The organism is Erwinia psidii, assembly GCF_003846135.1.
In the GTDB taxonomy this organism is placed as follows: domain Bacteria; phylum Pseudomonadota; class Gammaproteobacteria; order Enterobacterales; family Enterobacteriaceae; genus Erwinia; species Erwinia psidii.
In genome coordinates this window covers 230,686-288,356 of sequence record NZ_RHHM01000001.1, presented here as the reverse complement: position 1 = coordinate 288,356, position 57,671 = coordinate 230,686, and the positions used below count along the sequence as shown (strand labels likewise).

The 57,671-nt window shown below is 52.1% G+C and carries 48 protein-coding genes (1 of these 48 running past the window's edge); 29 read left to right on the top strand and 19 right to left on the bottom strand.

What is annotated here, in order from left to right:
• Positions 1–38 precede the first annotated feature (38 nt).
• From EB241_RS01205 to EB241_RS01185, 5 genes are all read right to left on the bottom strand, one after another.
• Positions 39–602 (bottom strand): hypothetical protein, encoded by a 564-nt coding sequence (locus tag EB241_RS01205; RefSeq protein WP_124231410.1) that lies wholly within the window; start codon positions 600–602, stop codon positions 39–41.
• 244 nt (positions 603–846) lie between these two features.
• Positions 847–1,674 carry an ABC transporter permease gene (locus tag EB241_RS01200; protein WP_124231661.1) on the bottom strand — a complete coding sequence of 276 codons (828 nt, stop codon included), beginning with the start codon at positions 1,672–1,674 and terminating at the stop codon, positions 847–849.
• Positions 1,675–1,689: 15 nt separating this feature from the next.
• A complete protein-coding gene (locus EB241_RS01195; protein ID WP_124231409.1) occupies positions 1,690–2,955 on the bottom strand; it encodes an ABC transporter permease in 1,266 nt (421 codons plus the stop codon).
• A 57-nt stretch (positions 2,956–3,012) separates the two neighbouring features.
• A complete protein-coding gene (locus tag EB241_RS01190; protein WP_124231408.1) occupies positions 3,013–4,038 on the bottom strand; it encodes a polyamine ABC transporter substrate-binding protein in 1,026 nt (341 codons plus the stop codon).
• Positions 4,039–4,120: 82 nt separating this feature from the next.
• Positions 4,121–5,380 (bottom strand): 4-aminobutyrate--2-oxoglutarate transaminase, encoded by a 1,260-nt coding sequence (locus EB241_RS01185; protein ID WP_124231407.1) that lies wholly within the window; start codon positions 5,378–5,380, stop codon positions 4,121–4,123.
• Between the two features lie 120 nt (positions 5,381–5,500).
• Between EB241_RS01185 and pdxR the strand changes: the two genes are divergently transcribed.
• The 3 genes from pdxR (at position 5,501) to EB241_RS01165 (ending at position 9,954) form a co-directional block, all read left to right on the top strand.
• The gene (gene pdxR / locus EB241_RS01180; protein ID WP_124231406.1) at positions 5,501–6,994 is read left to right on the top strand and encodes a MocR-like pyridoxine biosynthesis transcription factor PdxR; all 1,494 of its coding nucleotides are present in this window, start codon (positions 5,501–5,503) and stop codon (positions 6,992–6,994) included.
• A gap of 276 nt (positions 6,995–7,270) precedes the next feature.
• Positions 7,271–8,356 carry an ABC transporter ATP-binding protein gene (locus tag EB241_RS01175; RefSeq protein WP_124231405.1) on the top strand — a complete coding sequence of 362 codons (1,086 nt, stop codon included), beginning with the start codon at positions 7,271–7,273 and terminating at the stop codon, positions 8,354–8,356.
• 482 nt (positions 8,357–8,838) lie between these two features.
• A complete protein-coding gene (locus EB241_RS01165; protein ID WP_158612364.1) occupies positions 8,839–9,954 on the top strand; it encodes a hypothetical protein in 1,116 nt (371 codons plus the stop codon).
• A 485-nt stretch (positions 9,955–10,439) separates the two neighbouring features.
• Here the strand turns inward: EB241_RS01165 and EB241_RS21235 are convergent, their stop codons facing one another.
• The 3 genes from EB241_RS21235 to ackA all read right to left on the bottom strand — a co-directional run bounded on the left by EB241_RS21235 (position 10,440) and on the right by ackA (position 14,290).
• Positions 10,440–10,604 (bottom strand): hypothetical protein, encoded by a 165-nt coding sequence (locus tag EB241_RS21235; RefSeq protein WP_233592507.1) that lies wholly within the window; start codon positions 10,602–10,604, stop codon positions 10,440–10,442.
• Between the two features lie 161 nt (positions 10,605–10,765).
• Positions 10,766–12,916 (bottom strand): phosphate acetyltransferase, encoded by a 2,151-nt coding sequence (gene pta / locus EB241_RS01160; RefSeq protein WP_199737285.1) that lies wholly within the window; start codon positions 12,914–12,916, stop codon positions 10,766–10,768.
• Positions 12,917–13,087: 171 nt separating this feature from the next.
• The gene (gene ackA, locus EB241_RS01155; protein WP_124231403.1) at positions 13,088–14,290 is read right to left on the bottom strand and encodes an acetate kinase; all 1,203 of its coding nucleotides are present in this window, start codon (positions 14,288–14,290) and stop codon (positions 13,088–13,090) included.
• 330 nt (positions 14,291–14,620) lie between these two features.
• Here ackA and yfbV point away from each other — a divergent pair, with 330 nt between their 5' ends.
• The 4 genes from yfbV to EB241_RS01135 all read left to right on the top strand — a co-directional run bounded on the left by yfbV (position 14,621) and on the right by EB241_RS01135 (position 18,624).
• Positions 14,621–15,073, top strand: a complete 453-nt coding sequence (gene yfbV / locus EB241_RS01150) for a terminus macrodomain insulation protein YfbV (RefSeq protein WP_124231402.1) — start codon at positions 14,621–14,623, stop codon at positions 15,071–15,073.
• A 144-nt stretch (positions 15,074–15,217) separates the two neighbouring features.
• Positions 15,218–15,712 (top strand): YfbU family protein, encoded by a 495-nt coding sequence (locus EB241_RS01145; protein WP_124231659.1) that lies wholly within the window; start codon positions 15,218–15,220, stop codon positions 15,710–15,712.
• Positions 15,713–16,427: 715 nt separating this feature from the next.
• Entirely contained in the window at positions 16,428–16,619 is a 192-nt protein-coding gene (locus tag EB241_RS21910) for a hypothetical protein (RefSeq protein WP_124231401.1), read from the top strand.
• A 130-nt stretch (positions 16,620–16,749) separates the two neighbouring features.
• Positions 16,750–18,624, top strand: coding sequence for an SLC13 family permease (locus EB241_RS01135; protein WP_199737284.1), 1,875 nt, complete (start codon positions 16,750–16,752; stop codon positions 18,622–18,624).
• 4 nt (positions 18,625–18,628) lie between these two features.
• Here the strand turns inward: EB241_RS01135 and yfbR are convergent, their stop codons facing one another.
• The gene (gene yfbR, locus EB241_RS01130) at positions 18,629–19,225 is read right to left on the bottom strand and encodes a 5'-deoxynucleotidase (RefSeq protein ID WP_124231399.1); all 597 of its coding nucleotides are present in this window, start codon (positions 19,223–19,225) and stop codon (positions 18,629–18,631) included.
• Between the two features lie 131 nt (positions 19,226–19,356).
• Positions 19,357–20,571 carry a pyridoxal phosphate-dependent aminotransferase gene (locus tag EB241_RS01125; RefSeq protein ID WP_124231398.1) on the bottom strand — a complete coding sequence of 405 codons (1,215 nt, stop codon included), beginning with the start codon at positions 20,569–20,571 and terminating at the stop codon, positions 19,357–19,359.
• A gap of 853 nt (positions 20,572–21,424) precedes the next feature.
• On the opposite strand from EB241_RS01125, the gene lrhA reads away from it, so the two are divergent.
• The 14 genes from lrhA (at position 21,425) to nuoN (ending at position 38,287) form a co-directional block, all read left to right on the top strand.
• On the top strand, positions 21,425–22,354 hold the full coding sequence (gene lrhA, locus EB241_RS01120; RefSeq protein WP_124231397.1) for a transcriptional regulator LrhA: 930 nt from the start codon (positions 21,425–21,427) through the stop codon (positions 22,352–22,354).
• 672 nt (positions 22,355–23,026) lie between these two features.
• Entirely contained in the window at positions 23,027–23,464 is a 438-nt protein-coding gene (locus EB241_RS01115) for an NADH-quinone oxidoreductase subunit A (protein ID WP_124231396.1), read from the top strand.
• 15 nt (positions 23,465–23,479) lie between these two features.
• Positions 23,480–24,154, top strand: a complete 675-nt coding sequence (locus EB241_RS01110) for a NuoB/complex I 20 kDa subunit family protein (protein ID WP_124231395.1) — start codon at positions 23,480–23,482, stop codon at positions 24,152–24,154.
• A 108-nt stretch (positions 24,155–24,262) separates the two neighbouring features.
• A complete protein-coding gene (gene nuoC / locus EB241_RS01105) occupies positions 24,263–26,062 on the top strand; it encodes an NADH-quinone oxidoreductase subunit C/D (RefSeq protein WP_124231394.1) in 1,800 nt (599 codons plus the stop codon).
• Between the two features lie 2 nt (positions 26,063–26,064).
• The gene (gene nuoE / locus EB241_RS01100) at positions 26,065–26,580 is read left to right on the top strand and encodes an NADH-quinone oxidoreductase subunit NuoE (protein WP_124231393.1); all 516 of its coding nucleotides are present in this window, start codon (positions 26,065–26,067) and stop codon (positions 26,578–26,580) included.
• A complete protein-coding gene (gene nuoF, locus EB241_RS01095) occupies positions 26,577–27,923 on the top strand; it encodes an NADH-quinone oxidoreductase subunit NuoF (protein WP_124231392.1) in 1,347 nt (448 codons plus the stop codon). The genes nuoE and nuoF overlap by 4 nt, the downstream gene beginning before the upstream one ends.
• Positions 27,924–28,130: 207 nt before the next feature.
• Positions 28,131–30,857 carry an NADH-quinone oxidoreductase subunit NuoG gene (nuoG, locus tag EB241_RS01090; protein ID WP_124231391.1) on the top strand — a complete coding sequence of 909 codons (2,727 nt, stop codon included), beginning with the start codon at positions 28,131–28,133 and terminating at the stop codon, positions 30,855–30,857.
• Positions 30,854–31,828 (top strand): NADH-quinone oxidoreductase subunit NuoH, encoded by a 975-nt coding sequence (nuoH, locus tag EB241_RS01085; RefSeq protein ID WP_124231390.1) that lies wholly within the window; start codon positions 30,854–30,856, stop codon positions 31,826–31,828. Before nuoG ends, nuoH begins: the two co-directional genes overlap by 4 nt.
• Positions 31,829–31,844: 16 nt before the next feature.
• Complete coding sequence (gene nuoI / locus EB241_RS01080; RefSeq protein WP_124231389.1) at positions 31,845–32,387, top strand: NADH-quinone oxidoreductase subunit NuoI; 543 nt, start codon at positions 31,845–31,847, stop codon at positions 32,385–32,387.
• A gap of 10 nt (positions 32,388–32,397) precedes the next feature.
• Positions 32,398–32,952 (top strand): NADH-quinone oxidoreductase subunit J, encoded by a 555-nt coding sequence (nuoJ, locus tag EB241_RS01075; protein WP_124231388.1) that lies wholly within the window; start codon positions 32,398–32,400, stop codon positions 32,950–32,952.
• The gene (gene nuoK / locus EB241_RS01070; RefSeq protein WP_124231387.1) at positions 32,949–33,251 is read left to right on the top strand and encodes an NADH-quinone oxidoreductase subunit NuoK; all 303 of its coding nucleotides are present in this window, start codon (positions 32,949–32,951) and stop codon (positions 33,249–33,251) included. The genes nuoJ and nuoK overlap by 4 nt, the downstream gene beginning before the upstream one ends.
• Positions 33,248–35,086 (top strand): NADH-quinone oxidoreductase subunit L, encoded by a 1,839-nt coding sequence (gene nuoL / locus EB241_RS01065; protein WP_124231386.1) that lies wholly within the window; start codon positions 33,248–33,250, stop codon positions 35,084–35,086. The genes nuoK and nuoL overlap by 4 nt, the downstream gene beginning before the upstream one ends.
• Positions 35,087–35,302: 216 nt before the next feature.
• On the top strand, positions 35,303–36,823 hold the full coding sequence (gene nuoM / locus EB241_RS01060; protein ID WP_124231385.1) for an NADH-quinone oxidoreductase subunit M: 1,521 nt from the start codon (positions 35,303–35,305) through the stop codon (positions 36,821–36,823).
• A gap of 6 nt (positions 36,824–36,829) precedes the next feature.
• Complete coding sequence (gene nuoN / locus EB241_RS01055) at positions 36,830–38,287, top strand: NADH-quinone oxidoreductase subunit NuoN (RefSeq protein ID WP_124231384.1); 1,458 nt, start codon at positions 36,830–36,832, stop codon at positions 38,285–38,287.
• A 45-nt stretch (positions 38,288–38,332) separates the two neighbouring features.
• On the opposite strand, the gene EB241_RS01050 is transcribed toward nuoN, so the two are convergent.
• From EB241_RS01050 to EB241_RS01030, 5 genes are all read right to left on the bottom strand, one after another.
• Complete coding sequence (locus EB241_RS01050; protein ID WP_124231383.1) at positions 38,333–39,769, bottom strand: 6-phospho-beta-glucosidase; 1,437 nt, start codon at positions 39,767–39,769, stop codon at positions 38,333–38,335.
• Positions 39,770–39,831: 62 nt separating this feature from the next.
• Positions 39,832–41,472: a carbohydrate porin gene (locus EB241_RS01045; protein ID WP_124231382.1), complete on the bottom strand. Its 1,641-nt coding sequence runs from the start codon at positions 41,470–41,472 to the stop codon at positions 39,832–39,834.
• 53 nt (positions 41,473–41,525) lie between these two features.
• Complete coding sequence (locus tag EB241_RS01040) at positions 41,526–41,837, bottom strand: PTS lactose/cellobiose transporter subunit IIA (RefSeq protein WP_124231381.1); 312 nt, start codon at positions 41,835–41,837, stop codon at positions 41,526–41,528.
• 26 nt (positions 41,838–41,863) lie between these two features.
• A complete protein-coding gene (locus EB241_RS01035; RefSeq protein ID WP_124231380.1) occupies positions 41,864–43,186 on the bottom strand; it encodes a PTS sugar transporter subunit IIC in 1,323 nt (440 codons plus the stop codon).
• 29 nt (positions 43,187–43,215) lie between these two features.
• The gene (locus tag EB241_RS01030; RefSeq protein ID WP_124231379.1) at positions 43,216–43,530 is read right to left on the bottom strand and encodes a PTS sugar transporter subunit IIB; all 315 of its coding nucleotides are present in this window, start codon (positions 43,528–43,530) and stop codon (positions 43,216–43,218) included.
• A 188-nt stretch (positions 43,531–43,718) separates the two neighbouring features.
• Here EB241_RS01030 and EB241_RS01025 point away from each other — a divergent pair, with 188 nt between their 5' ends.
• Complete coding sequence (locus tag EB241_RS01025; protein ID WP_158612362.1) at positions 43,719–44,450, top strand: GntR family transcriptional regulator; 732 nt, start codon at positions 43,719–43,721, stop codon at positions 44,448–44,450.
• 296 nt (positions 44,451–44,746) lie between these two features.
• Here the strand turns inward: EB241_RS01025 and EB241_RS01020 are convergent, their stop codons facing one another.
• Together EB241_RS01020 and EB241_RS01015 are read right to left on the bottom strand one after the other, a co-directional pair.
• Positions 44,747–46,399, bottom strand: coding sequence for a glucan biosynthesis protein D (locus EB241_RS01020; RefSeq protein ID WP_124231377.1), 1,653 nt, complete (start codon positions 46,397–46,399; stop codon positions 44,747–44,749).
• Positions 46,400–46,614: 215 nt separating this feature from the next.
• Positions 46,615–47,496 (bottom strand): LysR family transcriptional regulator, encoded by an 882-nt coding sequence (locus EB241_RS01015; RefSeq protein WP_124231376.1) that lies wholly within the window; start codon positions 47,494–47,496, stop codon positions 46,615–46,617.
• A 328-nt stretch (positions 47,497–47,824) separates the two neighbouring features.
• Here EB241_RS01015 and elaB point away from each other — a divergent pair, with 328 nt between their 5' ends.
• From elaB to EB241_RS00980, 7 genes are all read left to right on the top strand, one after another.
• The gene (gene elaB / locus EB241_RS01010; protein ID WP_124231375.1) at positions 47,825–48,136 is read left to right on the top strand and encodes a stress response protein ElaB; all 312 of its coding nucleotides are present in this window, start codon (positions 47,825–47,827) and stop codon (positions 48,134–48,136) included.
• Between the two features lie 145 nt (positions 48,137–48,281).
• Positions 48,282–49,943 (top strand): 2-succinyl-5-enolpyruvyl-6-hydroxy-3-cyclohexene-1-carboxylic-acid synthase, encoded by a 1,662-nt coding sequence (menD, locus tag EB241_RS01005; protein ID WP_124231374.1) that lies wholly within the window; start codon positions 48,282–48,284, stop codon positions 49,941–49,943.
• Positions 49,940–50,704 (top strand): 2-succinyl-6-hydroxy-2,4-cyclohexadiene-1-carboxylate synthase, encoded by a 765-nt coding sequence (gene menH / locus EB241_RS01000; protein WP_124231373.1) that lies wholly within the window; start codon positions 49,940–49,942, stop codon positions 50,702–50,704. Before menD ends, menH begins: the two co-directional genes overlap by 4 nt.
• Before the next feature lie 9 nt (positions 50,705–50,713).
• Positions 50,714–51,571 (top strand): 1,4-dihydroxy-2-naphthoyl-CoA synthase, encoded by an 858-nt coding sequence (menB, locus tag EB241_RS00995; protein WP_124231372.1) that lies wholly within the window; start codon positions 50,714–50,716, stop codon positions 51,569–51,571.
• The gene (gene menC, locus EB241_RS00990) at positions 51,571–52,542 is read left to right on the top strand and encodes an o-succinylbenzoate synthase (protein ID WP_124231658.1); all 972 of its coding nucleotides are present in this window, start codon (positions 51,571–51,573) and stop codon (positions 52,540–52,542) included. The genes menB and menC overlap by 1 nt, the downstream gene beginning before the upstream one ends.
• Positions 52,530–53,900, top strand: a complete 1,371-nt coding sequence (gene menE / locus EB241_RS00985; RefSeq protein WP_124231371.1) for an o-succinylbenzoate--CoA ligase — start codon at positions 52,530–52,532, stop codon at positions 53,898–53,900. The genes menC and menE overlap by 13 nt, the downstream gene beginning before the upstream one ends.
• 210 nt (positions 53,901–54,110) lie before the next feature.
• The gene (locus EB241_RS00980) at positions 54,111–55,307 is read left to right on the top strand and encodes a nicotinamide mononucleotide deamidase-related protein YfaY (RefSeq protein ID WP_124231370.1); all 1,197 of its coding nucleotides are present in this window, start codon (positions 54,111–54,113) and stop codon (positions 55,305–55,307) included.
• Positions 55,308–55,371: 64 nt separating this feature from the next.
• On the opposite strand, the gene EB241_RS00975 is transcribed toward EB241_RS00980, so the two are convergent.
• The gene (locus tag EB241_RS00975; RefSeq protein ID WP_124231369.1) at positions 55,372–55,833 is read right to left on the bottom strand and encodes a hypothetical protein; all 462 of its coding nucleotides are present in this window, start codon (positions 55,831–55,833) and stop codon (positions 55,372–55,374) included.
• Positions 55,826–57,671 carry the end of a dermonecrotic toxin domain-containing protein gene (locus tag EB241_RS00970; RefSeq protein WP_124231368.1) on the bottom strand. The gene runs 3,656 nt beyond the window's last position, so the window shows 1,846 of its 5,502 coding nt (coding positions 3,657–5,502); its start codon lies beyond the right edge, outside the window; it ends in the stop codon at positions 55,826–55,828. Before EB241_RS00970 ends, EB241_RS00975 begins: the two co-directional genes overlap by 8 nt.

Sequence of the window (57,671 nt, the reverse complement as noted above, 5' to 3'; positions counted from 1 at the left end):
GGCCACCCTGTTTTCGGCAATATCGACGTCAGTTAATATCAGATCTTTTTGGGAATATCGTAGATAGCGGGTACAGGGTTTCCTCGTGGAATATCGTAGGTGGTCAATTTCTCCTGTTCTGCCAAAGAACAGTTTTTTTCGGGTTGGTTGCTGGTTGGAGAAAAATCTGATTTGCCTGAGGGGGATGAACCTTCCTTACTTTTTATCAGTTTCTGACGAAATGGTTCAAATTCATCAAATAAAACATAATCTGTATCATCGTCATATAAGGCGCTAATGCGGGGAGCCTCTTTTGGAGGCGTTGATATTACGCCAGAGTCATCCTCGGTTTTTAATAAAACGTCATCCCTGAAGTGAACTCTTCTGGGTTCCGTCTCCCGAGAATTCATTGATGCTTTGTATTGACTATATGCTTCAGCGCTCATTCTTAGCCTGGGATGTAAGCATGAAATGGGGGGCTTCAGTTCTGATATTTTTACTTTTTTGTTATTTGTAACATATCCGCCAGAGGAGTGATGGGTTTTAGTTGAAACTTCCGGGGAAGTTAAAGAATTTATACTTGTATTTGAACCGCAACAACATGATTTAACACCGAAAGGCATGCAAGTCCTCCTTGAGGATATAAATTTAGAATTGTGTTAAAGAACAGTTTTCCGAGGGGCCGTTCTGTAACTTTGATTATTAAAAGGGGCGCTAATGACCGGGGTGAATATATTTTCACGATTCAGTCACGCCCACTTTAATAAAATTTGTTTCTGAGAGGAAATTTAATTTTCGGCTGAACCCAGGACTGAATGAAAGGCCGAACCCTGACAAGGCGGCGCGGCCTGTGAGTCAAAAATGGTATTAATGCGCCGGACTGCTCTGACGCATTTTTTCACCGCGGCGACGCAGTAACTCCATCACGATAAGCAGGATTAACGAGGCGCCAATCATCAGCGTGGCGGCAGCGGCGATGGTGGGGTCAAGGTTTTCGCGGATCCCCGCAAACATCTGGATGGGCAGTGTGCGCTGACGCGGACTGGCAAGAAACAGTGTCACCACCACCTCGTCAAATGAAGCAGCAAAGGCGAAGAGTGCGCCAGAAAAGACCCCAGGCGCGATCAGCGGCAATGTCACTTTACGAAAGGTCAGCAAGGGTGATGCGCCAAGGCTGGCGGCGGCACGTGACAGATTGGTGTCATAGCTTTTCAGCACAGCCACTACGGTAATCACGACAAAAGGCACTCCGAGCAGGGCATGTGCCAGCACCAGCCCCAGATAACTGTTGAGCAGGGATAATTTGGCAAAGAAGAAAAACATCCCTACGGCGATAATCACCACGGGGGCAACCATCGGAGAGATCAGGATTGCCATCACCAGCCCTTTGCCGCGAAATTCTCCGCGCACCAGTCCCATTGATGCCAGCACGCCTGACACGGTGGCAAGCAGCGTGGCCAATGGGGCAATCATCAGACTGTTAAGCAGTGAACTCAGCCATTCCTGGGAATGGAAGAAGGTCTGATACCAGCGCAACGAAAAGCCACTGAGCGGGTAGCTCAGAAATGAACTGGAATTAAATGAAAGCGGTACGATCACCAGGATCGGCACAATCAAAAAAAGTAATACGGCTGCACTGTAAAAATTAAAAAAGGCGTTCCAAAGGCGGAGTATCTGGCTGCCATTTTGTCTCATCATCTTCTCCTTACCTTAATGCGCTGCCGCTTCGGCGGAAGTCCGGGTGACGCGCAGGTAAACAACATACAGCAGCATGACAATAATCAGCAGCTGGCTTCCCAGTGCGGCGGCCATACCCCAGTTCATGGTGCCATTGGTAAAGAAAGCAACGAAGTAACTGACCATCTGGTCATCCGGCGCACCAAGCAGGGCAGGCGTCACGTAATAGCCAATCGCCATCATAAATACCAACAGTGCGCCTGCCGCCACGCCGGCATAGGTTTGTGGTACATAGACGCGCCAGAACGCGACAAAAGGGTGTGCGCCGAGCGAGATGGCAGCACGAACATAACCCGGAGAAATACCCTTCATCACGGCATATAAAGGCAGAACAATAAAAGGCAGCAGAATATGGGTCATGGAAATAAATACCCCAATGCGGTTGAAAACCAGCGTCAGCGGATGTTCGATAATGCCAATACCCATCAGTGCACGGTTGATCAGACCGCCGGATTGTAACAGCACAATCCAGCTGGCGGTTCGCACAATCAGTGAGGTCCAGAAGGGAAGCAGCACCATAATCATCAGTAAATTGGCGCGATTAGAGGGCTGTTTTGCCAGCCAGTATGCCAGCGGATAGCCAATACCAACGCACAACAGCGTAACCACCAGCGCCATCCACAGCGTGCGCAGCAGGACGTTGACATACAGCGCCTGATCAGCAGGAAGTCTGGTTATTTCGCCGCTTTTGACGTCAACCTTACGGTCGAATACCGATAACAGATAGTAACTGGTTACCGGTCTGGCGGCGCGTTGCAGCGTCTGCCAGGTGGATAATTCCCCCCACAGCGGTTGTCCGGCAATCATTGCTTCCTTTACCTTTTCACCGTTTTCCGGCATCAGGCGGGGAACCGTAATGATCAGACGGCGAAAGCTGGGGTCCTCATAGCTCATGCGCTTGGCAACGGTGGCAATCTGGCCGTGTTCGCGGGCGCTGGTCAGCTCTTTGCCAAGCAGGGCATAAAGGGCGTCGTCCGGCAGCGTTTTGCCTGACCACTGCTGCAGTGCGGCGGTGGTTTGCGGCAATGTGTCGCTGAATTCAGGATTGTCGACACTCTTACTGAGAATAGAGAAGATTGGAAAAAGAAAGCAGATCATCACGAAGACAAGCAGGGGGGCTATCAGCAGTAGCGAACGACGGGTTTTCGCCCGATCCACCTGACGTAGCCGTTGGATCAGGGCTGGCTCTTTTTTCACGTTGGGGGCGCTGGCAGATTCCATAACCGGGTTTTGACTCATTGCTGGCTCCTTTCGTTGTCGGCGGTCGGGCCAGTATTTCAGCCCGACCCACCGGATTTACTTAGCGGCCCATGCGTTGAAACGCTGTTCGAGTTCTTCACCGTGTTCCAGCCAGAAATCACTGCTCACCTGGACCGATTTTGCCAGATTCTCTGGCGCGGTAGGCAGCGTGCTCAGGCGTTTGGGATCCAGCATTTTGCCCGCGTTGACGTTGGTTGGGCCGTAGGGAATGTTTTCTGCAAAGACTTTCTGATTTTCTGGCTGGTTAGCGAAAGCAATAAACTGTTCAGCCAGCGCTTTATGCTTCGAGCCTTTAACGATCGCCCAGTTGTCAAGGTCATAGATTGCATTATCCCAGACGATGTTAAAGTGATGTCCTTCGTTCTGTGCAGCGCCAATACGGCCGTTGTAGGCAGAACTCATTACCACATCGCCGGAAACCAGCCATTGCAGCGGCTGTGCGCCAGATTCCCACCACTGAATATTCGGTTTGATCTGATCCAGTTTTTTAAACGCCCGATCGACACCTGCCGGCGTGGCCAGCACTTTATAAACATCTTCGCGTTTGACACCATCGGCCATCAGCGCGATTTCCAGGGTGTATTTGGCGCTCTTACGCAGCGCACGCTTGCCGGGGAAATCTTTGGTGTTCCAGAAGTCAGCCCAGCTGGCAGGGCCTTTTTTCAGTTTGCTGGCATCATAAGTCAGTACGGTGGACCAGACGAAGATACCGGCGCCGCATTCGGTGATGGCTGCGGGAATAAAGTCAGCTTTTTTGCCTAACTTACTCCAGTCCATTTTTTCGAACAGCCCTTCTTCACAGCCGCGTTGCAATTCCGGCGTTTCCAGTTCGACCACATCCCAGCCGATTTGGCCAGTTTCCACCATCGCGCGGATACGGGCCATTTCACCGTTATATTCTCCCGCCTCAATGGTGCCTTTTCCGGCAGCGGTAAAGGGTTTGTAGAAGGCCTTGTCCTGGGCATCTTTGTTGGTTCCGCCGAAAGAAACAACGGTCAGTGTTTCTGCCTGTGCGTGCAGTGCAAATGTTGCCAGAACCAGTGCTGCTAACTTTTTAACCATCCCAAAACTCCCGTCGTTATTGTTATCAGCAGGAAAACCTGCTGTTCAGTTAATGCATGCTTTGTGCCAGACATTTTTTCACTCAGTGACATAAAATTGATGAGAGCAGGTTCAGCGCTGCCCGGAACTGTGCATCCGGGATGGTGAGCGGATAAAGGAAACGGATCACGTTGCCATGTATGCCGCAGGTCAGCAGGATCAGTCCCTGTTCCAGGGCTTTCTGCTGGATGTCGCGGGCAATGGTTGCAGAAGGCTGACCGCTGGCCGGATCGTTGAATTCGGCTGCCACCATTGAGCCCAGCGCACGTACTTGAACCAGCGCCGGGTTACCGCAGCCGTTGAGGGTTTCCACCAACTCGGCACCCAGACGCAGGGCGCGCTGGCACAGCTGTTCTTCTTCTATCACATCCAGTACCGCCAGCGATGAGGCGATGGCCAGTGGGTTACCGGCGTAGGTGCCGCCCAGTCCGCCAGGCAGCGGTGCATCCATGATTTCCGCACGTCCTGCGACGGCAGAGATGGGCAAGCCGCCACCCAGGCTTTTAGCCATGGTGATCAGATCGGGTTTAACCGGGTAATATTCGCTGGCGAACACTTTACCGGTGCGGGCAAAACCGGTCTGAATTTCGTCGGCTATCAGTAAAATGCCATACTGGTCACAGAGTTCGCGCAGTGTGCAGACAAATTCCGTTGGGGCAATATTGAAACCGCCTTCCCCCTGAATGGGTTCAAAAATAATGGCGGCGACGTCCTGTGGGCTGATATCACAGCGGAAAATCGTTTCAAGACTTTCCATTGCATCCTCAGTTGTGTAGCCATGCAGGGCATTGGGGTAACGGGCGTGGAACACCGAGCCTGGGAAAGGGCCAAAACCGGTTTTGTAGGGAACGACTTTGCCGGTCAGGGCCATTGTCATCATGGTGCGTCCATGGAACGCACCGGTAAAGGCGATAACGCCCGCGCGGCCGGTGGCGGCACGGGCAATCTTCACCGCGTTCTCCACCGCTTCGGCACCGGTCGAGAAAAAGGTGGATTTGGCCGGACCGTCAATGGGCACCAGCCGGTTAAGGCGTTCCGCCAGCAACAGATAGCTCTCATACGGGATCACCTGAAAAGCGGTATGGGTGAAGCAGTCAAGCTGACGTTTTACGGCATCAATCACTTTCGGATGACGATGGCCGGTATTGAGAACGGCAATACCGGCGGTAAAATCGGTATACTCTCGTCCCTGATGGTCCCACAGTGTGGCGTTTTCGGCGCGGACAGCGTAAAAATCACTCATCACGCCAACGCCACGCGGCGTGGCAGCTAAACGACGCTGTTGAACTTCACTGTTGCTCATGGCTGTACCTCATCGGATGTCGGCGCGCGGCTTCTTCCACACGCATTGGGCTGTCTCGTTTTTACCGTTTTGTGGGATTTATAATCCAGAGCCAGTTTTTTTTATTTGGGGGTACCAATTTTGCGAACGTTACTTGGCGACCTGCTTGCACACCGTCTTAGCCAGTCTCCTGCGGGTGCGCTGAATAAGCGTTTGTATGACGTTTTGCAGACAGCTATCCAGGAAGGGGCCATTGCGACCGGCTGCCGGCTGCCTGCCTCCCGCGACCTGGCGAAGGAGCTGAGCGTGTCGCGCAACACGGTGCTGGCTGCCTATGAGCAACTTCAGTCTGAAGGCTATCTGCAAACCCGTACCGGCAGCGGCACTTTCGTCAGCGAGCAGTTGCCGGAGGTCGCGCCTGAAAATAACGAACCGGCGCTGGCGAACGCGATGTCATTCAGTTACGGCAGTTTGTCCAGGCGCGGCACGCGGGTTTTAAGCCGCAGCGGGGCGGGAGCCTATCAGTGGGGGGCATTTATGCCCGGCGTGCCGGACGTCAGTCATATGCCGCATGATATCTGGCGTAAAATTCAGCTGAAGCTCAGTCGCAGGATGCCGGTTGAGGCGCTGAGTTACTCCAACCACGGCGGCTGTTTGCAGTTGCAACAGGCGCTTGCCGAGTATCTGCGGGTTATCCGCTCGCTAACTTGCACCCATGACCAGATTTTGATCACTGCCGGTACGCATCAGTCGCTGGATCTGCTGGCGAAAATGTTCTGCGATCCGGGCGACGGTGCGTGGATCGAGGAACCGGGTTACTGGGGATTTCGCAACGTTCTGTCGGTGAATGGCGTTGAGCTGTTGCCCACCCCGGTGGATGAACATGGCATGGTGCTGCCGGATATCGCCACGCTTAGCGAAAAAACGCCGGTACCCAGGCTGATCTGCGTGACGCCTTCTCATCAGTATCCGCTGGGATCGGTCATGAGCCTGCAACGTCGTCAGCAGCTGCTGGCGCTGGCCAAATCCTGTGGAAGCTGGGTGGTGGAGGATGACTATGACGGTGAATTTCGCTTTGGCGACAGCCCGATCCCGGCGTTGCAGGGATTATCGGGGGATGCGCCGGTAATCTATCTTGGCACCTTCAGTAAGTCCCTCTACCCGGGTCTGCGTCTGAGTTATATGGTGGTGCCCAGGCCGCTGGCGGCAAGGATGAAAATGGCCCATTCTGAACTTTATCGTGGCGGGAACGGTCTGGTGCAGCTGACCCTGGCCGAATTTATCCGCGAGGGGCACTATGCTGCCCATGTTCGCCGGATGCGTCAGCTTTACAGCCGCCGTCGCGCGGCGTTGGTTGAGACAATCACCTCCAGCCTTGGTCCCGCTTTTCTGGCACAGCAAAGCAACGCCGGATTGCATCTGATCCTCTCGTTGCCGGACAGCATTGATGATGTGGCGCTGGCGGCAGAGCTGGAGCAAATGGGCGTACTGACGCGACCGCTGTCTGCCTACTACCTGCTCGGCAGCAGCCGCCGTGGGTTGCTGCTGGGGTATGCCTGCGTTGAGGAACAACATATGGCCGCCACTTTTGAGCCGGTGCTTAACTGCCTGCGGCGTCGTCTTCTTCCTGCCTGAGTGCATGCTTCACTCTGGGGCATGATGCACTGTTAAAGTGCACCATGCTTGCCTGATCCTACCGCCTGTCACCTGCCGGTAAAATATTAAATAATTAAATATGTTTTTAATCATGTAGTTATTGTTTTTTATTGAGGGGGTTTCTGTCTGGCATTGTCAAATTCTGCTTGTGGAAAGGAAAAACGTTGTGGTAGAGCTAAAAAGAGTCACCTGTCGGGGAGGCGGATGCTCTGCCGGAACCGTTAGTTATTTATCCTGTCTGGACGAGAGAATGCCATGAGAAAGCTGGTCAGTTTTAAGAACATCAAAAAGAGCTACGACGGCGAAAAGTGGGTGGTGCGAAATCTCAATCTGGACGTGGAAGAGGGAGAGTTTCTGACGCTGTTAGGCCCCTCCGGCTCTGGTAAAACCACCAGTCTGATGATGCTGGCAGGGTTTGAAACGCCAACCGCCGGAGAGATATTTTTGCGCGACAAGCCTCTGCATATGCTGCCCCCACACCAGCGCGATATTGGCATGGTGTTCCAGAATTATGCGCTGTTTCCTCACATGACGGTGGCGGAAAATCTGGCCTTTCCTCTGACCATCCGTCGTCTGAGTAAAGCTGATGTGAAAGAGCGCGTCAGCAAGGTACTGGATATGATCAAGCTGACTTCACTGGCCGACCGCTATCCGGCGCAAATGTCCGGCGGTCAGCAGCAGCGCGTTGCTCTGGCGAGGGCGCTGGTTTTTGAACCCCGGCTGGTATTGATGGATGAACCGCTTGGCGCGCTGGACAAACAGCTACGTGAGCATATGCAGATGGAAATTAAACAATTGCATGAAATGCTTGGTCTGACCATTGTCTATGTTACTCACGATCAGAGTGAGGCCATGACCATGTCCAACCGTGTGGCGGTGTTTAACGACGGGATGATCCAGCAAATGGACAGCCCGGAGCGGCTGTATGAGTTACCGTCCAACGCATTTGTCGCGCAATTTATCGGTGAAAACAACAGCCTGCTGGCCACGCAGCGGGCAAGTCAGGGCGATTATTATAATGTGCAGCTGGATGACGGTACGCGACTGGATGCGTTGAAGGTTCGGCCAAGTTCGCCCGGCAAAAAAATCCAGCTCAGTATTCGCCCGGAGCGGGTTAACGTTAATGCCCCGGAAGCAGGAGACCAGCAGGTGTGTGCGCGTATTCAGCAATTTATCTATCTGGGTGATCATGTGCGGATGCTGACTGAAGTGGCCGGTCAGGGGAATTTTATGGTTAAGCTCAGTCCGGTGAAGATGGACAGCCGCTGGAAACCCGGTAGTGAAGTGACGTTATCATGGCAGCCACAGCATCTGCGGGCACTGGATGTGATGATCCAGTAAAGGTATCGTACATCCGTTGCACACAAGTCTGGCCCGAAACATGTGATAGTCGGTGAGGGCTAATCGCTGCGGTTCAAAGCGGCAACACACCAGCAAAGCTGGCGGATAATTAGCAAAATCATTCTGCCAAATATCACTGTGCGGACAGTCATTATCCCTGAGACGGCCAGCCCATTTCAGGGTGATTTTGACCTGAGCAACACTGGTCAGACAACGCCCGATGCGGGTATGGGGGAGCGCTGTGCCACGGGCGACGGTGACGATAGCATCAGCACTCTGGCTTTTATATTTGTTGTAACATCTGATGGCGTCTTTGACACAGGCAGCATAAATTATTGCGAATAACCTCAGCTGCTGGTGTTCGGTTAATTCAATGAAGTTTCTTTATTATTTTTGACAAAATCCCACACAATACAATGACTTTTATAAGCACCCCCGGCTATTTTTTTAGCTTCATCAATCGGAACACTCGCAAGCTTTAAATGAGAGATTATTTCCCCTGCACTTCATGTCATAACCACGCCCGATGGTCATACCCGATTTATCAAAAGGCGAATCTTCTTATTCAATCTGGTTCAAAGAAAAGCGGCTTACAGGCTTTATCAAGTTCAAGTTTTGTTGGAGAGAGTAGAGTTCTATTAGGCCAGAAATTAAAAAATACTGGGGCAGGTCGCCTTATAATTATAAATGACAAGTCAGGCAGGCCTAAAAGTCTTGCGTTGAGTTTAGGTGAGGGGGATTTCCTTACTGATAATTCAAAAAGCCTTGTGGCCAGCCGGGCACAAAACAAAAATATCCTTGATTCTGAAAAAATGTCGTTGCTATTTCGTGAGGAATCTTTTTCTTGTACAGAAAATAGCGTGGATATTACCAGGTTACGGGTGGGTTCTTTATTAGGAAATGATGCATTTTTTAATTTTACTCCTCATTCTGGTACTTTAACTGTCAGAGCTCATGGCGCACCTGGAAATGTTAATGTGCTAAATCCATTTGAATTTGCAGATGTCATTCGTGGTTTGCTTATCAATAAGGGCATAGAAATTAATCAGGTAAAAAATATACAATTAGAATCTTGCTTTGGAGGTTTAGGACTCCCATCATTGAGTGAGTCATTGGCATCTTTACTGAATAAAAAAGTTGTGGCTTATTCTGGTCGATTTAGTATAAATCAACGGGATAACCCTTCCAGATGGAGCCTTGCGCCTAAAACCTATGAACCTCCTGTAACTGAATTAAATAGAAATGCTATATTAAGTCAGTGTAAAAGGCACTACAGGATAATGAATAGCCTGGGTAACATTTATAATTATTTATCCCGCAAGCGCGTGGTGCGCTCAGCTGGTTCTTCTCCTGATGTTCCTTTTAATGTTCTCATGAGTAATGTTGCCAGGTTTGTATTGCACCAGATGACTGTTGAAGAGTTCATAAAATTACAGCCTGAGTATGACAACACTGACCGAAATGCTCGTGAGTTTATCAGGGCTGGATATTTGACATCGAATGTTCATGATTTTATTGAGCGTTGCATGGATATTTTTGTTCTGAATGAAAATAGTTTTTTACTATTTAATGCGGCTGTTTCTAATAACAGTGAATGATAGGTTGAATGGCGAAATACCATCATTTTTATTGATGGTTCGCCTTTCTTAAACTCAGTCAGTGATGATACAGGGGTTCCGGCATGGAACCCCTGCGAGTTACATGCAGACGCCATTCCAGGCCTGTGCAGCTTACAGGAGTAATAGCGACTGCTGGCAACGTTGTTGCCCTCAGCTCTGAACGTCGGCCGTCCTTCTTTTGGTTCTGACATAACAAGTCTTCTTCCCTGTCCATCTCCGGTGGTCACTGGTGTGGAAACGATAACAGCAACCTGCATGTTGCCTACAACGCAGGCGTACCAGACCAGGATACCTGTCCGGTTTCTCAGGCTGCTGATAATGTGCGACTACTTTTTTGGCCGCAAGCTTCAGGCCGCAACACGATATTTTCTTCCGCATGGATAACGGCGTTAAGCGCTTAAGTCATGCGCATCGGTACCATGCTGCCGTCAGTGACACTGTAATGCCCTGAAGAAGCGCCTTTATCAGCCCTGGCCCCACGCATACCATTCTCTTATGCTGTGCTGCCATATTTCATCAGTTGCAATGCCCCGATCGTGTCCGATACATGCCACGTCAGCGCCTTTATTGCGACAGTAGCAGTGAACGAGGGTGTTGCCGATAAATTCGACGTCAATGGTGACATCCATTTTACCCACCAGGGGAGGGCGATGGTTGCAGGCGATACTGAACAGGGAAGAGATGGTTTGAACGTGGCGGTCAGTTGCTGAATGGCACCGATCTTGGCAGATTAAAGTCCCGACCCTTACGGCCAGGACTTTGCCAGCAGTCTGAGGCCGCGTTGGCGGCCTTATTGCTGTGCTTCAGCCTGTTTAGACTGAATAGCGGTAAGGGCGATGGTATAGACGATATCGTCAACCAGCGCACCGCGGGAGAGATCGTTTACCGGCTTACGCATGCCCTGCAACATTGGTCCGATAGAGATCAGGTCAGCAGAGCGCTGTACCGCTTTGTAGGTGGTATTACCGGTATTCAGATCGGGGAAGATGAATACAGTAGCACGACCGGCAACCGGCGAATTTGGCGCTTTTGATTTTGCAACATCATCCATGATGGCGGCGTCGTACTGCAATGGGCCATCGATAATCAGATCCGGGCGTTTTTCCTGTGCGATGCGGGTGGCTTCACGTACCTTTTCCACGTCGCTGCCAGCACCGGAGTTGCCGGTGGAGTAGGAAATCATTGCCACACGCGGCTCAATACCGAAAGCGGTGGCAGAATCCGCAGACTGAATGGCGATCTCAGCCAGCTGTTCCGGGTTCGGGTCCGGGTTAATCGCACAGTCACCGTATACCAGCACCTGTTCTGGCAATAGCATGAAGAATACGGAAGAAACCAGTGAACTGCCCGGCGCGGTTTTGATCAGCTGTAGCGGTGGGCGGATAGTATTGGCCGTGGTGTGAACCGCACCGGAAACCAGACCATCCACTTCACCACGCTCCAGCATCATGGTGCCAAGCATGACGTTATCTTCCAGCTGCTCCCTGGCGACCACTTCGGTCATCCCTTTGCTCTTACGCAGTTCTACCAGACGGGCTACGTAGTTTTCGCGTACCACTTCAGGATCAACAATCTCAATCCCTTTACCCAGCTCGACGCCCTGAACGGTGGCTGCACGCTGAATTTCGTTTGGATTACCCAGCAGGATACAGGTGGCAATGCCCCGTTCGGCACAGATGGCGGCGGCCTTGACCGTGCGCGGTTCGTCGCCTTCCGGCAATACGATGCGTTTGCCAGCCTGGCGGGCCAGCTCGGTCAGCTGGTAGCGGAAGGCCGGCGGAGACAGGCGGCGGCTGCGTTCAGAGGCGGCGGTCAGTGACTCGATCCAGTCGGAATCGATGTGGCTGGCGACGTATTCCTGGACGCGCTCAATACGTTGGGTATCGTCGGCGGGTACTTCCAGATTAAAGCTTTGCAGGCTCAGGGACGTCTGCCACGTATTGGTTGCTACCATAAAAACCGGCAGGCCAGTAGCAAATGCCCGTTGGCATAACGCGTTGATCTGCTCATCAATTTTATAGCCACCGGTCAGCAGGATGGCACCAATTTCCACACCGTTCATCGCGGCAAGGCAGGCAGCAACCAACACGTCAGGGCGGTCTGCTGATGTTACCAGTAGCGATCCCGGCCGGAAGTGCTCAAGCATATGCGGCAGACTGCGTGCACAGAAGGTGACAGACTTCACCCGGCGGGTATTGATATCGCCTTCGTTGATCACTTCCGCATTGAGATGATGACACATGTCGATGGCACGGGTGGCGATCAGATCGAAACTCCATGGAACGCAGCCCAGTACCGGCAGCGGGCTGTTGGCGAACAGGTGTCTGGGATCGATATTCGCGATGCTGGCTTTGGTGGAATCATCAAATATTTCAGACAGATCCGGGCGTGTCCGGCCCTGTTCGTCCATCGGCGCATTGAGTTTGTTGATGATTACGCCAATGATATTTTTGTTTTTATTGCCACCAAAGCTGCTTTGAGTCAGCTCAATACGTTCTTTCAGCTGGGCAGGGGAGTCATTGCCCAGCGACATAACGAAGACGATTTCTGCATTCAGCGTTTTGGCTATTTCATAGTTCAGCGCGTTAGCAAACTGATGCTTGCGGGTTGGCACCAGGCCTTCTACCAGCACCACTTCAGCATCTTTAGTATTTTCATGGTAGCGGGCAATAATCTCTTCCATCAGCACATCCTGCTGATTGGACCCGAGCAATGACTCAACCCGGCTCATCGGTAACGGTTCGGCCGCGGGGATTGTGGAGCTTTTGCGAATGATGTTGGTTGTTTGATCAGGTGAGTCGCCGCCGGTGCGCGGCTGGGCGATGGGTTTGAATACGCTCAGGCGTACGCCTTTGCGTTCCATCGCACGGATAACGCCAAGACTGATACTGGTGAGGCCGACACTGGTGCCTGTCGGGATTAGCATAATAGTTCGTGACACAATAAACCTCTCAGATTTTAATCCTCATCAGCGTCGATGACAGTGATGTTGCCCGACCATGATTCGCTACAGCATTCTGGTGTGAAATAACGCATGGGATGCCGGTGAGGCTTGGTTGGTTGTTCGTAGCTGAAAACCACACCGCCAGCCGGAACTGGCGGTATTCAGGTTTCAGGCCGTCAGGCGACGTGCGTCCTGGGCGATAACTAATTCTTCGTTGGTTGGGATCACCAGGGCAGGGCGCGTACCTTCTTTATTAATGAAGCCGGATTGACCAAAGCGGGCGGCAAGGTTGCGATCGTGATCGATGTTAAAGCCGAGCAGGGTCAGTTTTTTCAGGGTCAGTTCGCGCACCATTGCGGCGTTTTCACCGATCCCACCGGTAAAGATCACCGCATCCAGACGGCCATCCATCAGGGCGGAGTAAGAACCGATGTATTTCGCCAGACGATGGCAGTAAACATCCATCGCGCGCTTGGCATCTTCTTTGGTTGCGTAGTTATCTTCCACATAGCGACAGTCGCTGGTTACGCCGGTCAGTCCCTGCAAACCTGACTCTTTGGTCAGCATTTTGTTGATTGCATCAAGGCTCATGCCAAGCGTGTCATGCAGGAAGAATATAATCGCCGGATCGATATCGCCTGAACGGGTGCCCATTACCAGGCCTTCCAGCGGGGTTAGCCCCATTGAGGTATCCACACACTCACCGTTGCGAATCGCTGCAACTGAACCGCCATTACCCAGATGGCAGGTAATGATATTCAGTTGATCCAGCGGTTTATTCAGCTGTTTAGCTGCCTGATGGGTAACGTAGTAGTGGCTGGTGCCGTGGAAGCCATAGCGACGAACGCCATGCTCTTTATATAAATGATAAGGCAGGGCGTATAGCCATGACTCTTCCGGCATAGTCTGATGGAAAGCCGTGTCAAAAACAGCGACATTCTTATCAGAAAGGTGTGGAAAGCTTTTCATGGCTTCATCAATACCGATCAGATGTGCCGGATTGTGCAGGGGTGCGAAGGAAGCGGCATCCTTAATTCCCTGCAACACTGCCTCATCGATGATGACCGATTGCGTCAGTTTTTCCCCACCGTGAACGATGCGATGACCAATGGCAGTAATTTGTGCAGACAGTTCAGGTTTTTGTGCAAGGATGGACTTAACGATAAAGTTAAGTGCTTCACTGTGGGCGGCGCCAGCGCCCAGCTCCGCTTCCTGTTTAGCGCCTTCCATTTTCCACTTGATACGTGCATCTGGCAGGTGGAAACATTCGGCTAAACCGGAGAGGAATTCCTCACCATTTGCCGGGTCGATAATGGCAAATTTAAGTGAAGAACTACCGCAGTTCAGAACCAAAACTAACTTACTCGACATGGAAGGTCCCTATTGGTTAAAGTGGCGAAAAAAAAGCAATCAGACTATCAGCGTACTGCATGAGGTATGGTTTATTGATGACGAATATCATGCTGGTCGCAAATTTTGTCTGAAAGCAAAAAAATCTTATAAAAAAGCTGAAATTTGTTGCGTTTTCCATGCCAACCTACCTGACTAATCAGACGGAATGCATGGTGTTTACAGCAAGTAAAAAATCGAGCACAGGATAACCAGTGTGTCTCTTAAAGACAAAATATTTTGAAAGATGTTAGGCAAAGTTGCTGTGTTGTGCTTTTTTTTTAATTTTTATCTCTGAAGTTGAGGTCTGACATGGCTAATGAATCCGGCTCCGTCGGTTGGTTTAAACTGTTTCAGTATGGACAACACTATATGGAGACATGGCCTGTCGATAAGCGTCTTGCCCCCATTTTTCCTGAAAATCGCGTCAGCAAAGCAACCCGCTTTGCCATCCGTTACATGCCGCCGCTGGCCATTTTTGTTCTCACATGGCAGATCGCGCTTGGCGGTCAGTTGGGCCCGGCTGTTGCCACGGCGCTGTTTGCCTGTAGTTTGCCGATGCAGGGGCTGTGGTGGTTAGGTAAACGTTCAGTTACGCCGTTGCCCCCGGTGTTGCTCAACTGGTTCCACAGCGTGCGCGAGAAGTTATTGGCCTCAGGTCTGGCGCTGTCTCCGGTGGAAGGTAAACCCACCTATCAGTCGCTGGCTGAAGTGCTGAAACGTGCCTTCAAACAGCTGGATAAGACATTTCTCGACGATCTCTGATGATGGAGTTTCTTCTTTTCACAGGTAAAAACCTGGCCTGTGTCAAAGAAGTCTTCGTTTGCTGTGCGGCCTTAATACTGGTTATGCGATCCTTGCGTCATCCCCTTCAACATCTGTTTTGTTTTTGTGACTTTGGAGCGAATGATGGAAATGACCCATGCCCAACGCCTGATCCTTTCTAACCAGTATAAAATGATGAGTATGCTCGACCCGGATAACGCAGAACGCTATCGCCGTCAGCAAACGATTATTGAACGTGGTTACGGCCTGCAAATGCGCGAACTTGACCGCGAATTTGGTCAGCTTAGCGAAGAGGTGTGCCGCACCATTATTGATATCATGGAGATGCATCACGCCCTGCAGGTATCCTGGAGTAATCTGAAAGAGCGCTCTGCCGTTGACCAACGTCGGCTGGCTTTCCTCGGTTTTGACGCCGCGACTGAAGCCCGTTACCTCGGTTACGTGCGCTTTATGGTGAATGTTGAGGGGCGTTATACCCATTTTGATTCCGGTACGCATGGATTTAATGCGCAAACGCCGATGTGGCAAAAATACCAACGAATGCTGATTGCGTGGCACACCAGCCCAAGACAGTATCATTTGAGTGCGAATGAGATTGCGCAAATCATCAATGCCTGAGAGGGAAAAGCGGAATGAAGTGTAAAGATTTTCTTTTTGATCTGCATGGTACGCTGGTGGATTTGAAGTCCCCCCAATTTTAGAGCCACTGCCAGTTAGGGGCTTTGGCCAGCTTTTGCCTCGCATGGATCACAGGCGGCATCCTGCTCAGTGAGCTGCGTGGACTCTCTACCACGTCGGTGTACCGGGCATTGAATGACTTACTCAGACCGCGCTATACCCACCGGCAGGATCATGGGCCGCGGATATTGCCCCGACAGAAGATGGAGCAATATTGTTGGCTGATTACCGCACTCAGGTTCAGGATCATCAAAATGACATACCAGAATGTATGGGGGGCTGCATACGAAAACAGGAGATAGCCGGAGTATTATCGGCGGCTCCGTATTCTTCACAATACTGGCTTGGTACCCGGAGAATCCTGAATTAATCTCCCAGGCAGGCAAAGAACAATTTACGCTGGGATTTATTGAATCGCAGGCCTGATATCGGTCACAAAGTACCCTGAACGCCACCTGCTAAACTGGCCTTGGCGTAACAAGAGGTTTTCAGCGCTGTTTTTCCGCGGCATCTGGTGATTTTTATTTGCACCTAATCTGGGTTTGTGAAAATGGAGTGCAGGCCTGGGATAATAAGTGCAGGTTTATTTGCAGTGGGTTTGAGGCAAGCGCTGGTTGCAACTAATGTGAGCTGAAAAACCTGGGTAAATGCAGGTTTGAACATTTATAAACGCAGGTCGCTACCGGTTGATAACGCCGAACCCACCCCTGATGCTTATCTGCCCGGCGCTCAGCGACTGGAGCCGGAAGCGTGCGGGGTGCTGGAAGATGTGGCAGCCGGTGTACTCTCCGGGTTATCGGCAGGCTGCCATGTGATTGCGGTGAATGTGTCGTCTGATTCACCATGACTGAGTGAAGTTGCTATGCAGCTGATTTCACTGAAAGGACTGGTTATTCATAATAAACCCGGATGGGATGATTGATGTTCACAGAAAGCATTAAGTTATGATTTAACCCCGCATTAGCGGGGTTAATTTCATGGCATTCTCTGTTACCTCGTCCTTCAACAAGAGAACAATTGTGAATAAAGAACTGATCTGGGTTATCAGCCTTTTATCTTTCGTTATTGTACTGTTTATCAGCGGTAAGCTGCGGATGGACGTGGTAGCGCTGTTGGTCATTATCGTCTTTGTCCTCTCCGGGACACTCACCCTGCAGGAAGCAACCGCCGGTTTCAGCGACCCAAATGTTATTCTGATCGCGGCGTTGTTTGTCATTGGTGAAGGTTTGGTACGCACCGGCGTTGCCCTGAAAATGGGGGAATGGTTGATTAAAATGGCGGGCAGTAGTGAATCTAAAATGTTGATATTGCTGATGATTACCGTTGCCGGGCTGGGCGCTTTTATGAGCTCTACCGGCGTAGTCGCTATTTTTATTCCGGTGGTTATCAGCGTGGCTGCCAGAATGAAAACCTCGCCGGGACGGCTAATGATGCCACTGAGTTTTGCAGGCTTGATCAGCGGCATGATGACGCTGGTTGCAACGCCGCCTAACCTGATTGTCAACGGTGAGCTGCTCAGGGAAGGACTGACGGGATTTCGTTTCTTTGATGTGACCCCTGTTGGGCTGGCAGCACTGATACTGGGAATTGGCTATATGCTGATAGCCCGTTTCTGGCTGGTAACACCGGATAATCAGGATGAAGCAAAAAAAGGGATCAGGAGGACATTTCGCGATCTGATCCGTGATTACAAACTGACTGGCCGGGCCAGACGGTTAGCCGTGCGGGCGGGATCACCTTTAATTGGACAGCCGCTGGATGATTTACAGCTGCGCCAGCGTTACGGTATCAATGTTGTGGGACTTGAACGCTGGCGCAAGTTTCGTCGGGTGATGGTGCCGGTTACCGGGACGACAGAATTTCACGCGCGGGATGTGTTGTTAATTGACATGTCTGCGGCTGACATTGATTTACGCGAATTTTGTAGTGTTAACATGCTGGAGCCGATGATTCTGCGTGGCGAGTATTTTTCCGAACGCGCACAGGATGTTGGCATGGCGGAGGTGCTGGTGATCCCCGACTCGGAGCTGCAAGGCAAAACGCTGCGCGAAATCGCTTTCCGTTCCCGTTATGGCGTCAGTGTGATAAGCGTACGGCGTAAAGAAGAAGTGGCCGAAGGGGCACTCAACGATCTGCCTCTGGAGCTGGGCGACAGGCTGCTGGTCATTGGTGACTGGAAAAAAATCACTCAGTTGCAGCAGCAGAAACGCGATCTTATTCTGCTGAATTTGCCCGCTGAGGTGGACGATGTTGTGCCGGCAAACAGCCAGGCTCCCCATGCGATTTTCTGCCTGGCGCTGATGGTGGCGCTGATGCTGACCAACGAAATACCTAATGCGGTTGCTGCACTGATAGCCTGTCTGCTGATGGGGAAATTTCGCTGTATTGATATGGAGAGCGCCTGGCGGGCAATTCACTGGCCGAGCATTATCCTGATTGTCGGTATGATGCCTTTTGCCCTGGCGTTGCAGAAAACCGGCGGCGTAAAGTTGATTGTTGACGTGCTGATGGATCTGGCGGGGGACAAAAGTCCGCGTATTATGCTGCTATGTCTGTTTATACTTTGCGCGACTATCGGTTTGTTTATTTCCAACACCGCGACCGCGGTGCTGATGGCGCCTATTGGTATCGCTGCGGCTGATCAAATGGGCGTTTCGCCTTATCCGTTTGCCCTGATTATTGCCGTGGCGGCTTCCGCTGCCTTTATGACACCGGTTTCGTCGCCAGTGAATACGCTGGTTCTGGGACCGGGTGGCTATCGGTTCAGTGATTTTGTCAGAATTGGCGTGCCTTTTACCTTTCTGATTATGGCGGTCAGTGTGATGCTGGTGCCGGTGCTGTTTCCGTTCTGAGCTTTTAAAGCGACTCCTGGCTTATTTCATCCAGCGAGAGGTTAAAGCTTGGAACAAACACCTCAACAAAATAGTCCATCTCCTGGCTGTGGCGTGCGCTAAGAGTCTTTTCCAGCCGTGCTTTAGCCAGCTGAAATTCGTGGTTGCCTGCGGAGAGTTCCTCAAGGCATTTCAGGTAGGCACAGAGCGCATCAGCCTGTTTGACGATGGCAGTCTCATCATCACTACGTTGCTGGTCATCCAGCAACGGACGATAGGCGCTACGTAATTCTTCCGGCAGCATTTCCACCAGCTTTAACTGGGCGATTTTTTCTATTTTTTTGTATTCATGCGCGATTTGTGCGTTGTAATACTTCACCGGGGTAGGTAAATCACCGGTCAGCACTTCGCTGGCATCATGGTACATCGCCATCAGTGCGATACGTTCAGCATTGAGATTGCCATTGAACTTCTGATTTTTAATCACCGCCAGCGCGTGAGCAACCATCGCTACCTGCAGACTATGCTCAGAAACGTTCTCGGTTCGTACATTGCGCATCAGCGGCCATCGGTTGATTAACTTCAGACGCGACAGATGAGCAAAAAAATGACTTTGATTCATTGGCGACGGTTTCCCTGTGACGGGGAGCCGAAATAAGGCTCCCGGTGAGGCACCGTGCCTCTTATGCAAAAGATATACAGCGCCACAACTGACCGGGCTGGTTGCATGCAAGGCACTGAGAGCCTGAACGATTATTGACGATAGTCTTCCAGAAAACGGCCAAATTTGCCGATGGCCATTTCGAGATCGTTAACATGGGGCAAGGTGACGATACGTACATGGTCAGGCCATGGCCAGTTAAATGCGGTTCCCTGCACCAGCAATACTTTTTCCTGTAGCAGGAAGTCCAGCACCATTTTCTGATCGTCATGCAGATTGAACTTTTTAGCATCAATCTTCGGGAACATATAAAGTGCGCCGTCCGGTTTCACACAGCTGACGCCGGGAATATCGTTAATCAACTCCCAGGCCCGCTGTCGTTGCTCATACAGTCTGCCGCCAGGCACAATAAATTCACTGATACTCTGATAGCCACCCAATGCGGTCTGAATGGCGTGTTGTGCCGGTACATTGGCACACAGGCGCATTGACGCCAGCATTTCCAAACCTTCAATGTAGCTTTTGGCGTGTTTTTTCGGACCGTTAAGCACCATCCAGCCCTGACGGAAGCCGGCAACCCGATAGGTTTTTGACAGGCCATTAAAGGTGATGGTCAGCAAATCTGGCGCTAATGCCGCGATTGAATGGTGCTGTGCCGCGTCATAAAGAATTTTGTCGTAGATTTCATCAGCGAAAATGATCAGGTTATGCTGACGTGCCAGTTCAGTCACTTCCAGCAGTAGCTCTTTGCTGTAGACAGCCCCGGTTGGGTTATTGGGATTTATGATCACAATGCCACGGGTGCGTGGGGTGATTTTGCTGCGGATATCATCAAGGTCAGGAAACCAGCCTGCGGATTCATCGCAAAGATAATGTACCGCTTTGCCGCTGGATAGCGAAACTGCGGCTGTCCACAATGGATAGTCAGGTGCCGGCACCAGCATTTCATCGCCGCTGTTAAGCAGCGCCTGCATCGACTGTACAATCAGCTCTGATACACCATTTCCGATATAAACATCTTCCACCGTCATATCACGCATCTCACGGGCCTGATAGTGCTGAACGATGGCCTTGCGGGCGGAATACAACCCTTTGGAGTCGCAATAACCTTGTGCGCTGGGAAGATTGCGGATCACATCAACGAGTATCTCATCAGGTGCTTCAAAGCCAAACGGGGCGGGGTTACCTATGTTGAGTTTGAGGACTTTGTTGCCTTCTTCTTCCAGTCGTTTTGCTTCTTTCAACACCGGGCCGCGGATGTCGTAACACACATTGTCCAGTTTGCTGGATTTATCAATTGGGGTCATCTGTTTTGCCTTTGACTAAGCTGCATTCCTGCCGTGGGGAGCGAACCAGCACAATGTACTCCTCTCGAAAGTGCTTTTGAAGTGGCGGCATTGCTTTTAGCAGGCCACCAGTGCCGTGCTGGTTATTTTTGGTAACTTTTAGTGGATAAAGGGAGGGTTAGACTATTTAATGTATCTTAATTGAGTGGTTAAAAAACGAACCTTATGAGATGATTGCCCATTCAGGATAAGTACAAAAAAAAAAAGTATCAGGTCGCTTTTTTTAGGGGAAAAAATGCACTAAATGATAGTTTTTTATACAAACAAGCTTTTGTCATAAGGAGTTACCAATAAAATATCACTTTAATGATAAGATTAACCAGATTTAGGCTTAAAAAGTAATCGACAGTATGTCAGGATAATGTTGAGTAGATTTGGTACCTGGGATCAAGGCATGCCAGGCAAAAGATTAACGGTTTTACCGTGCTGAATGTTAAATGTTATTTATTGTTACATTCATATAACGACAACATACAAGTGCGAAATGAGTTTTGACTCTGTAACAAGAAAATGGGGTTAGCTTGTACTGATGTACTGAAACGCAAACCGCCCCTGTGACCACTCCTTTTTACATCTTGGGGGAGAGCGAAAGACGTATTAGTGATGTATCAGATGTACGGGTTTCCTCGCGCACCATCTCTGGTTTCAACCAAAGGTATTATGGTCGCTGGAGCTGCAACGTCTGCGTTAGAAAGTAATGTCGCGGTGATTAAAATCTCAGGCATTACCACATTGTTGCCTTCTTATCCTTTTGATATGTATGGTAATAACACCAGGGTAGCTGTTATTAAAAAACTTATAAAGTGAAGAAAACATGACCAGTGCAAATCGTCCTATCCTTAATCTCGACCTCGATCTGCTGAGAACCTTCGTTGCGGTTGCCGATCTGAATACTTTTGCGGCTGCGGCTGCAGCGGTATGTCGTACGCAATCTGCCGTGAGTCAGCAAATGCAGCGGCTGGAGCAGCTGGTAGGCAAAGAGCTGTTCGCCCGCCACGGGCGCAATAAATTACTGACTGAGCACGGCATTCAGTTGCTGGGCTATGCCAGAAAAATTTTGCGCTTCAATGATGAAGCCTGCACATCGCTGATGTACAGCAACATCCAGGGGGTATTGACCATCGGTGCTTCTGACGACACGTCGGATACTATTCTGCCGTTTTTGCTTAACCGCGTGACCTCAGTTTATCCAAAGCTGGCAATCGACGTGCGGGTGAAGCGTAATCCCTTCATGATGGAAATGTTGAATCAGGGGGAAGTGGATCTTGTCGTCACCACCTCCAGCCCGATGAACTTTACATGGCAGGTATTACGCACCTCACCAACACTCTGGTACTGCGCTGCTGATTATATTTTCCAACGCGGAGAGGCGATCCCTCTGGTGCTGTTAGATGAACCAAGCCCGTACCGGGATATGGCAATTGACCACCTTAATGAAGCGGGCATTCCCTGGCGAATCTCTTATGTTGCCTCAACTCTGGCTGCCGTGCGCGCTGCGGTTAAAGCTGGTCTGGGAGTGACTGCCCGTCCGGTCGAGATGATGAGTCCTGAATTACGTGTTATGGGTGCGGCTGAAGGCTTGCCGGTTTTACCCGACACGGAGTATCTGCTTTGCCGTAACCCGGACAGTTCGAGTGAGCTGGCACTGGCTATTTTCAATGCGATGGAATCAAGCAACGATCCCTATAATCTTACCGCCGGAGTAGCGGACAGCGCCGCTTTTTCTGATGACGAGGATGAGTAAGCGTCAAAATGTTGTCGTTTGGGATTAATTGTTAATTATCATCAAGTAATAACCATTATTCTTATAAAAAAGCCTTTTAGTGATTTTTTTTCGCTAAAGGGCTTTTTTTTTGCTTTTTGTCGGCAGTTTCTGTGCTTTATGCTTCGTATTTTTACTCTGTTGCTGAAAAAAAAAACAGTACCAAAAAAGAACATTTTTATATTGTTATCAGGCTACCGTGACGCAACCTGAATTGATTTTTAAAACGGTCGTTGTAAATCACATTTTTGCTTTTAAAAGACAAAACTGTGTTCTGGATCAAAAAAATAACCCCGATAAGGGGAAGGAAAAGAGGGCAATTCCTGCGAAAATACATTTTGTTAAATCCACGATCCAGACAGGGAAATACCCGCTACACTCAATTCACAGAACGTAGCTGGCACGATTTAGCTCAATTTTCATGCGCTGAATGTTAAATAAATGATGCGAATGTAAAATAATGTAGCGATACTTTTGTTAAAGTTGACAAAAGGTTGTTTAAAGGAGTAAAAAACCCCATAAAATTGCTGCTTAATCAATAAAGACAGTAAAATTGGTATGGTTTTTTATTTTTTCTATTGAATCCCGTGGTCGGTAACCTGCCAGTCATCAGAGCAGGACGCCGTAAATCACGTTTTGAATAAAGCAGAGTGTATGTCAACAACTACTGAAGTCGCCGCTCATCATTGGGCGTTTGCTGTATTTCTGATCGTCTCCATCGGTCTGTGTTGCGCAATGTTGGCCGGAGCATGGTTTCTGGGTGGAAAAGCCCGCGGACGTTATACAAACACACCTTTCGAGTCAGGTGCCGCTCCCGTCGGCACGGCCAAGCTACGCATGTCTGCCAAGTTCTACCTGGTTGCCATGTTTTTCGTCATCTTCGATGTGGAAGCCCTCTATTTGTACGCCTGGTCGACGGCCATCCGTGAGAGTGGCTGGACCGGTTTTGTCGAAGCCAGCATATTTATTTTGGTCCTGCTCGCGGGTCTGGTTTATCTGGTGCGCATTCGCGCGCTTGACTGGGCACCGCCGCCGCGTCGCGTCGTGGTCAGGCCAACTACCATTTCGCATTCCAAACGTCGTACGCAGTAACAGCGAGGCATAAAAATGGACTATACGCTCACCCGCGCAGATCCGAACGGTGAGAACGACCGTTACCCATTGCAGAAGCAGGAAATCGTTACCGATCCCCTTGAAAAGCACGTTAATCAGACTGTCTATATGGGCAAGTTGGAACATGCGCTTCACGATATGGTGAACTGGGGACGCAAAAACTCTCTTTGGCCTTTTAACTTCGGTCTTTCATGTTGTTATGTAGAGATGACGACCTCGTTCACCTCAGTACATGATGTGGCCCGTTTTGGTTCAGAGGTGATACGTGCTTCACCGCGCCAGGCTGACTTTATGGTAGTGGCCGGCACCTGCTTTACCAAAATGGCTCCGGTGGTACAGCGTCTTTACGATCAGATGCTGGAACCCAAGTGGGTGATTTCGATGGGGGCCTGTGCCAACTCTGGTGGGATGTACGATATTTACTCCGTTGTGCAGGGCGTTGATAAATTCCTGCCCGTGGATGTTTACATTCCAGGCTGTCCGCCGCGTCCTGAAGCCTATATGCAGGCTTTGTTGCTGTTGCAGGAATCTATCGGTAAAGAGCGCCGTCCGCTGTCATGGGTGGTGGGCGATCAGGGCGTGTACCGCGCCAATATGCAATCAGAACGTGAAAGAAAGCAGGGTGAACGTATCGCGGTGACTACCCTGCGTACCCCGGACGAAATTTAAAAAGCACATTAATGGATGTGGCCTGAATGAGCTGGCGCACAATAAAACTACATACGCCACCGACCCATCCTGATGCCAATACTGAGTCACACATATGGTGAACGACTTATGACAGATTTGACCACGCAAGATCTTGCCCAACCAGAATGGCAAACCCGGGATCATCTCGATGATCCGGTTGTCCAGGATTTGCGTAACCGTTTTGGCCCTGATGCCTTTACCGTTCAGCCAACCCGCACCGGTGTCCCGGTGGTGTGGGTGAAGCGTGAACAATTACTGGAAATTGTTGAGTTTTTGCGCAAGCTGCCATTGCCTTATGTCATGCTGTACGATTTGCACGGCATGGACGAACGGCTGAGAACGCACCGCGCTGGCTTGCCTGCCGCGGATTTTTCCGTCTTCTATCATCTGATCTCCATTGAGCGTAATCGTGACCTTATGCTCAAGGTGGCGTTGTCTGAAAAGGACCTCCACCTGCCGACCATCACCCGCATTTTCCCCAATGCCAACTGGTATGAACGCGAAACCTGGGAGATGTTTGGCATCACTTTTGATGGTCACCCGCACCTGACGCGCATCATGATGCCGCAATCCTGGGAAGGCCATCCGCTGCGTAAAGATTATCCGGCGCGCGCCACCGAATTCGATCCGTTTGAGCTGACAAAACAGACGGAAGATCTGGCGATGGAGCAGATGACGTTTAAGCCGGAAGAGTGGGGCATGAAACGTGGCACTGCCAACGAAGACTTTATGTTCCTCAACCTCGGACCGAACCATCCTTCGGCGCACGGTGCCTTCCGCATCATTTTGCAGCTGGATGGGGAAGAGATCGTCGACTGCGTGCCGGATGTGGGATATCACCATCGCGGTGCGGAGAAAATGGGGGAGCGTCAGTCCTGGCACAGCTATATTCCCTATACCGACCGTATCGAATATCTCGGCGGCTGTGTTAACGAAATGCCTTATGTGCTGGCCGTTGAGAAACTCGCCGGTATTAAAGTCCCGGAACGCGTCGACGTTATTCGGGTGATGCTTTCAGAGCTGTTCCGTATAAACAGCCATCTGCTTTATATCTCCACTTTTATTCAGGACGTTGGGGCGATGTCCCCGGTGTTCTTTGCCTTTACCGATCGCCAGAAAATTTACGATGTGGTGGAAGCGATCACCGGTTTCCGTATGCACCCGGCCTGGTTTCGCATCGGTGGCGTGGCGCACGACCTGCCGAAAGGCTGGGATCGCCTGCTGCGTGAGTTCCTTGACTGGATGCCAAAACGCTTGAAGGCTTACGAACAAACAGCGCTGAAAAACTCGGTGTTGATTGGCCGTTCCAAAGGCGTTTCCGCTTACGGACTGGATGAAGCGCTGGCATGGGGGACTACCGGTGCAGGCCTGCGTGCCACCGGCCTGGATTTTGACGTGCGTAAATGGCGTCCCTACTCCGGCTATGAAAACTTCGATTTTGAAGTGCCAATTGGCGATGGCGTCAGCTGCGCCTATACACGCGTTATGCTGAAGATGGAAGAGATGCGCCAGAGTATGCGCATCCTTGAGCAATGCCTGAAGAACATGCCGGAAGGCCCCTTCAAAGCCGATCATCCGCTGACCACGCCGCCGCCAAAAGAGCGCACGTTGCAGCATATCGAAACCCTGATCACTCACTTCCTGCAGGTTTCCTGGGGTCCGGTAATGCCGGCGAACGAATCCTTCCAGATGATTGAGGCGACCAAAGGGATTAACAGTTACTACCTGACCAGCGACGGCAGCACCATGAGCTACCGCACACGCATGCGTACGCCCAGCTTCCCGCATCTGCAACAGATCCCGTCGGTGATCAACGGCAGCCTGGTATCCGACCTGATCGTATACCTCGGTAGTATTGATTTTGTTATGTCAGACGTGGACCGTTAATTATGCACGATCAACGAATAGCAATTGAAACCATCGAAGACAGCGCGACCTTTGTGCTGAGTGCCGCTGAACATGACGCCATTGAACATGAAAAGCATCATTACGAAGATCCCCGCGCGGCCTCGATTGAGGCACTGAAAATTGTCCAGAAGCAGCGTGGCTGGGTACCTGATGGTGCCATCAACGCTATCGCCGGGGTGCTGGGTATCCCGGCCAGCGATGTGGAAGGCGTGGCGACATTTTACAGTCAGATCTTCCGTCAGCCGGTGGGGCGCCATGTGATCCGTTACTGCGACAGCGTGGTGTGCCATATCACCGGTTTCCAGGGCATCCAGGCGGCACTGGAAGAAAACCTGAAGATCAAACCCGGTCAGACCACCGCGGATGGTCGTTTCACGCTGCTGCCGACTTGCTGCCTGGGTAACTGCGACAAAGGCCCGACGATGATGGTGGATGAAGATACTCACGTTCACCTGACGCCGGAAAACATCGTCACTTTACTGGAGCAGTATCAATGACAGTTAAACAGATCATTCGTACTGCGGAGACACATCCGTTGACATGGCGTCTGCGTGATGACAAACAGCCGGTCTTTTTTGACGAGTACCGCAGTAAAAATGGCTACGCCGGTGCAGATAAAGCGCTGAAAACCATGTCTCAGGATGAGATTGTGGCCGCGGTGAAGGATTCTGGCCTGAAAGGTCGTGGCGGGGCAGGCTTCTCCACCGGTCTGAAGTGGAGCCTGATGCCCAAAGATGAATCCATGAACATCCGTTACCTGCTGTGTAACGCCGATGAGATGGAGCCGGGCACCTATAAAGACCGCCTGCTGATGGAGCAAATGCCGCATCAGCTGGTGGAGGGCATGTTGATTAGTGCTTTCGCCCTTAAGGCGTACCGTGGCTATATCTTCCTGCGTGGTGAATATATTGAGGCGGCGGTGAATCTTCGCCGGGCTATCGCGGAAGCAACCGAAGCGGGCTATCTGGGGAAAAACATCCTCGGCACCGGATTTGACTTTGAACTGATCGTGCATACCGGTGCGGGACGCTACATCTGTGGTGAAGAAACCGCGCTGATTAATTCGCTGGAAGGCCGTCGCGCCAACCCGCGTTCCAAGCCACCATTCCCGGCTTCCGCCGGTGCCTGGGGCAAGCCAACCTGCGTCAACAATGTCGAAACCCTGTCCAACGTTCCGGCGATCCTCGCCAACGGCGTGGAGTGGTACAAGGGTATTTCCGGCAGCGAAGACACTGGCACCAAGATGATGGGCTTCTCTGGTCGGGTAAAAAATCCCGGCGTCTGGGAACTACCGTTTGGTACCACTGCCCGCGAAATCCTGGAAGATTATGCCGGTGGCATGCGCGACGGACTGAAATTCAAAGCCTGGCAGCCGGGCGGTGCAGGCACCGATTTTCTGACGGAATCGCATCTCGATTTGCCGATGGAATTTGCCAGCATCGGTAAAGCCGGTAGCCGTCTGGGTACCGCGCTGGCAATGGCCGTTGACCACGAAATCAACATGGTGTCCCTGGTGCGTAATCTGGAAGAGTTTTTTGCCCGTGAATCCTGCGGCTGGTGTACGCCATGCCGTGACGGATTGCCGTGGAGCGTGAAAATTCTGCGTGCGCTGGAAAGAAAAGAAGGCCAGCCGGGCGATATTGAAACCCTGTTGCAACTGTGTCGCCAGCTTGGCCCCGGCAAAACCTTTTGTGCGCATGCGCCAGGTGCAGTAGAGCCACTGCAAAGCGCCATTAAGTATTTCCGCGACGAGTTCGAAGCGGGCATTGCGCCCCAGGTTTACAGCAACGCCCATGCCATTGCCGGTATTCAGGCCAACCTGCTGAAAGCCCGCTGGTAAAAAAATTAAGATGTGAAAAATCATCGCTCATTTTGCCCAGGGCTTTCCGGTTGCCGTAAAGCGACAGGAGAACGCGACCGGGATGCTTACTACGGTAAGTGACCGGGTACGGGAACGCGGTTAATGCTGCTGTGACCGGAAAGATGAAAGGCAAATAAGAATTGTGTTTAACGCCCTTTTTTGGGGCCTTACTTGAGCATGTTCACTATGGCTACAATTCATGTAGACGGTAAAGAATATGACGTCAGTGGTGCAGACAACCTGCTTCAGGCCTGTCTCTCACTTGGTCTTGATATTCCTTATTTTTGCTGGCATCCGGCGCTCGGTAGCGTCGGTGCCTGCCGCCAGTGTGCGGTAAAGCAATTCCAGAATGCCGACGATACCCGTGGCCGCCTGGTGATGTCCTGTATGACACCGGCATCGGATGGCACCTTTATCTCTATTGATGATGGTGAAGCAAAAGAGTTTCGTGAAAGCGTGGTGGAGTGGTTGATGACCAACCACCCGCATGACTGTCCGGTCTGTGAAGAGGGCGGTAACTGCCATCTTCAGGATATGACGGTGATGACGGGACACAGCTTCCGCCGCTACCGCTTCACCAAGCGTACCCACCGTAATCAGGATCTCGGCCCGTTCATTTCTCACGAAATGAACCGCTGTATCGCCTGCTACCGCTGCGTGCGTTACTACAAAGATTACGCCGACGGCACCGACCTTGGCGTGTATGGCGCGCACGATAACGTCTATTTTGGTCGCCCGGAAGACGGCGTGCTTGAGAGCGAGTTCTCCGGTAACCTGGTCGAAATCTGCCCCACCGGCGTGTTCACTGATAAGACGCATTCTGAGCGTTACAACCGTAAGTGGGATATGCAGTATGCGCCAAGCATCTGCCAGCAATGCAGCATCGGCTGTAACACCAGTCCGGGCGAGCGCTATGGTGAACTGCGTCGTGTTGAAAACCGCTATAACGGCACCGTCAACCAGTACTTCCTCTGTGACCGTGGTCGCTTTGGCTACGGCTATGTCAATCTGAAAGACCGCCCGCGTCAGCCGATGCAACGACGGGGCAACGACTGGATTGCGCTGAACGCCGAACAGGCGATGCAGGGAGCGGCAGATGTATTGCGTCAGGCGAATAAAGTGATCGGTATCGGCTCACCACGCGCCAGCGTGGAGAGCAACTTTGCCCTGCGTGAACTGGTGGGCGCGGAAAATTTCTTCACCGGCATACCCGCGCGTGAACAGGCGTGTCTGGAAGTGATGCTGCAGGTACTGCGTGACAGCGGTATTCATACGCCAGCGCTGCGGGAAATTGAAAGCTACGATGCGGTGCTGGTGCTGGGTGAGGACCTGACGCAGGTGGGTGCCCGTGTGGCGCTCTCGGTTCGTCAGGCGGTAAAAGGTAAAGCACGGGCAATGGCCGCCGCGCAGAAAGTGGCTGACTGGCAGATCGCGGCGATTATGAATATTGGCCAGCACGCCAAACATCCGCTGTTTGTCACCAATGTCGATGCTACCCGTCTGGATGATATCGCCGCCTGGAGCTATCGCGCCCCGGTGGAAGATCAGGCCCGTGTCGGTTTTGCTATCGCTCACGCGCTGGATGAGACCGCGCCAGCCGTGGACGGTCTCGACAGGGATCTGAGCAACAGAATCGACGTGGTGGTTCAGGCACTGGCCGGTGCGAAAAAACCGTTGATTATCTCCGGGGTTCACGCCGGTAGCGAAGCGATGATCCAGGCGGCAGCGAACGTGGCCAAAGCGCTGAAAGGACGTGGTGCTGAGGTGGGTATTACCCTGCTGGCAGGCAGTTCAAACAGCGTGGGCCTGGGCATGATCGGTGGCCAGCCGCTTGACGCGGCCCTGGATGCGCTTTCAGATGGCACGGCAGATGCGGTAATCGTCATGGAAAACGATCTCTACCGCCATGCGCCTAAAGATCTGGTAGATGCGGCACTGAGCAATACGCCAAACGTGATCGTTATCGATCATCAGCGCACCAAAACCAGCGAGAAGGCTGGTCTGATCCTCTCCACCGCCAGCTTTGCCGAGAGCGACGGCACGGTGGTTAATCAGGAAGGCCGCGCCCAGCGTTTCTTCCAGGTCTATGACCCGGCGTATTACGACAGTAACGTTGCGATGCTGGAGAGCTGGCGTTGGCTGCATTCGTTGCAAAGCACCATCACCAGCCGTGCGGTTGACTGGACGCAGCTGGATCATGTGATAGACGCCTGCGTAACGGCGCTGCCGCAGCTGGCCGGGATCAAGGATGCCGCGCCGGATGCCAGCTTCCGTATTCGCGGTCAGAAACTGGCCCGTTCTCCAGCCCGATCCAGTGGTCGTACCGCAATGCGTGCCAACATCAGCGTGCACGAACCGCGCCAGCCACAGGATAAAGACACCATGTTTGCCTTCTCGATGGAAGGGAACAACCAGCCGTCCGCCGCCCGTTCGCAAATTCCGTTTGCATGGGCACCAGGCTGGAACTCTCCCCAGGCCTGGAACAAATTCCAGGATGAAGTGGGCGGTAAATTGCGCAATGGCGATCCGGGTGTGCGCCTGTTTGAGGCCGGGAGTGGCCAACTCGCGTGGTTTGATGCGGTGCCTGCCGCCTTTACCCGTCAGGAAAACCGCTGGCGCGTGGCACCATACTTCCAGCTGTTCGGCAGCGAGGAGATGACCCAGCGTTCGCCGGTTATTCAGCAGCGTATGCCTGAGCCTTACCTGATGGTCAATCCGGCCGATGCCGCTGAACTGGGCGTTAATGCCGGGACGGCGGTTGAATTCAGCTGTGAAGGTGAAACGCTTTGCCTGCCGGTGCGATTCTCAGCATCGTTACAGGCAGGGCAGGTGGGGCTGCCGCTGGGGATGCCGGGAATTCCGCCGTTCCTGCTGGGTGCCAGTATTGACAATCTGCGGGAGGCGGTACAATGAGTTGGCTGACACCGGACGTTATTGAGGTGCTCATTGCCGTCGGCAAAGCCCTGGCTATTCTGTTTGTGGTGGTGGGTTGCGGTGCCTTTATGAGCTTTGGCGAACGTCGCCTGCTCGGTCTGTTCCAGAACCGTTACGGACCTAACCGCGTTGGCTGGGGCGGTTCGTTACAGCTGGTGGCGGACATGATCAAAATGTTCTTTAAAGAGGACTGGACACCGCCCTTTACCGATCGGGTGATCTTTACCCTTGCTCCGATGATCGCTTTCACCTCCTTGCTGCTGGCGATGGCAATCGTGCCGGTCACTTCCACCTGGATGGGCGCTGACCTGAATATCGGTCTGCTGTTCTTTCTGATGATGGCTGGGCTGGCGGTGTACGCGGTGTTGTTCGCTGGCTGGTCCAGCAACAACAAATACTCCTTGTTGGGTGCGATGCGTGCCTCTGCCCAGACCCTGAGCTATGAGGTGTTCCTTGGCCTGTCGTTGATGGGCGTGGTGGCGCAGGCAGGCTCGTTCAATATGGTCGATATCGTCAACAGCCAGCAGCACCTGTGGAACATCATTCCGCAGTTCTTTGGCTTTGTGACTTTCGCCATCGCGGGCGTGGCGGTCTGTCACCGACATCCCTTCGACCAGCCTGAAGCGGAGCAGGAGCTGGCCGATGGTTATCACATTGAATATGCCGGGATGAAATTCGGTTTGTTCTTCGTTGGTGAATATGTCGGCATCGTCACCGTCTCATCGCTGATCGTGACACTGTTCTTTGGCGGCTGGAACGGCCCCTGGCTGCCGCCTGTCTTCTGGTTTGCCATCAAAACGGCGTTTTTTATGATGATGTTCATTCTGATCCGTGCGGCGCTACCGCGCCCGCGCTATGACCAGGTGATGTCGTTCGGCTGGAAAGTTTGTCTGCCGTTAACGTTGCTGAACCTGCTGGCAACTGCCGCAGTGATCCTCTGTAACGCCTGAGGTTGGGGTTAAGATTATGACATTAAAAGACATTCTGGTGGGGTTTGGCACCACGATCCGCAGTATCGTGCTGATTGGCTCCAACGCCTTTGCCAAACGTGAAACCATGATGTACCCGGAAGAGCCGGTTTATCTGCCGCCTCGCTACCGTGGCCGTATCGTGCTGACCCGCGACCCGGATGGCCAGGAACGTTGCGTGGCCTGTAACCTTTGCGCGGTAGCCTGCCCGGTCGGCTGTATCTCGCTGCAAAAAGCGGAAATGGATGATGGTCGCTGGTACCCGGAGTTCTTCCGTATTAACTTCTCGCGCTGCATTTTCTGTGGCCTGTGTGAAGAGGCCTGCCCGACCACTGCGATTCAGCTTACCCCCGATTTTGAAATGGGTGAGTTTAAGCGTCAGGATCTGGTGTATGAGAAAGAAGACCTGCTGATTTCCGGTCCGGGTAAATACCCGGAATACAATTTTTACCGGATGGCGGGAATGGCGATCGATGGGAAAGACAAAGGTGAAGCTGCTAACGAAGCCAAACCTGTCGACGTCAAGGGCTTGTTACCTTAAGGAGCCAGACATGGAATTTGCGTTTTATCTTTGTGGTCTGGTCGCGGTGCTGACAACGTTGCGCGTTATCACCCACACCAATCCGGTCCACGCACTGTTATATCTGATAATTTCCCTGTTGGCGGTGGCCGGGGTGTTTTTCTCGCTGGGGGCGTATTTCGCCGGCGCGCTGGAGATCATCGTGTATGCCGGGGCGATCATGGTGCTGTTCGTGTTTGTGGTGATGATGCTGAACCTGGGTGAGTCCGTTCAGGCTCAGGAGCGTGAATGGCTTAAACCGACCGTCTGGCTTGGTCCCGGTCTCTGTTCTTTACTGCTGCTGGCGGTGATGGTTTACGCCATTCTCTGTGTTCAGGACAGGAACATTGACGGCAGGATGATTGATGCGAAAGCGGTGGGTATCAGCCTGTTCGGCCCTTACGTTCTGGCGGTGGAGCTGGCTTCCATGCTGCTGCTCGCGGGGCTGGTGGTGGCTTATCATATCGGTCGTGAACAGCGTCCCGGTGAAGTTTTAAGCAACCGCCCGGCGGATGCAGTGAAAGGCACGAAGGAGGAACACGCATGATCCCTTTGCAACATGGCCTTATTCTGGCGGCCATCCTGTTTGTTCTTGGGCTGACCGGTGTGATTATTCGCCGCAATCTGCTGTTTATGCTGATTAGCCTCGAAATCATGATCAACGCTGCCGCACTGGCGTTCGTCGCTGCCGGAAGCTACTGGGGGCAGGCAGACGGTCAGGTGATGTATATCCTGGCGATAAGCCTTGCGGCGGCGGAAGCCAGCATTGGTCTGGCGTTGTTGCTACAACTGCATCGTCGCAGCCAGAACCTCAATATTGACAAAGTGAGTGAGATGCGCGGATGAATCTTCTCTTTTTAACCATTTTGTTCCCGCTGATTGGCTTTTTGCTGCTGGCCTTCTCCCGTGGTCGCTGGTCAGAAAATCTGGCTGCCACGGTAGGAATGGGTTCCGTTGGCCTGGCGGCGCTGGTCACTCTCTTTGTGGGCATTAATTTCTTCAGTCACGGACAGGCGGTATTTCACCAGGCACTGTGGTCGTGGATACAGGTGGGCAATTTCGATATCAACGTTAGCCTGACGCTGGACGGCCTGTCGCTGACCATGCTGTCAGTGGTGACAGGCGTCGGCTTCTTTATCCACATGTTCGCATCCTGGTACATGCGCGGGGAAGAGGGCTACTCCCGCTTCTTCGCTTATACCAACCTGTTTATCGCCAGCATGGTGGTTCTGGTACTGGCCGATAATCTGATGCTGATGTATCTGGGCTGGGAAGGCGTGGGCCTCTGCTCTTATCTGCTAATTGGCTTCTACTACACCAATCCGCAAAATGGTGCCGCGGCGATGAAAGCCTTTATTATCACCCGCGTGGGTGATGTTTTTCTGGCGTTCGGCTTATTTATTCTGTGGAACGAGTTAGGCACGCTGAACTTCCGTGAGATGGCGGCGCTGGCACCGGCTCACTTCGCAGCGGACAATCATATGTTGCAGTGGGCGACCCTGATGTTGCTCGGTGGTGCGGTAGGTAAATCTGCACAGCTGCCGTTGCAAACCTGGCTGGCCGATGCGATGGCAGGTCCGACACCGGTTTCTGCCCTGATCCACGCGGCGACCATGGTAACGGCGGGTGTCTACCTGATCGCCCGCAGTCACAGTCTGTTTCTGCTGACGCCGGAAGTGCTGCATCTGGTGGGCATTGTGGGCGCCATTACCCTGGTGCTGGCCGGCTTTGCCGCACTGGTCCAGACCGACATTAAACGCGTGCTGGCTTATTCAACCATGAGCCAGATTGGTTATATGTTTCTCGCGCTGGGCGTTCAGGCCTGGGACGCGGCCATTTTCCACCTGATGACCCATGCGTTCTTCAAAGCGCTGCTGTTCCTCTCTTCCGGTTCGGTGATCCTTGCCTGCCACCATGAGCAGAACATCTTCAGGATGGGTGGACTGCGTAAAAGCATCCCGCTGGTTTATGTCTGCTTCCTGGTGGGCGGCGCGGCGCTGTCAGCCCTGCCGCTGATTACCGCAGGCTTCTTCAGTAAGGATGAGATCCTTGCCGGTGCGCTGGCGAACGGCCATATCAATCTGATGGTAGCCGGTCTGGTAGGGGCGTTTATGACCTCGCTATATACCTTCAGGATGATTTTTATCACGTTTCATGGTGAAGAGAAAATTCATGCTCACGCCGGGAAGGGCATCACTCATCATCTGCCGTTGATGGTGCTGCTGTGTCTTTCGACCTTTATTGGCGCATTGATTGTGCCACCGTTGAAAGGCGTTCTGCCTGAGACCACCGAGCTGGCGCACGGCAGCGTACTGACGCTGGAAATGACCTCAGGCGCGGTGGCGATTGCCGGTATTCTGCTGGCTGCTGCCCTGTGGCTGGGCAAACGTTCGCTGGTAACCCGCATTGCCAGCAGTGCGCCGGGACGTTTCTTCTCCACCTGGTGGTTTGCGGCCTGGGGCTTCGACTGGTTGTACGACCAGATTTTCGTTAAACCTTATCTGTTCATCGCCAGGCTGCTGAAGCGCGATCCGCTGAATGCGCTGATGAACATTCCGGCTCTGTTCGCCCGTCTGGCGAACAAAGGGCTGGTGGTGAGCGAAAATGGTTATTTGCGCTGGTACATTGCTTCTGTGGGTATGGGTGCCGTGGTGGTACTGGCCCTGTTGTTGGCGGTGTAAAGGTTTGTGAGCGGGGGTGAACAGATTCTCATCCCCTTAGTAAAAAGATGTTAAAAATTACCTGAAAGTTGGGCGTCATCGGCGCAGTCAGTTTTGCCACCGCCAGCGCGGAACAACCGCAGCATACTTTGGTATGTGAGGATTGTGAGCACTACCGGGGGCGAAAATGGCAAGCAAGATAGCCCATGCAGGTTCAGAAAAGGGAATCAAAACGCCATGTTATTACCCTGGCTTATATTAATCCCGTTCATCGGTGGCCTGCTCTGTTGGCAGCTTGAGCGCTTTGGCAGCAAAGTGCCACGCTGGATTGCACTGATAGCAATGGGGCTGACGCTGGTGCTTTCACTGCAGCTCTGGTGGCAGGGCGGTTACTCACTGACTCAGCCCACTGGCGTTCCCCAGTGGCAGTCAGTTTACCTGCATTCATGGATACCGCGTTTCGGCATCAATGTGCATCTGGCGCTGGACGGCCTGTCGCTGCTGATGGTGGTGCTGACCGGCCTGCTCGGCGTGATGGCGATCCTCTGTTCCTGGAACGAAATCGAAAAATGGCAGGGCTTTTTCCACCTGAACCTGCTGTGGATCCTCGGCGGCGTGATCGGCGTGTTCCTTGCTATCGACATGTTCCTGTTCTTCTTCTTCTGGGAAATGATGCTGGTGCCGATGTACTTCCTGATCGCGCTGTGGGGGCACAAAGCCTCGGACGGTAAAACGCGCATCACGGCGGCGACCAAGTTTTTCATTTACACCCAGGCCAGCGGTCTGGTGATGTTGATAGCGATTCTTGCTCTGGTGTTTGTCAACTATAACGCTACCGGTGTGTGGACCTTCAACTATGAAGAACTGTTAAAAACACCGATGTCGCATACGGTGGAATATCTGCTGATGTTGGGATTCTTTATCGCTTTCGCGGTAAAAATGCCGGTGGTGCCACTGCATGGCTGGCTGCCGGATGCGCACAGTCAGGCACCCACCGCCGGTTCCGTTGACCTGGCGGGGATCCTGCTGAAAACCGCTGCGTATGGTCTGTTGCGTTTTGCGCTACCGTTATTCCCAACTGCATCGGCGGAGTTTGCGCCAGTGGCGATGTGGCTGGGGGTGATTGGTATTTTCTACGGTGCATGGATGGCCTTCTCGCAGTACGACATCAAGCGCCTGATTGCCTATACCTCAATCTCACATATGGGCTTTGTCCTGATCGCCATTTACACCGGCAGCCAGCTGGCGTACCAGGGTGCAGTGGTGCAGATGATTGCTCACGGGTTGTCTGCGGCAGCGCTGTTCATCCTTTGTGGTCAGCTGTACGAGCGGCTCCACACCCGCGATATGCGTCAGATGGGTGGCCTGTGGTCGCGCATTAAATGGTTGCCAGGCCTGTCGCTGTTCTTTGCGGTGGCCAATCTGGGGATGCCGGGCACCGGGAACTTCGTCGGTGAGTTTATGATCCTCACCGGCAGCTTCCGCTCGGTGCCGCTGATTATTGTTATCGCGACCTTTGGTCTGGTGTTTGCTTCTGTTTACTCGCTGGTAATGATGCAACGTGCGTATTATGGTGCGCCAAAATCAGAGACCCCGCTGCGGGATATGTCGCCGCGTGAGTTCCTGATTATTATGGTGTTGGTGGTGCTGCTGGTTCTGCTGGGGGTTTACCCGCAGCCGATTCTGGACACCTCACATACGGCAATCAGCAATATTCAGCAGTGGTTTACTGCTTCAATTTCAACTACAAGGCTGTAATTCGCCATGACACTTACTCCTCAACAATTGATCGCGCTTCTGCCGATGCTGATCGTCGGATTGACGGTGGTGGTTGTGATGCTGTCCATTGCGTGGCGACGCAACCACTTCGTCAATGCCACACTGGCGGTAGTGGGACTGAACCTCGCGCTGCTTTCACTGTTCTTTGTGGCTAAAGCGGGTCCGATGGATATCACTCCGCTGTTGCGGGTTGATGGCTATTCGATGCTCTATACCGGGCTGGTTATTCTGGCAAGTCTGGCAACCTGCACTTTTGCTTATCCGTGGCTGGCGACTTACCCGGATAACCGCGAAGAGTTCTACCTGCTGGTGCTGATTGCCGCCGCGGGTGGCGTGGTGCTGGCCAGCGCCAATCATCTGGCTTCGTTGTTTATCGGTATTGAGTTGATCTCCCTGCCGCTGTTTGGACTGGTGGGCTATGCCTTTCAGCAAAAACGCTCGCTGGAAGCCAGCATCAAATACACTATTATGTCGGCGGTGGCGTCGTCCTTCCTGCTGTTCGGTATGGCGCTGCTGTACGCCGATTCAGGCAATCTGAGCTTTGTGGCGCTGGGCAAAAGCCTTAACGACGTGATGGTGCATAAGCCGTTGCTGCTGGCGGGGCTTGGGATGATGATCGTGGGGCTGGGTTTCAAACTGTCACTGGTGCCGTTCCATCTGTGGACGCCGGATGTCTACCAGGGGGCGCCCGCGCCGGTTTCCACTTTCCTGGCAACCGCCAGCAAAATTGCCATCTTTGGCGTGGTGATGCGACTGTTCCTTTACGCCCCGGTGGCAAACAGCGAGGCGGTGCGCCTGGTACTGGCGATCATCGCGGTGGCCTCAATACTGTTTGGTAACCTGATGGCGATTTCGCAAAGCAACATCAAGCGTCTGCTGGGTTATTCGTCAATTGCCCATCTGGGGTATTTGCTGGTAGCACTGATTGCCATTCAAACGCATCAGCTGTCGCTGGAAACCGTGGGCGTCTATCTGGCCGGTTATCTGTTCAGCAGTCTCGGTGCGTTTGGCGTGGTCAGCCTGATGTCCAGTCCTTACCGTGGGCCGGATGCAGATTCCCTCTACTCCTATCGTGGGCTGTTCTGGCATCGTCCCATTCTGTCAGCGGTGATGACAGTGATGATGCTTTCACTGGCCGGGATCCCAATGACGCTGGGCTTTATCGGCAAGTTTTACGTTATTGCTGTTGGCGTGGGCGCTCACCTGTGGTGGCTGACCGGAGCGGTGGTGGTGGGCAGCGCCATTGGGCTTTACTACTATCTTCGCGTGACCGTGAGCCTGTATCTGACACCGCCGGAGCTGTTGCAGCGTGATACTCCAACCAACTGGGCCTTTACGGCGGGTGGGGTCGTGGTGTTGATCTCCGCCGTTCTGGTGCTGGTGCTTGGGATTTATCCACAGCCGTTGATTTCTCTTGTACAGATGGCACAGCCGTTAATGTAATAACAATAAACGGGCTCCCAAGAGCCCGTTCGCTATTTTCGCCAGTTACAAAGCAATATTCTCTCCGTTTGAACGAATAACGTCTTTATACCAGTAAAACGATTTCTTCTTTATGCGCTCCAGCGAGCCATCGCCGTTGTCATCCTGATCGACATAGATAAGGCCATAACGCTTTTTCATTTCTCCCGTTCCGGCGGAGATAATATCAATACAGCCCCACAGCGTATAACCTATCAGATCAACCCCATCTTCAGTGACGGCCAGCTTCATCTGATACAGATGTTCTTTGAGGTAATGGATGCGGTAATCGTCATTGATACTGCCATCTGCTTCCCGTTTGTCATCTGCACCAAGCCCGTTTTCAACAATAAACAAGGGCAGCTGATAGCGGTCATTGAAATAATTCAGGGAATAGCGCAGTCCGGGGGCATCTATTTGCCAGCCCCATTCGGACTCCTCTGTGTAAGGGTTTTTTACCAGACTGGCCGGCTCGTCATAATCCAGCATGGGGTTGCTCTCTGTTGCCTGAGTAGCAAATGACATGTAATAGCTCAGTCCGATATAGTCAACACAACCCTGTTGCAGGGAAAGCTTATCTTCTGTGGTAATATCAAGTTCAATTCCTTTTCTGGAAAAATAATTAAGCATGTATTGAGGATAACATCCCCGCACATGCACATCAGTGAACCAGTACCGTTGATGCATGGCGCGGACTGACATCATCATATCTTTTGGCGCACAGGTCAGAGGATAAATCGGGCACATGGCAATCATGCAGCCGATCTGAAAATGAGGGTTAATGGTATGTGCTATTTTTACCACCTTTGCGCTGGCCACCAGTTCATAATGGGCAGCCTGGTACATGATTGCTTCTCTGTTTTCTCCCTTGCGGTAAATAATGCCTGAGTTATTAAAAGGCATTAAGTCATGGTGATAATTGACCTGATTATTGATCTCATTAAATGTCATCCAGTATTTTACTTTGGTCTTATAGCGTTCCAGAACAACCCTTGCATAATGCGAAAAAAAATCAATCATTTTTCTGTTTCGCCAGCCACCAAATTCATTGACCAGATGCCAGGGCATTTCGAAATGGGAAAGCGTTACTACCGGCTCAATCTGGTATTTCAGACACTCATCAAAGAGATTATCATAAAATACCAGACCGGCCTCATTGGGTTCCTGCTCATCACCTCGCGGAAAAATACGGCTCCATGCAATTGAGGTACGAAAACATGTAAAACCCATTTCTGCAAAAAGCTTTAGGTCTTCCCTGTAGCGATGATAAAAATCAATGCCACTGTGACTGGGATAATACTCATCTGCCAACACACCACGGGTGATCCTGCGAGGGGTCTGATGAGAGCCGGCGGTGATTACGTCAGCAATACTTACGCCTTTGCCTCCTTCCTGCCAGCCTCCTTCCAGTTGATTGGCAGCAACTGCACCTCCCCACAGGAAATCAGATCTTAATCCGGTCATATTTTCTCCTTGGACAGAACGAATCACTTATAATTTTGCACAGATTACTCCGGTATGATTTTTTACCACCACAATTCCGCCTGTATCCCGGAAATGAATTCGTTGTTACTCTCGTCATTAAATCTGAATGCAGATATTTCATTGCTAAGTATATTTATATAGGTGGTGTAAAAACGAATTTCAGGGCGGGAAGTCAGCAGGCTGGGGCCAACCTTAAAAGCATGGTACAGGGTTGTTTTGAATGCTGATTCCTTGAATTTATTCCCCTGGGTGTCTTCATTTTTCTGTACAAACCAGCCTGATTCAATTCCACTTTGGTTCCACGTATTCCAGATCCATGCGGGACGAATAACTGCTCTCAGGCTGGTAAAATCACTGTGAGCGCCGGTTTCATAACTGTAAATATCCTTACCCTGTGACCAGACCAATGCGTTTGCCATAATAATCCTGTCGGACAGAAATATTTCACCCTGGCTAATCAGACGCCATGCCAGACCATTTGAATGATCGCCATAATAATATTTACCTTGTGCCATTGAAGTGCTTGCGCCAGAGAAATTTGAAAAGCTGCTGCCATATGAATTGTTGGCAATTTGTAGCGTGAACTCATTGAAGGCATCACGCTCAAGTTCCAGTCTCAGGCTGGCGGCGGCAAGCCAGGTATCTTTTGTTCTAAAATAGCTGTCGTTGTTTTCATTTCTCTTCTGACTGTCGTTTTTATTGGCAAAGGCATATTTTCCCATCAGGGAGAGTGAAACCTTTTCCCACAGGGGAATGTTGCGATAACGCAGATCGACAGAGTTGGTGTTCATTTGTGTTGTCGTTGAAAAATCACGCGAATATACATTGATATCATTACGGTTCAGTGAGATATCCATCAATCCCTGACCAACAGCCCAGTTTTCAATACCCACCCCTGTCGCTGCATCGTGCGACAGTAATTTCCAGTCGAGCATTTGTATCTCATACTTAGGCAGCTGATGACGTCCTACCCAAAAATCGGCCTGAGGCGCAAAGGGGAGAAAACCTCTGGTCGCCAGATAAATATCGCTGAACTGCAGGATATTATCATCGTCTCCGGCAAACCAGGCGTCATTGTATTTGTCACCGACATTACCGTCATAAGTGACAATGGCATAGGCGCTTTTTCCATCCTGCTGATAAACCCGTTGATTGAGAGTCAGATCAAACCAGCCAGATAACTCATTGCCAAAACGTCCCAGCGAGCCAGCAGCATAGGTCTTGGGCGATCCTCTGTTTGAAGCCCCCCAGCCTGTGCGTAAATATCCCTGATAGGTAAATCCAATCTCATCTCTGACCAGCCTGCTGATATCACCGACTGTCATATTTTCCAGCGAGGAACGTTTATTTACCGGTTCAGGCTGTGTGGTCTGTCGTCCGTTTTGCAGGGTGTGATCACTGATGTTGTTGCTGGCCATATCATTTTTTTCATCAGCGGCTCCTGTTGATATATTTTTCTGATACTCTGCAATATGATTTTCTCTTACAGCTGTTCTGGTCTTTTCTTGCGTATTATTCAGTTCTGAACGGGCTGTTTTTAACTCATCTTTAACAGAAGAAAGCTCCTTTTCCAGTAGCGTTAATCGTTTTATTATCTCGGCTTCACTGGCAATGATTTCTGCCGGTAATAAGCTCAGCAGCACGACAGCAACTATTTTTTTTCTCAGATTATTCCATCTCATGTTACATCATCCTCCGTTGAATCGTTATTTCTCTTCCCTGTCGCCGTGTTAAATCAGGACGAAAATTCTTTTCGTAACGCAATGAGTTCTCTGGCCAGATCCTGACACAGCATTGCCGTCATCAGATGGTCCTGTGCATGGACCAAAATAAGATTGACATTAATTTTTCCACATCCTTCATCCTGGCTGATTAATGTGGTCTGTATTTTATGCGCTTTATGGCATTGTTGTTCCGCACTCACTAAAAGCCGCTCAGCGTCGTGCCACTGTTTTTGACGGGACGCTGCAATGGCTTCCATCGCATCAGAACGTGCCTGGCCGGCGTGAATAAGCAGTTCCATCACACTATTCTCATCTGCAAACATAGTTGCTCTCCCTGTACATTTCTGATTTATTCCACTTTCGCAGTAGCTGTGACTTTATTTGCTGTGATGACAAAAGGCAGATAGATCAAAGTCGCAACGACCAGACAAAGTATGCCAACGAAGAGCGCCATCCAGTTGCCCCCGGTACCGAAAAAGGCGATCAGTGGTCCGGGCGTGGTCCAGGGAACGGCGTAGGCAACCGGCGGAATAATTTGCAGGCGGATAAAGAAATAGCCAATCAGCGAATTGACTAACGGCACAAGGATGAGCGGGATCACCAGCACAGGGTTAAGTACCACCGGCAGACCGAACAGTACTGGCTCGTTGATATTGAACAGGCCGGGAACAAACGCCATTTTTGCCATCTGGCGATAATCTTTACGTCGTGATGCGATGAGGATGGCCAGCAGCAATCCCAGCGTCATCCCGGACCCCCCACAATTTGCGAAAGCATCGTTGATGCCGCTCCACGTCACCGGATAGGGTGCCCCCCAGGTAGTACCGTGTGATGCGGCCCAGGAGAGGTTTTCCAGATTTGCCTCGGTGAAAATAGTTTCCCGGATGGTGGCTAAAGTATTCGGGCCGTGGATGCCTATTCCCCAAAGAAAATTAGTGATAACGCCAAGCAGGGCTACCGTAATTATGTTGGTGCCAAGATCTTTCAGCGGGGCCTGGATCAGATTATAAATTAACTCGTTCACGCCGCCCGGTGAAAATGTAGCCAGAAGATAATTAGCAATTGAAAAGAATATCATTACCACTGTAATTGGGATCAGTACTCTGAAAGATCGGGCCACCGCCGGTGGCACTGCGGCGGGCATGGCAATGGTTATTTTGGGGTTACGTGCCAGACGGCAGAAAATCTCACCTGAAAGCAGGGCAACAATGATGGCGACAAACAGTCCCTGTGGCCCGAGGAATTTCGTGGTCAGGTAAGCCTGATTATTAATAATTGTATAAGGGGTATAGATAACAAAGAAAGCACCCAGCGCAGTCAGACCGCAAAGTAAATCGTCCTGTTTATAACTTATTGCCAGATTACGTGCTACCAGAAAGGCAACCATCAGCGCCATAATATTAACGGAGCCATTCAGCACCGGCGAAAAAACCTGCTGGACGTCGCTGAGGTGGGGAAAAAATTCACCCAGTAGTAAATATTTGGCGATAAAACCATCCGGCGAAAGTATGGCAAAGTTAATCAGAATAATAAGAGAACTGGCCATGGTGATCGGAAACAATAAAATAAACGCGTCCCTGATTGCGGCAATATGCTTTTGCGAGTTTAGTTTTACTGCAACAGGGACAAGGATTTTTTCCATGTTGTGTTCGATACTTTCCATTATTCTCATGAGATATCCTTATATCACACATAAATTGGTTATCTTTCTGCCATAAGTTGCAGTGCGCGATGTAATACTGATTTTCCATCCATTCTGCCGTAACTCGCCATATCAATAACCTCGACAGGAATATTTCCCAGCGCTAATTTTTCAATTTCCTGTTTCTGATAGCGAACCTGTGGTCCAAGCATCACAACATCTGCACCATTTCTGATAATAATGTCTTTTGCTTCGGAGATCGCCATTGCATTAATATTTATGGCGATATTTTCAGATTCTGCGTATTTTTTCATATTGTTTACTAACATACTGGTAGACATACCCAAGGCACAAATAATTAGTATGTTTTTCATCTTGACTTACCTCTTTTATTTTTAAATTTCTCACTGTTTAAGTTTCTTTTTAAAAAACAGGTTGTACTGTTATATCGTTCACAGAAATTAGGTAGAAAAGAGGTGTAGAATACGCAAATTATTTGCACAAGCCCTTTTGTTTTCTTATATATCCTTTTGTTATAAATGGACTTTTCGAGAGGTTTAAAGTGGTGTATTTAAAAATTTATTTTTTACTGAAAAACAGCATAAATGCGGGTTTTCTTATAAACAGGGATAGTTTGCCTTCTGAAAATGAGTTAGCCAGACAGTTTGACGTGTCCAGAAATACACTGAGGAAAGCATTAAAAATGCTGGAGAAAGACGGCCTCTTAGAAAAAAGACACGGTTCAGGTAACTTTATATCCGATAATGTTACCGCTATGAATGATCTGACAGGATTGAAAGGCTTCTCTGAGATTATGGCGAATGATAATAAAAAAATAAAAAATGACATATTACATTTCGAGGTTCAGACCGCTTCTCCGATAATAGCTAACGCATTAGCAATCCATTTTAACGAAAAAGTCTGGTTTATATCCAGACTGAGATGGATTGATGATGCTCCCGTAGAATTGGAAAATACCTGGATCTCTGTGAATAAATTCCCTGAACTTACGCTACGGCACGCCAGAGGCTCATTATATCATTATATTGAAAACTACTGTCATGTAAGTATTTCCGGGGCCTATATTCATTACTCACCTTTAATACCTTCAGGGGAAATAGCAAGTTTATTAAAGTTAAAAAAAAACAATCCCGTTATCAGAGTACAGAGTCAGTCTGTTAATACATGCAGTATTCCGGTGATTTTTTCAGAAAACTATTCTAATTCTCTTGATTATCCGGTCCGTTTTTTTGTTCCACGTAAGAATATAGCCGCCTCGTCTTTGTGCATATAAATCCAGCAGTGGGCTGGCCTGATAATCTGCCATTGTGGGGTGAAAACGTCATTTTTAACCGTGGTTCGGCCATTTTTATTACCGCACTGGTCAGGTTACAACCTGATTGCGGCTGGAAAAAGTAAACGGACCTGTGCTGGCGGAGTTGCACTGCGGTTAACTGAGTGGGTTTCAACGTTGCCCGATGGCGTGAGGCAACATACTGTTGATGTTCAGCCGCTTTGTTAAACGGCTGAACATCGTCGCAGACGGTATCGTCAGGGCCAGTAACTCAGCCGCCCCGACGTTTTCTTATCTTAGCCTGCCGTCATCTGACGGTCATCGGTGTATTTCCGTTTGTCCGGCGCCGGCGGGAAGTACTGATACAGCCACGTCTCGCTCAGGGTGTCTGCTTTGCTACGCAGGAACAGACGCATGTTCACCGGTTCAACGGAGTCACTGTTGGGATACCAGTCAAACAGGATACGGTAGCCGTTAATTGGTTCCACATAGAGGATCTCCACCTGCTTAATGCTGCCGGAAGTGACGTTGATCACTGGCTCTATACCCCTGGGGGCAGCGGCCTTCAAATCGCCGCCGACAAAATCCACCGCGAAACGACGCGCCCAGACATTCGGGTAATGTTCACCCGGTGCCCAGCCCTCAGGAAAACCGCCCATGCCGCTTCGGGTCGCATTCACCCGTGCCAGGCTGCTGCGTTCCGGGGGTAATCCACTCCAGTACAATTTATAGCTGAAGCTGTGCTCGCTGCCCGCTTTGATTGCATCATCAGGACGCCAGAAGCAGACGATGTTATCCAGCGTTTCACCGGTTGTGGGGATCTCCATCAAATTAACCGCGCCTTTGCCCCATTTGCCCACCGGTTCTACCCACAGGCTGGGACGCTTGTTATACCAGCCAATCACATCCTGATAATCCTGGAAGTCATGATCGAGTTGTAACATGCCGAACCCTCGCGGATTTTCATCGCGATAGGCATTGTAAGTCAGACGTTGCGGGTTGTTTAACGGACGGCAAATCCACTCGCCACTGCCGGTCCACATGGCCAGGCGGTCAGAGTCATGGATCTGTGGATGAATGGTGTCGCACATCCGACGTTCGTTATTACCACAGCTGAACATGGTAGTCATTGGCGCAATGCCCAGCTGTTCAATGTCCTTACGGGCATAAAGGTGGTTTTCAACCTCCATCACCACGCGTTTCTCTTCACAGTGAATGATGAATTTGAAGGCACCTGTACAGCTGGGACCATCCAGCAGGGTATAAACGGTGAAGGTGGTGTCTTGCGCTTTTGGCGTTTCAAACCAGAAAGCGGTGAAGTCCGGGAACTCTTCCTTGCTGCCAAAGGTATTCACCGCCACGCCCCTTGCAGACAGACCATACTGGTAGGTTTCGTCTACCGCACGGAAGTAGCTGGCTCCCAGAAAAGAAACGATATCCCTGCTGGCCAGTTCGGGTTTTTTAAACGCGCGAAAGCCCGCGAAGCCGAGATCGGTTTTCCCTTCCAGCTGTTTGGTGTCAACTTTGGCGTCGTTGTAGTTAAACAGTTCAGGACGGAAGTGGATTTCACGCGCCTGGCGGTTTTCATCCACCGAGAACATGCGCAGACGACGCTTAAAGCCCATGCCAACATGGAAGAACTGCACATCAAGTTCACGATCGGCAAGGCCATTCCACAGTGAGTGATTGGCGTCGTACTGAATTTCGTTGTAGGCCTGTGGTGTCAGCGTAGCCAGTGTGTCCGGCAGGGGAGCGGGCGCGCCACCCCAGGCGTTTTTTGCCATACCGGCGGCCATTTTTTTGAGCACGTCAAAATCAAATTGCCTTGCGGAGCCGTCGGCAATATCACCATCTGCCCAGGCGGCCTGAGCAAACAGGGTGGATAAACCGGACATGCCGCTGACCGCAGCACAAGCCATTGACGCTTTCATAAACATTCTTCTATTCATGCCAGAAGCCATTTCCTTTGCTGAACGGAGTGGGTAGTGACTGTCGTACCATTGCGCTCAGAGCCTTACCCTTGAGCTTAAAACAGCCTGTCTTTCCTGAATGGTTGATCAGGTCAGAACGAAGTACGACAGCCGATGTATGGGATAATTCAGTCGTTAAAAACTTACCAGAAAATTCCTGGTAAAGCTGTCTTTCTGACTGATTTTATTTATTTTTAACCGCGCTTTCCGCCCCCCACATCCTGCTGTAACACGCGGTTTATAAACTGGTGTAGCGTTGCCTGGCGGTTGGCGTGGCGCATCACCACAATCAGCTCACGATAAAAAGTCAGTCCGCCCAGGGGCACGATGCGCACCGCTGCCGGACGGTCAATCCACAAGCCTGTCAGCGGCACCAGCGCCACACCAAGACGCATTTCAACCATCCGGGCAATGGCGTCTATCTCATCAATTTCCAGCGCCAGTTTTGGGTCCAGACGCTGTTCCCGCAGAAACTGAGTGACCAGTCGCCCGCCAAAGGAGGTGCGATCGTAACGGATAAAAGGATAGTCACGGATTAACGTAATGGCATCATCCCCTGGCACTTCCGGTGGGGCAATTAATACGAAAGGTTCTTTCAGCAGTGTTTCGGCATACAGATCTTTGGGCAGTGCAAAGCCGGGTTTGATCACGATGGCCACATCGACATTGCCGGCATCCACCTCGCTCAACAGACTGAAAGAGACGCCCGGAACCAGACGGGTTTCCAGAAAAGGTGCCTGCTGACGCAGTCTGACCAGTACGGCGGGCAGTATTCCGGTTTGCACCGAGGCGATAGCGCCAATTTTAATTGCGCCACGATACTCGCTGAGGCTTTCCGGCTGCGCCATGCGGCTGAAAAGATCGAGGATTTCCTGTGCCAGTGGAAGCACTCGATTTCCGTTGGCGTTGAGGGCGACGGCCCGGCCGGAGCGGTCAAACAGTTTCATCCCCAGCGCCGCCTCAAGGATGCGCATTTGCGCACTGACAGCGGATTGCGTAAGGCCGATCTGTTGCCCGGCGGCGGCAAAAGTGCCGGTCTGGCTGATGGCGATAAAAGTTTTCAGTTCACGTAGCATGATTGAGCAAAATTTTTGTTGAGTGAATCTAATTATATTCGCTTTTAGCAAAAAAATATTATCGATAACATAGCCGACAGACAACCTCAGTTGGTCATCACCGTCGGTTCACCGCCTGTAAACCGCAGGGCAGAGGGTTGTGAAACAACCCGCTCTGTCGTCCCCGTAGCATCCTTTAAGACCTTATCCGGTCACCGGCCGTCGTGGCCGGTTTTTTTTGCCCTGTTTCCCCCGCTCTGCCACTTATCAGGCGATTCCTGGTCCGGGCCACCTGCGTCCCGCTTAAAAATGTCTATACTCAGGAAGTCAATTTGCACAAGGAGACGGTATGGCTACAAAAACAGAACCTCAGGAAACGCGTCTTGATGACGATCTGGCACTGCTGAGTGAAACGCTTGAAGAAGTTCTGAAATCTTCCGGCGATCCGGCAGACCAGAAATATGTCGAGCTGAAGGCCAAAGCAGAGAAATCACTGAATGAGGTGAAATCCCGCATCAGCAATGCGTCTGATACCTACTATTACCGTGCCAGACAGGCGGTTTCCCGCGCGGATGAATACGTTCACGAGAAGCCGTGGCAGGGGATTGGCGTCGGTGCCACTCTTGGTCTGGTCATCGGCCTGCTGCTGGCGCGTCGCTGATTTTACCACGGTAGTCTGACGGGCACTCTTAAGGTGCCCGTCTTACTTTCATCTGGCCGCAAACCTTGTCAATCCTGGCTTAAATCAAAATCAGGCCTGAAACACGCGACTATACTCACCCGACTGATTTGATTCGGGGTGGGCTATGTCACACAGTATCTTCAATCGTCGCTGGGCTGCCGTCATCCTTGAAGCCTTAACGCGGCATGGCGTACGGCATCTCTGTATCGCTCCCGGTTCCCGATCTGCACCGCTGACCCTCGCCGCCGCCGACAACGGTAAATTTTTCTGTCATACCCACTTTGATGAGCGCGGCCTTGGCTATCTGGCACTGGGGCTGGCAAAAACAACCCGCCAGCCAGTCGCGGTGATTGTCACCTCCGGTACGGCAGTGGCTAATCTTCACCCGGCGGTGGCCGAAGCGCGTCTGACCGGTGAGCGGCTTGTCGTGCTGAGTGCCGACCGTCCGCAGCAACTCATTAACTGTGGAGCCAATCAGGCTATTGAGCAGCCGGGGTTGTTCGGCAGCCACGTTGCCGGTGCGCTGAATCTTCCTTCCCCCTCTCCTGATATTCCCGCCCGCTGGCTGGTGGCGGTGGTGGATGGCCTGTTGCAACAGCATCGGGCTGGCGCGGTGCACCTGAATTGCCCCTTTGCCGAGCCGCTCTACGGTGGCGACCCTGCCGCCTGGCAGGCATGGCATGATGAACTGGGTGAGTGGTGGTGTGATGACCAGCCGTGGACCGCTATGCCCGTCACCTTGCCGCTATCCGTGCAGGCGGACTGGGCGCACTGGCGACAGCAAAATGGGCTGGTGGTGGTGGGTAAGGTCAGTCCGCAGGAGGGCGTGGCGGTGGCAGCGTGGGCCGCCATGCTTGGCTGGCCACTGCTTTCTGACGTGCAGTCACACACCGGTAACCCGTTGCCTTGTGCCGAACGCTGGTTACATCAGCCAGCGGCATGTGACGCGCTGGGGCAGGCGGCGCTGGTGGTCCAGTTTGGCGCTCACCTTACCGGGAAACATCTCACCTCCCGACTGGCAGAGCTGAAACCGGCGGCGTTCTGGTTGATTGATGGGCAGCCTGGCCAGCGCGATCCTGCTTATCACCGTAGCAAGCGGATCGTGGCCAGCATCCTTGACTGGTTGGCAGCGCACCAGGCCATTTCCCGCCCATCCTGGTGTGAGCCACTCTCCGCTCTGGCAGAGCAGGCACAGCGGATGATTTCTGAAGAGATAAGTGTTTTTGGCGAAGCCCAGCTGGCTGCCAGATTACCGGAATTGCTGCCACCACAGGGCAGCCTGTTTACAGGCAACAGTCTGACCATCCGACTGATCAACGCCTTTGCCAGACTGCCTGCCGGCTATCCGGTTTATGCCAACCGGGGCGCCAGTGGTATTGACGGACTGATTGCCACGGCGGTGGGCGTGCAGAAAGGCAGTGGCAGAGCGCTGCTGATGGTGCTGGGCGATCTTTCTGCCCTGTACGATCTCAACAGCCTGGCCCTGTTGCGGCAGGTCAGCGCGCCAATGGTAGTGATGGTGGTGAACAACAACGGCGGGCAGATTTTCAGTATGCTGCCAACCCCCGAAGCCTGCCGGGAGCGCTTTTTCTCCCTGCCACAGCAGGTGAGTTTTGCGCCTGCCGCCGAGATGTTCGGGCTTCATTACCACAGACCGCAAAGCTTTCAGGAACTCAGTGCCGCCGTGGCGAAGGGATGGCAACGCCAGCAGGCCACGCTTGTCGAACTTTGTGTAGCGGAAGGCGATGGCGCGCACCAGCTGGCAAATTGCGGTAAAGCACCATGATCCTTCATGCCCGCTGGCAAGGCTCACACCACAGTACCCGTCCCGTGCTGGTCTGGCTGCATGGCTTTCTTGGTAGTGGGGAAGAGTGGCAGCCGGTTCAGACTTACTTTAACCACTGGCCGCAGCTGAGTATCGATCTGCCCGGTCACGGTGGTTCCGGCTGCCAGCGGGTCAGTGATTTCGACCAGCTGAGTGAACGGCTGAATGCCACTCTCAGGCACCACCGGCTGCAACGCTACTGGCTGATTGGTTATTCATTAGGTGGGCGCGTGTCGCTCTGCTATGCCTGTCGCCACGTACCTGACGGATTGCAGGGGGTGATTGTGGAAGGGGGGCACTATGGCCTTGATTCAACGTCGGCACGCCGGGAAAGACTGGAACATGACCAGCGTTGGGCGGAAAAATTTTGCCGACAGCCGCTGAGTCAGACACTGGACGAGTGGTATCGCCAGCCGGTTTTTGTCGATCTTACTTCCACGGAGCGGGAGGCGCTGATCCGCTTACGTGTCAATCAGCACCCGAATGCACTGGCTGATATGCTGATGGCGACCTCGCTGGCCCGGCAGCCCTGCTTACTTCCCGAACTTCATCGTCTTCCCCGCCTGCATTATCTGTGTGGTGAGCGTGACCACAAGTTCTGTCAGCTGGCGGAGCAGGCTTCACTGCCGTTTGATCTGGTTCCCGCAGCCGGCCATAACGCGCACCGGGCCAATCCGGCGGCTTTTGCTGCACTGCTGACACGCCTGATTACTGGTTTTTAAGGAGTTATTATGATCTATCCCGAAGAAAAAATGCTCTGTGCACCCGTTGAATGGCAAGACAGCGACGCGGGTTTCAGCGATATCCTCTATGCCAAATCCCCGGACGGCATTGCCAAAATCACCATCAACCGCCCGGAAGTACGCAATGCATTTCGACCGCAGACCGTCAGGGAGATGCAGCTTGCGCTTAACGATGCCCGGCATGATGAACAGATTGGTGTCATTGTGCTGACGGGTGAAGGCGACAGGGCATTTTGTGCCGGTGGTGACCAGAAAATCCGCGGTGATTACGGCGGCTACCGCGATGAAGCCGGGGTGCACCATCTTAATGTGCTCGACTTTCAGCGGCAAATCCGCACCTGTCCAAAACCGGTGGTGGCGATGGTGGCAGGTTATGCCGTTGGCGGCGGTCATGTGTTGCATATGCTGTGTGATTTAACCATCGCGGCTGATAATGCCCGCTTTGGTCAGACCGGGCCGAAGGTGGGATCGTTCGACGGTGGCTGGGGCGCGGCCTATATGGCGCGCATCGTCGGACAGAAAAAAGCCCGTGAAATCTGGTTTTTGTGCCGCATGTACAGTGCACAGCAGGCACTGGAAATGGGACTGGTCAATGCGGTAGTGCCGCTGGCTGAACTGGAAAAGGAAACGGTGCGCTGGTGCCGTGAGATGTTGCAAAACAGCCCGATGGCGCTGCGTTGCCTGAAGGCGGCGCTGAATGCCGATTGTGACGGCCAGGCGGGATTGCAGGAGCTGGCAGGAAACGCCACCATGCTGTTTTACATGACGGAAGAGGGCCAGGAAGGACGTAATGCGTTTAATCAGAAACGCGAGCCTGATTTCAGTCAATTCAGGCGTAATCCGTGATGCGTGGCGCAACGCTGTTTTCTTACCGTATCCCGCTGGCGGCCGGGACCGTGCTGCGTGACCGCCGGGTGAAAGAGCGGTGCGGGTTGCTGGTGCAACTGACGGAGGCCGGGCGGCAAGGCTGGGGGGAGATCGCTCCACTGCCGGGTTTCAGCCGTGAGACGCTTGATGAAGCACGGTCGGAGGCGGCAGGCTGGCTGCAACGGTGGTGCTCAGGCACCGCCATTGCCGCAGAGAGTCCGCTGCCTTCGGTAGCGTTTGGCCTGAGTTGTGCGCTGGCGGAGCTGCATGACGTGCTGCCGCAGGCGGCGCGGTACCGAAGCGCAACGTTATGCACGGGCGATCCTGACGATCTCGTTGACCAGCTCAACCGGCAGCATCATCCGCTGGCGAAGATGAAAGTCGGCCTGTATGAGCCGGTACGCGATGCGATGATGGTTAACCTGCTGCTGGAAGCCATTCCGACACTGACGCTGCGGCTGGATGCCAACCGCCAGTGGACACCAGAGAAAGCCCGTAAATTTGCCGGTTTCCTCGTTGAGGCACTTAAGCCCCGTATCGCCTTTGTGGAGGAGCCGTGCCGTAGCCCTGAGGAATCGCGGCAGTTTGCGTGGGAGAGTGGCCTGGCACTGGCCTGGGATGAGAGTGTGCGCGAGGACGGTTATCAGCCCGTGGCCGAACCGCATCTGGCGGCGCTGGTGATCAAGCCGTCGCTCACCGGAAGTCTTGAGGCTGTGCGTGCGCTGACGGCTCAGGCTGAACAGGCTGGGATAGCCGTGATTATCAGTTCTTCGCTGGAGTCGAGTCTTGGCCTGACGCAACTGGCACGCCTTGCCGCCTGGCTTACGCCTGCAACCTTGCCGGGGCTGGATACGCTGGACCTGATGTCCCACCAGCTGGTGCGCGGCTGGCCCGGTTGCCTGCAACCGCTGCGCGGAGCAGGTGAACTGGAGACAGTATGGCAGTGCTGAATGACTGGCCCTGGCGACACCATGCACGACTCAGCCCGGATCGCACCGCCGTGGTTGCTGGCGATGCGCGGCTTAGCTGGTGTGCGTTGGCTCGGCAGGTTGAGGCGTTGGCCGCGGGGTTTCTCCGGCAGGGGGTGTATGCCGGGTGTGGCGTGGTATTGCAAGCCGCTAACAGCCAGCAGGCGGTGCTGGCTTATCTGGCTTTATTGCAATGTGGTGCACGTTTGCTGCCGCTGAATCCTCAGCTCCCGGCAGCACAGATCGCCCCACTTCTGCCGGGGCTTAATATCGACTTTGCCCTGACCCTGAGCGGCACGCCGTTGCCGTCCGTGGCGATGCTGACTCTGTATCCACAGCCGGACACCGCCCACAGCCCCTGGCAGCCGCAGACGCTGGCGACGATGACGCTGACGTCCGGTTCGTCCGGTCGGCCAAAAGCGGCGGTACATACTTTCCGGGCGCATCTTGCCAGCGCCGCTGGCGTGGTGGAAAAAATGCATTTCAGCGCTGATGACAGCTGGTTGCTGTCGCTGCCGCTTTGCCACGTCTCCGGGCAGGGAATTATCTGGCGCTGGTTGCGGTCTGGGGCCTGTCTGGTGCTGGCAGAAGAGGCACCTTTGCATCAGGCGCTGGAGCAGGCAACCTTTGCGTCGCTGGTGCCTGTGCAGCTTTGGCGGCTGTTACAGCAGCCCCGGCTGCCGCATCGCCTGCGTAATCTGCTGTTGGGGGGCGCAACCATTCCCACGACGCTTACCCGCCAGGCGGAGGCGGCAGGTATTGCCTGCTGGTGTGGCTATGGCATGACGGAAACCGCTTCTACCGTGACCATGCGAAGGGCTGACAGCGGGGACGGAGTGGGGTGGCCGCTGGCAGGTCAGCGGCTGAGGCTGGTGGCAGGGGAGGTGCAGATCCGCTCTGAGGCGCTGGCCTGCGGCTACTGGCAGGATGGTCAGCTGCTGCCGCTGGCGGACAGTGACGGCTGGTTCGCCACCCGCGACGGCGGCCGTCTGGATGAGCAGGGATTGCATCTGACCGGGCGGCTCGACAATCAGTTTTTCTCTGGCGGTGAGGGCATACAGCCTGAACAGATCGAAGCGATAATCATGGCGCATCCGGCGGTGGAGCAGGTATTTGTTGTACCACAGCGGGATGAGGCGTTTGGCCATCGGCCGGTGGCGTTGGTAACATTAAAAGACGCCGTGCCGCTTGAATCGCTGAAGGCCTGGACACTCCCCCGGCTGGCGGGTTTTCAGCGGCCGGTGAGCTGGTATCTGCTGCCCGCGCTCGACCACGGTGGCATTAAAATCTCGCGTCGGCGGCTGACCGATTGGGTGGCAAAGCGACAAAAAGAGGGATAATTCTCTTTACGCCGGTGGTGCCAGCCGAGCACCTGTTCCTTCTCCATTAAAATTTCACGGGGCAACATCACACAGGGCAAAGATGGCCAGCGATATCCACATGACGTTCTGATCCCTGTGCTTCCCCCATGCCAATCCGTTCAGAACAACATTGTATTTATGCACATGTCTTCATACAGTTAAACCACCCTCACTGACCCGGAGAAAGAAATGATCAGAGTGGAAATGCTGGCGACGGGCGATGAAGTGCTGCACGGGCAAATCGTCGATACCAATGCCGCCTGGCTGGCGGAGGTACTGTTGCAAAATGGTCTGCCGATGACCCGCCGTCAGACGGTAGGTGACAGCCTTGATGAGCTGGTCACGGTGCTGAAAGAACGCAGTAAAGTGGCCGATGTACTGATTGTTAACGGTGGCCTTGGGCCGACCAGTGATGATTTGAGTGCGCTGGCGGCGGCAAACGCAGCCGGGGTGGCGCTGGTGTTGCATGAAAGCTGGCTGGCGAAAATGGAAGCCTTTTTTGCCGGACGTGGCCGCAAAATGGCGGAGAGTAACCGTAAGCAGGCGGAGCTTCCCGCCGGGGCGGAGCTGCTCGATAACCCTGTCGGTACGGCCTGTGGTTTTGCGATGACTCTGAACCGCAGCTGGATTTTTTTCACGCCGGGAGTCCCTTCGGAGTACAAGGTGATGGTGGAGCAGCAGATCCTGCCGCGCCTTAAAGCGCGTTTCTCGCTGCCGGAACAGCCGGTGTGCCTGCGCCTGACCACCTTTGGCCGTGGCGAAAGCGATCTGGCATCAGAAATTGAGCCGCTGCCGCTACCGGAAGGCGTGGTGATGGGCTATCGCGCCTCAATGCCGATTATAGAACTGAAGTTGAACGGCCCGGCGTCTAAGCTGCCGGAGATGCAGCAATTCTGGCAGCAGGTGCGGGAAATTGCCGGGGAAAGTCTGATTTTCGAAGGCTTCGAAGGACTGCCTGCTCAGCTGTCTCGTCGGCTGAAAGAAGAGGACTATCAGCTGGCAATCAGTGAACAGTTTACCTCTGGACTCCTGCACTGGCAGCTGGCATCGGCAGAAGCGCCGCTGGCTGTGGGAAGCGTGCTGCCAGCCAGTAACGAAACGCTGGCGCAGCTGGTAGCACGTAGCCACGCTCTCGCGCAAAGCAGCCAGACCGATCTGGCGCTGGTGGTCGGCAGCCTCAAAGACGAGCATCTGAACATTGCCCTACATACGCCAACTGGAAGCTGGGGACAAAAGGTGAAGTTCAACGTCAACCGGCACGGCCTGAAAACGCGTCAGGATGTGGTGGCGATGATGGCATTGAATATGCTGCGCCGCTGGCTAAACGGCATGGAAGTCTCCACCGGACATGGCTGGATTGATGTGGTGGAAACAGTGGTGCAGTGACGCTGAAAAGCAGGCGCCTGTCGCAGAAGTTGACGGGCGCCTGGCTGCCTGATGCTGTGAAGTATTAGAAATACCAACGGCTGTAACGGACAAACTTCTGACAAAAACCATCGCCAAAATCGAGCAAACTCGTGAAAATGTTTTCCAGGAAAAGCGTTGCTCCGTAAGTCGCAAACTCTGCTGTTTCTTCATCGTAGAGCGTTATAATAACGATTCTTATCATTTTCTTTTCTGCGCTATTGTCTTCCAGGGTGTCGTAAATTTTCCAGGTTTGGATCCTGAGCTGCGCCAGCTCCTGTACAGAGATTTTGTTATTCAGAAAGGCACGAGCCTGGATAAGCAGCTCATCGGCCAGGGTTGAAATACTGTCATTTAATTCGGTGTTTTTTTGTGAATTATTTAAAAGAGAACTGGATATAAATTCGATAAGGGCATATTGGATATTGTTATAAGGAATCATATCAATATCCTTCCTTTGCGCAATGGATTCCAGTGCGGCAATATCTTCCTGTTTTGGACTAGACAAATGTGGCCTCCATTTTTTCTGTGCTGTAACCCAGCAAATTCTCAACGTATTTGCATGACTGGCAAGGAGGCAGATAGTGACCTTTACTGTTGTAAACAGTCATTTTTGCATCCTGAACTAATGCTTTTAGCTCGTCAATATCGTTTACTGCATTATCCCAGGCTATCTTGCTTAAAATATCGGCTTCTACACAATTACTGTGATAGGCACTACGCGCTTCTGGTGGAACGGACGCATAAAGGTCATGCACTAACGGATGCATTGTCCGTTCGTCTGTAATACTAAGCCCCTTTCTGGCCCTGCTGCTATATCCGGTAACATAGCCATCAGGAATATGGGGTCCGCTCATCACCCCGACCGAGCCTGAGATTCCACGAGATGTCCCCTCTGCCAAGTCTATATTCGCATCACCAAAAGGTGTTTTTATCGTTACGGATTTATACTGAATAGCAGACGGATCCCAGTTATCAGGGCCATAAACGGGTTTGTGATAAATACGCATTGCTGCTGCCGGTGCATCGTGCTGCTGTTGGTAGCCGACCCGGTCATTCAGCCAGTTTTTCATCTCGGTGAAGTTATTAAATGCATAACTTCCTGATTGAGGGCTGTAAACGTTATACCGATCGGTTAAATAATTTTGGCTACCACTCTCTACTCGCTGGATACCATAGGAATATTTCTCTGCATTGATACCAACACTGGCTATTTTCATCTGTGTAAAAAGAGAAAGATTAACCAGCTGGGCTGCAGGGGTATCCTCCGATCCTGCGAATGCCGATTCTAACGCATCGTTCAGTTCTTCTGTTTTGCTGAAAGACACGAGTTTAGGAACAAGGCTCAAATTACTCAGATTTCTGCGTGATTCAGGAGCCAGTGGATTCGCTACAGGGAGTTTGTCACCCCATACGATATCGGGCGACGATGAGGTTGACGGTCTGTCGCTCTTGATTTCGCTACCCGACCGATAATAGCTGTTAACTGTTTCCTTAATATTGTTTTTATTCAAAGCTGAATCATACTGATTTTGAAACTGGTCCGCTACTGCAGCCAGTTCCTGAGGTGAATCTCCCCGGTATGCCGCATCTTCAATTGCCAGCAACAGCGGACCACTTGCAGAAAGTTCTGGCATTGTTTTTACGCTAACAGTATTCATTCTGAAGGGCACAGCGGTCTGAGTATTATGATAAACACGGAGTACTTTTGCATTTACAGAACCGGCATCAGTGATTTTTTTATCAACCCATGACTTCATGTCAGTATAATTATTAAAACTGTAGCTGCCTGAATCTGGGTCATAAGCATGATATTTCGATGTCAGTACCTCGCCAGGATGCGAAAGATCTCTCTGGATGGCCAACACTTTTTTTGGTGATAAAATGACCCCTCGTGACGCATATTCTTTCTCATCAGATTCAAAAAGAGCCAGATTAAGGAGTGCTGCATCACCCTTTTCGGGAGGTGCTGAACCAAAAATGGATTTTAATTTTGTATCTAAATCTTCACTATCTTTAAAAAACTGATGTTTTTCCGCTTCAGTGAGGTTTGGTAATTTTCTTATTTCCTTAGGGGCGATAGGATTGTTTCTTTTCTTAACTAAATACTCTTGCATTTCCTGGCGCAGAGCAAATCTTTCCTCGTTATTATTGTAACGATCCTGAATTCTTTGCGCTGCGGAGGGTAAATCAGAATAATTACCCGTCCTGTAGGCCTCATTTTCAATAGCCAGAAGTAAAGCTGTTGAATTAGCTGCGATATTTTCGGAACGTTTTACCGTTAAGCCTGATACGGTGTTAACGAGATTTTCTTTGTCAGTAACAGTAGCAGCAGATTGATTGCTG

Excerpts from the sequence above, each read along its gene's own strand:
- EB241_RS01205 (WP_124231410.1), bottom strand. The coding sequence starts at position 602 with ATGCCTTTCGGTGTTAAATCATGTTGTTGCGGTTCAAATACAAGTATA.
- EB241_RS01145 (WP_124231659.1), top strand. The coding sequence starts at position 15,218 with ATGGAAATGACCCATGCCCAACGCCTGATCCTTTCTAACCAGTATAAA.
- nuoL (WP_124231386.1), top strand. The coding sequence starts at position 33,248 with ATGAATCTTCTCTTTTTAACCATTTTGTTCCCGCTGATTGGCTTTTTG.
- yfbV (WP_124231402.1), top strand. The coding sequence starts at position 14,621 with ATGGCTAATGAATCCGGCTCCGTCGGTTGGTTTAAACTGTTTCAGTAT.
- nuoN (WP_124231384.1), top strand. The coding sequence starts at position 36,830 with ATGACACTTACTCCTCAACAATTGATCGCGCTTCTGCCGATGCTGATC.
- lrhA (WP_124231397.1), top strand. The coding sequence starts at position 21,425 with ATGACCAGTGCAAATCGTCCTATCCTTAATCTCGACCTCGATCTGCTG.
- EB241_RS01110 (WP_124231395.1), top strand. The coding sequence starts at position 23,480 with ATGGACTATACGCTCACCCGCGCAGATCCGAACGGTGAGAACGACCGT.
- menD (WP_124231374.1), top strand. The coding sequence starts at position 48,282 with ATGTCACACAGTATCTTCAATCGTCGCTGGGCTGCCGTCATCCTTGAA.
- nuoG (WP_124231391.1), top strand. The coding sequence starts at position 28,131 with ATGGCTACAATTCATGTAGACGGTAAAGAATATGACGTCAGTGGTGCA.
- EB241_RS01190 (WP_124231408.1), bottom strand. The coding sequence starts at position 4,038 with ATGGTTAAAAAGTTAGCAGCACTGGTTCTGGCAACATTTGCACTGCAC.
- menB (WP_124231372.1), top strand. The coding sequence starts at position 50,714 with ATGATCTATCCCGAAGAAAAAATGCTCTGTGCACCCGTTGAATGGCAA.
- nuoC (WP_124231394.1), top strand. The coding sequence starts at position 24,263 with ATGACAGATTTGACCACGCAAGATCTTGCCCAACCAGAATGGCAAACC.
- nuoJ (WP_124231388.1), top strand. The coding sequence starts at position 32,398 with ATGGAATTTGCGTTTTATCTTTGTGGTCTGGTCGCGGTGCTGACAACG.
- EB241_RS01020 (WP_124231377.1), bottom strand. The coding sequence starts at position 46,399 with ATGAATAGAAGAATGTTTATGAAAGCGTCAATGGCTTGTGCTGCGGTC.
- nuoI (WP_124231389.1), top strand. The coding sequence starts at position 31,845 with ATGACATTAAAAGACATTCTGGTGGGGTTTGGCACCACGATCCGCAGT.
- yfbR (WP_124231399.1), bottom strand. The coding sequence starts at position 19,225 with ATGAATCAAAGTCATTTTTTTGCTCATCTGTCGCGTCTGAAGTTAATC.
- EB241_RS21235 (WP_233592507.1), bottom strand. The coding sequence starts at position 10,604 with ATGGATGTCACCATTGACGTCGAATTTATCGGCAACACCCTCGTTCAC.
- EB241_RS01035 (WP_124231380.1), bottom strand. The coding sequence starts at position 43,186 with ATGAGAATAATGGAAAGTATCGAACACAACATGGAAAAAATCCTTGTC.
- EB241_RS01175 (WP_124231405.1), top strand. The coding sequence starts at position 7,271 with ATGAGAAAGCTGGTCAGTTTTAAGAACATCAAAAAGAGCTACGACGGC.
- nuoE (WP_124231393.1), top strand. The coding sequence starts at position 26,065 with ATGCACGATCAACGAATAGCAATTGAAACCATCGAAGACAGCGCGACC.
- nuoF (WP_124231392.1), top strand. The coding sequence starts at position 26,577 with ATGACAGTTAAACAGATCATTCGTACTGCGGAGACACATCCGTTGACA.
- EB241_RS01125 (WP_124231398.1), bottom strand. The coding sequence starts at position 20,571 with ATGACCCCAATTGATAAATCCAGCAAACTGGACAATGTGTGTTACGAC.
- ackA (WP_124231403.1), bottom strand. The coding sequence starts at position 14,290 with ATGTCGAGTAAGTTAGTTTTGGTTCTGAACTGCGGTAGTTCTTCACTT.
- EB241_RS01200 (WP_124231661.1), bottom strand. The coding sequence starts at position 1,674 with ATGAGACAAAATGGCAGCCAGATACTCCGCCTTTGGAACGCCTTTTTT.
- EB241_RS01115 (WP_124231396.1), top strand. The coding sequence starts at position 23,027 with ATGTCAACAACTACTGAAGTCGCCGCTCATCATTGGGCGTTTGCTGTA.
- menC (WP_124231658.1), top strand. The coding sequence starts at position 51,571 with ATGCGTGGCGCAACGCTGTTTTCTTACCGTATCCCGCTGGCGGCCGGG.
- EB241_RS01045 (WP_124231382.1), bottom strand. The coding sequence starts at position 41,472 with ATGAGATGGAATAATCTGAGAAAAAAAATAGTTGCTGTCGTGCTGCTG.
- EB241_RS01165 (WP_158612364.1), top strand. The coding sequence starts at position 8,839 with ATGAGAGATTATTTCCCCTGCACTTCATGTCATAACCACGCCCGATGG.
- EB241_RS01135 (WP_199737284.1), top strand. The coding sequence starts at position 16,750 with ATGGCATTCTCTGTTACCTCGTCCTTCAACAAGAGAACAATTGTGAAT.
- nuoK (WP_124231387.1), top strand. The coding sequence starts at position 32,949 with ATGATCCCTTTGCAACATGGCCTTATTCTGGCGGCCATCCTGTTTGTT.
- EB241_RS00980 (WP_124231370.1), top strand. The coding sequence starts at position 54,111 with ATGATCAGAGTGGAAATGCTGGCGACGGGCGATGAAGTGCTGCACGGG.
- menH (WP_124231373.1), top strand. The coding sequence starts at position 49,940 with ATGATCCTTCATGCCCGCTGGCAAGGCTCACACCACAGTACCCGTCCC.
- EB241_RS01015 (WP_124231376.1), bottom strand. The coding sequence starts at position 47,496 with ATGCTACGTGAACTGAAAACTTTTATCGCCATCAGCCAGACCGGCACT.
- EB241_RS01195 (WP_124231409.1), bottom strand. The coding sequence starts at position 2,955 with ATGAGTCAAAACCCGGTTATGGAATCTGCCAGCGCCCCCAACGTGAAA.
- nuoM (WP_124231385.1), top strand. The coding sequence starts at position 35,303 with ATGTTATTACCCTGGCTTATATTAATCCCGTTCATCGGTGGCCTGCTC.
- menE (WP_124231371.1), top strand. The coding sequence starts at position 52,530 with ATGGCAGTGCTGAATGACTGGCCCTGGCGACACCATGCACGACTCAGC.
- EB241_RS01050 (WP_124231383.1), bottom strand. The coding sequence starts at position 39,769 with ATGACCGGATTAAGATCTGATTTCCTGTGGGGAGGTGCAGTTGCTGCC.
- elaB (WP_124231375.1), top strand. The coding sequence starts at position 47,825 with ATGGCTACAAAAACAGAACCTCAGGAAACGCGTCTTGATGACGATCTG.
- EB241_RS01185 (WP_124231407.1), bottom strand. The coding sequence starts at position 5,380 with ATGAGCAACAGTGAAGTTCAACAGCGTCGTTTAGCTGCCACGCCGCGT.
- EB241_RS01030 (WP_124231379.1), bottom strand. The coding sequence starts at position 43,530 with ATGAAAAACATACTAATTATTTGTGCCTTGGGTATGTCTACCAGTATG.
- EB241_RS01040 (WP_124231381.1), bottom strand. The coding sequence starts at position 41,837 with ATGTTTGCAGATGAGAATAGTGTGATGGAACTGCTTATTCACGCCGGC.
- nuoH (WP_124231390.1), top strand. The coding sequence starts at position 30,854 with ATGAGTTGGCTGACACCGGACGTTATTGAGGTGCTCATTGCCGTCGGC.